The organism is Curtobacterium sp. HSID17257 (genome assembly GCF_003989515.1).
Lineage (GTDB): Bacteria > Actinomycetota > Actinomycetes > Actinomycetales > Microbacteriaceae > Curtobacterium.
In genome coordinates, this window is the sequence record NZ_RBLU01000017.1 from 1 (window position 1) to 46,338 (window position 46,338).

At 71.7% G+C, this 46,338-nt stretch carries 51 protein-coding genes; 29 read left to right on the forward strand and 22 right to left on the reverse strand.

Annotation, left to right across the window (positions count from 1 at the left end):
- Positions 1-1,246 (reverse strand): winged helix-turn-helix domain-containing protein (locus D8M35_RS04780; RefSeq protein ID WP_148113330.1); only part of this gene is annotated, 1,246 nt, incomplete at its 3' end.
- A gap of 93 nt (positions 1,247-1,339) precedes the next feature.
- On the opposite strand from D8M35_RS04780, the gene D8M35_RS04785 reads away from it, so the two are divergent.
- From D8M35_RS04785 to D8M35_RS04795, 3 genes are all read left to right on the forward strand, one after another.
- Positions 1,340-2,578 (forward strand): AI-2E family transporter, encoded by a 1,239-nt coding sequence (locus D8M35_RS04785; RefSeq protein WP_126890818.1) that lies wholly within the window; start codon positions 1,340-1,342, stop codon positions 2,576-2,578.
- Between the two features lie 65 nt (positions 2,579-2,643).
- On the forward strand, positions 2,644-3,903 hold the full coding sequence (ilvA, locus tag D8M35_RS04790) for a threonine ammonia-lyase (RefSeq protein ID WP_126890819.1): 1,260 nt from the start codon (positions 2,644-2,646) through the stop codon (positions 3,901-3,903).
- A 111-nt stretch (positions 3,904-4,014) separates the two neighbouring features.
- Entirely contained in the window at positions 4,015-4,506 is a 492-nt protein-coding gene (locus D8M35_RS04795; RefSeq protein WP_126890820.1) for a hypothetical protein, read from the forward strand.
- A 174-nt stretch (positions 4,507-4,680) separates the two neighbouring features.
- Here D8M35_RS04795 and greA read toward each other — a convergent pair whose 3' ends face one another.
- Positions 4,681-5,169: a transcription elongation factor GreA gene (gene greA / locus D8M35_RS04800; protein ID WP_126890821.1), complete on the reverse strand. Its 489-nt coding sequence runs from the start codon at positions 5,167-5,169 to the stop codon at positions 4,681-4,683.
- 67 nt (positions 5,170-5,236) lie between these two features.
- Positions 5,237-5,896, reverse strand: coding sequence for a DUF4307 domain-containing protein (locus D8M35_RS17185; RefSeq protein WP_342342910.1), 660 nt, complete (start codon positions 5,894-5,896; stop codon positions 5,237-5,239).
- Between D8M35_RS17185 and mca the strand changes: the two genes are divergently transcribed.
- Both mca and D8M35_RS04815 read left to right on the forward strand, forming a co-directional pair.
- A complete protein-coding gene (mca, locus tag D8M35_RS04810) occupies positions 5,804-6,694 on the forward strand; it encodes a mycothiol conjugate amidase Mca (RefSeq protein WP_126890823.1) in 891 nt (296 codons plus the stop codon). The genes D8M35_RS17185 and mca overlap by 93 nt on opposite strands.
- A complete protein-coding gene (locus tag D8M35_RS04815; protein ID WP_126890824.1) occupies positions 6,691-6,984 on the forward strand; it encodes a hypothetical protein in 294 nt (97 codons plus the stop codon). The genes mca and D8M35_RS04815 overlap by 4 nt, the downstream gene beginning before the upstream one ends.
- 163 nt (positions 6,985-7,147) lie before the next feature.
- Here D8M35_RS04815 and D8M35_RS04820 read toward each other — a convergent pair whose 3' ends face one another.
- Positions 7,148-7,846: a hemolysin III family protein gene (locus tag D8M35_RS04820; protein WP_126890825.1), complete on the reverse strand. Its 699-nt coding sequence runs from the start codon at positions 7,844-7,846 to the stop codon at positions 7,148-7,150.
- A gap of 86 nt (positions 7,847-7,932) precedes the next feature.
- On the opposite strand from D8M35_RS04820, the gene D8M35_RS04825 reads away from it, so the two are divergent.
- The 3 genes from D8M35_RS04825 (at position 7,933) to D8M35_RS04835 (ending at position 11,642) form a co-directional block, all read left to right on the forward strand.
- The gene (locus D8M35_RS04825) at positions 7,933-8,718 is read left to right on the forward strand and encodes an isoprenyl transferase (RefSeq protein ID WP_238638099.1); all 786 of its coding nucleotides are present in this window, start codon (positions 7,933-7,935) and stop codon (positions 8,716-8,718) included.
- 142 nt (positions 8,719-8,860) lie between these two features.
- On the forward strand, positions 8,861-9,970 hold the full coding sequence (locus tag D8M35_RS04830) for an aminotransferase class V-fold PLP-dependent enzyme (protein WP_126890826.1): 1,110 nt from the start codon (positions 8,861-8,863) through the stop codon (positions 9,968-9,970).
- Positions 9,971-10,286: 316 nt separating this feature from the next.
- Positions 10,287-11,642: a PhoH family protein gene (locus D8M35_RS04835; protein ID WP_238638100.1), complete on the forward strand. Its 1,356-nt coding sequence runs from the start codon at positions 10,287-10,289 to the stop codon at positions 11,640-11,642.
- A gap of 156 nt (positions 11,643-11,798) precedes the next feature.
- On the opposite strand, the gene D8M35_RS04840 is transcribed toward D8M35_RS04835, so the two are convergent.
- The 5 genes from D8M35_RS04840 to xseA all read right to left on the reverse strand — a co-directional run bounded on the left by D8M35_RS04840 (position 11,799) and on the right by xseA (position 16,170).
- A complete protein-coding gene (locus D8M35_RS04840; RefSeq protein ID WP_126890827.1) occupies positions 11,799-13,229 on the reverse strand; it encodes an aspartate ammonia-lyase in 1,431 nt (476 codons plus the stop codon).
- A gap of 93 nt (positions 13,230-13,322) precedes the next feature.
- Positions 13,323-13,937 (reverse strand): carbonic anhydrase, encoded by a 615-nt coding sequence (locus tag D8M35_RS04845; RefSeq protein WP_126890828.1) that lies wholly within the window; start codon positions 13,935-13,937, stop codon positions 13,323-13,325.
- Between the two features lie 35 nt (positions 13,938-13,972).
- The gene (locus D8M35_RS04850; RefSeq protein ID WP_126890829.1) at positions 13,973-14,608 is read right to left on the reverse strand and encodes a DUF4245 domain-containing protein; all 636 of its coding nucleotides are present in this window, start codon (positions 14,606-14,608) and stop codon (positions 13,973-13,975) included.
- Positions 14,605-14,865 (reverse strand): exodeoxyribonuclease VII small subunit, encoded by a 261-nt coding sequence (locus D8M35_RS04855; protein ID WP_126890830.1) that lies wholly within the window; start codon positions 14,863-14,865, stop codon positions 14,605-14,607. The genes D8M35_RS04850 and D8M35_RS04855 overlap by 4 nt, the downstream gene beginning before the upstream one ends.
- A 63-nt stretch (positions 14,866-14,928) precedes the next feature.
- Positions 14,929-16,170, reverse strand: a complete 1,242-nt coding sequence (xseA, locus tag D8M35_RS04860; protein ID WP_126890831.1) for an exodeoxyribonuclease VII large subunit — start codon at positions 16,168-16,170, stop codon at positions 14,929-14,931.
- A gap of 129 nt (positions 16,171-16,299) precedes the next feature.
- Between xseA and D8M35_RS04865 the strand changes: the two genes are divergently transcribed.
- Together D8M35_RS04865 and D8M35_RS04870 are read left to right on the forward strand one after the other, a co-directional pair.
- A complete protein-coding gene (locus D8M35_RS04865) occupies positions 16,300-17,358 on the forward strand; it encodes a 4-hydroxy-3-methylbut-2-enyl diphosphate reductase (protein ID WP_126890865.1) in 1,059 nt (352 codons plus the stop codon).
- Positions 17,355-18,101 (forward strand): DUF6264 family protein, encoded by a 747-nt coding sequence (locus tag D8M35_RS04870; protein ID WP_126890832.1) that lies wholly within the window; start codon positions 17,355-17,357, stop codon positions 18,099-18,101. The genes D8M35_RS04865 and D8M35_RS04870 overlap by 4 nt, the downstream gene beginning before the upstream one ends.
- A 24-nt stretch (positions 18,102-18,125) precedes the next feature.
- Here the strand turns inward: D8M35_RS04870 and D8M35_RS04875 are convergent, their stop codons facing one another.
- Positions 18,126-19,385: a M18 family aminopeptidase gene (locus D8M35_RS04875; protein WP_126890833.1), complete on the reverse strand. Its 1,260-nt coding sequence runs from the start codon at positions 19,383-19,385 to the stop codon at positions 18,126-18,128.
- A 105-nt stretch (positions 19,386-19,490) separates the two neighbouring features.
- A complete protein-coding gene (gene fbaA, locus D8M35_RS04880; protein ID WP_126890834.1) occupies positions 19,491-20,519 on the reverse strand; it encodes a class II fructose-bisphosphate aldolase in 1,029 nt (342 codons plus the stop codon).
- Positions 20,520-20,675: 156 nt separating this feature from the next.
- Between fbaA and glpX the strand changes: the two genes are divergently transcribed.
- The gene (glpX, locus tag D8M35_RS04885) at positions 20,676-21,665 is read left to right on the forward strand and encodes a class II fructose-bisphosphatase (RefSeq protein WP_126890835.1); all 990 of its coding nucleotides are present in this window, start codon (positions 20,676-20,678) and stop codon (positions 21,663-21,665) included.
- A 129-nt stretch (positions 21,666-21,794) separates the two neighbouring features.
- Here the strand turns inward: glpX and rmuC are convergent, their stop codons facing one another.
- Positions 21,795-23,057, reverse strand: coding sequence for a DNA recombination protein RmuC (gene rmuC / locus D8M35_RS04890; protein ID WP_126890836.1), 1,263 nt, complete (start codon positions 23,055-23,057; stop codon positions 21,795-21,797).
- 155 nt (positions 23,058-23,212) lie between these two features.
- Between rmuC and iolC the strand changes: the two genes are divergently transcribed.
- The 11 genes from iolC to D8M35_RS04945 all read left to right on the forward strand — a co-directional run bounded on the left by iolC (position 23,213) and on the right by D8M35_RS04945 (position 35,399).
- The gene (gene iolC / locus D8M35_RS04895; RefSeq protein ID WP_126890837.1) at positions 23,213-24,226 is read left to right on the forward strand and encodes a 5-dehydro-2-deoxygluconokinase; all 1,014 of its coding nucleotides are present in this window, start codon (positions 23,213-23,215) and stop codon (positions 24,224-24,226) included.
- Positions 24,219-25,208 (forward strand): class I fructose-bisphosphate aldolase, encoded by a 990-nt coding sequence (locus D8M35_RS04900; protein WP_126890838.1) that lies wholly within the window; start codon positions 24,219-24,221, stop codon positions 25,206-25,208. The genes iolC and D8M35_RS04900 overlap by 8 nt, the downstream gene beginning before the upstream one ends.
- Complete coding sequence (locus D8M35_RS04905) at positions 25,205-26,740, forward strand: CoA-acylating methylmalonate-semialdehyde dehydrogenase (RefSeq protein ID WP_126890839.1); 1,536 nt, start codon at positions 25,205-25,207, stop codon at positions 26,738-26,740. The genes D8M35_RS04900 and D8M35_RS04905 overlap by 4 nt, the downstream gene beginning before the upstream one ends.
- A gap of 8 nt (positions 26,741-26,748) precedes the next feature.
- A complete protein-coding gene (gene iolB, locus D8M35_RS04910; protein ID WP_126890840.1) occupies positions 26,749-27,672 on the forward strand; it encodes a 5-deoxy-glucuronate isomerase in 924 nt (307 codons plus the stop codon).
- A complete protein-coding gene (gene iolD, locus D8M35_RS04915) occupies positions 27,669-29,594 on the forward strand; it encodes a 3D-(3,5/4)-trihydroxycyclohexane-1,2-dione acylhydrolase (decyclizing) (protein WP_126890841.1) in 1,926 nt (641 codons plus the stop codon). The genes iolB and iolD overlap by 4 nt, the downstream gene beginning before the upstream one ends.
- A gap of 39 nt (positions 29,595-29,633) precedes the next feature.
- A complete protein-coding gene (locus D8M35_RS04920; RefSeq protein WP_126890842.1) occupies positions 29,634-30,587 on the forward strand; it encodes a sugar phosphate isomerase/epimerase in 954 nt (317 codons plus the stop codon).
- A gap of 43 nt (positions 30,588-30,630) precedes the next feature.
- Positions 30,631-31,689: a Gfo/Idh/MocA family protein gene (locus D8M35_RS04925; protein WP_126890843.1), complete on the forward strand. Its 1,059-nt coding sequence runs from the start codon at positions 30,631-30,633 to the stop codon at positions 31,687-31,689.
- Positions 31,689-32,558 carry a sugar phosphate isomerase/epimerase family protein gene (locus D8M35_RS04930; RefSeq protein WP_126890844.1) on the forward strand — a complete coding sequence of 290 codons (870 nt, stop codon included), beginning with the start codon at positions 31,689-31,691 and terminating at the stop codon, positions 32,556-32,558. The genes D8M35_RS04925 and D8M35_RS04930 overlap by 1 nt, the downstream gene beginning before the upstream one ends.
- Positions 32,555-33,667, forward strand: a complete 1,113-nt coding sequence (locus tag D8M35_RS04935) for a transaldolase family protein (protein ID WP_126890845.1) — start codon at positions 32,555-32,557, stop codon at positions 33,665-33,667. The genes D8M35_RS04930 and D8M35_RS04935 overlap by 4 nt, the downstream gene beginning before the upstream one ends.
- Positions 33,668-33,672: 5 nt before the next feature.
- The gene (locus D8M35_RS04940) at positions 33,673-34,866 is read left to right on the forward strand and encodes a Gfo/Idh/MocA family protein (RefSeq protein WP_126890846.1); all 1,194 of its coding nucleotides are present in this window, start codon (positions 33,673-33,675) and stop codon (positions 34,864-34,866) included.
- A gap of 125 nt (positions 34,867-34,991) precedes the next feature.
- Positions 34,992-35,399: a tautomerase family protein gene (locus D8M35_RS04945; RefSeq protein WP_126890847.1), complete on the forward strand. Its 408-nt coding sequence runs from the start codon at positions 34,992-34,994 to the stop codon at positions 35,397-35,399.
- 17 nt (positions 35,400-35,416) lie between these two features.
- Here the strand turns inward: D8M35_RS04945 and D8M35_RS04950 are convergent, their stop codons facing one another.
- Together D8M35_RS04950 and D8M35_RS04955 are read right to left on the reverse strand one after the other, a co-directional pair.
- Positions 35,417-36,175, reverse strand: a complete 759-nt coding sequence (locus D8M35_RS04950; RefSeq protein WP_126890848.1) for a GntR family transcriptional regulator — start codon at positions 36,173-36,175, stop codon at positions 35,417-35,419.
- Positions 36,176-36,271: 96 nt separating this feature from the next.
- Entirely contained in the window at positions 36,272-36,937 is a 666-nt protein-coding gene (locus tag D8M35_RS04955) for an exonuclease domain-containing protein (RefSeq protein WP_238638101.1), read from the reverse strand.
- Positions 36,938-36,987: 50 nt separating this feature from the next.
- Here D8M35_RS04955 and D8M35_RS04960 point away from each other — a divergent pair, with 50 nt between their 5' ends.
- The 3 genes from D8M35_RS04960 to ychF all read left to right on the forward strand — a co-directional run bounded on the left by D8M35_RS04960 (position 36,988) and on the right by ychF (position 38,888).
- Positions 36,988-37,527: a hypothetical protein gene (locus D8M35_RS04960; RefSeq protein WP_126890849.1), complete on the forward strand. Its 540-nt coding sequence runs from the start codon at positions 36,988-36,990 to the stop codon at positions 37,525-37,527.
- A gap of 25 nt (positions 37,528-37,552) precedes the next feature.
- Positions 37,553-37,753 carry a hypothetical protein gene (locus D8M35_RS04965; RefSeq protein WP_126890850.1) on the forward strand — a complete coding sequence of 67 codons (201 nt, stop codon included), beginning with the start codon at positions 37,553-37,555 and terminating at the stop codon, positions 37,751-37,753.
- A 61-nt stretch (positions 37,754-37,814) separates the two neighbouring features.
- A complete protein-coding gene (gene ychF, locus D8M35_RS04970) occupies positions 37,815-38,888 on the forward strand; it encodes a redox-regulated ATPase YchF (protein WP_126890851.1) in 1,074 nt (357 codons plus the stop codon).
- A gap of 55 nt (positions 38,889-38,943) precedes the next feature.
- Here ychF and D8M35_RS04975 read toward each other — a convergent pair whose 3' ends face one another.
- Positions 38,944-39,579 (reverse strand): TetR family transcriptional regulator C-terminal domain-containing protein, encoded by a 636-nt coding sequence (locus D8M35_RS04975; protein ID WP_126890852.1) that lies wholly within the window; start codon positions 39,577-39,579, stop codon positions 38,944-38,946.
- Positions 39,580-39,726: 147 nt separating this feature from the next.
- On the opposite strand from D8M35_RS04975, the gene D8M35_RS04980 reads away from it, so the two are divergent.
- Together D8M35_RS04980 and D8M35_RS04985 are read left to right on the forward strand one after the other, a co-directional pair.
- A complete protein-coding gene (locus D8M35_RS04980) occupies positions 39,727-40,092 on the forward strand; it encodes a hypothetical protein (RefSeq protein WP_126890853.1) in 366 nt (121 codons plus the stop codon).
- Between the two features lie 98 nt (positions 40,093-40,190).
- Positions 40,191-40,538 carry a hypothetical protein gene (locus D8M35_RS04985; protein WP_126890854.1) on the forward strand — a complete coding sequence of 116 codons (348 nt, stop codon included), beginning with the start codon at positions 40,191-40,193 and terminating at the stop codon, positions 40,536-40,538.
- A 101-nt stretch (positions 40,539-40,639) separates the two neighbouring features.
- Here D8M35_RS04985 and D8M35_RS04990 read toward each other — a convergent pair whose 3' ends face one another.
- Together D8M35_RS04990 and D8M35_RS04995 are read right to left on the reverse strand one after the other, a co-directional pair.
- Positions 40,640-40,927 carry a hypothetical protein gene (locus D8M35_RS04990; protein WP_126890855.1) on the reverse strand — a complete coding sequence of 96 codons (288 nt, stop codon included), beginning with the start codon at positions 40,925-40,927 and terminating at the stop codon, positions 40,640-40,642.
- 312 nt (positions 40,928-41,239) lie between these two features.
- Positions 41,240-42,016, reverse strand: coding sequence for an isocitrate lyase/phosphoenolpyruvate mutase family protein (locus tag D8M35_RS04995; protein WP_126890856.1), 777 nt, complete (start codon positions 42,014-42,016; stop codon positions 41,240-41,242).
- A 112-nt stretch (positions 42,017-42,128) separates the two neighbouring features.
- On the opposite strand from D8M35_RS04995, the gene D8M35_RS05000 reads away from it, so the two are divergent.
- Positions 42,129-43,316, forward strand: a complete 1,188-nt coding sequence (locus D8M35_RS05000; RefSeq protein WP_238638102.1) for a MalY/PatB family protein — start codon at positions 42,129-42,131, stop codon at positions 43,314-43,316.
- A 108-nt stretch (positions 43,317-43,424) separates the two neighbouring features.
- Here D8M35_RS05000 and D8M35_RS05005 read toward each other — a convergent pair whose 3' ends face one another.
- Genes D8M35_RS05005 through D8M35_RS05015 form a run of 3 tightly spaced genes read right to left on the reverse strand, consistent with a single transcriptional unit; the run spans position 43,425 to position 44,611 of the window.
- Positions 43,425-43,622: a hypothetical protein gene (locus D8M35_RS05005; RefSeq protein WP_126890858.1), complete on the reverse strand. Its 198-nt coding sequence runs from the start codon at positions 43,620-43,622 to the stop codon at positions 43,425-43,427.
- Between the two features lie 17 nt (positions 43,623-43,639).
- Positions 43,640-44,098: a GNAT family N-acetyltransferase gene (locus D8M35_RS05010; RefSeq protein WP_161972604.1), complete on the reverse strand. Its 459-nt coding sequence runs from the start codon at positions 44,096-44,098 to the stop codon at positions 43,640-43,642.
- Between the two features lie 24 nt (positions 44,099-44,122).
- Positions 44,123-44,611, reverse strand: coding sequence for a GNAT family N-acetyltransferase (locus D8M35_RS05015; protein WP_126890860.1), 489 nt, complete (start codon positions 44,609-44,611; stop codon positions 44,123-44,125).
- 68 nt (positions 44,612-44,679) lie between these two features.
- Here D8M35_RS05015 and D8M35_RS05020 point away from each other — a divergent pair, with 68 nt between their 5' ends.
- Entirely contained in the window at positions 44,680-45,558 is an 879-nt protein-coding gene (locus tag D8M35_RS05020) for a LysR substrate-binding domain-containing protein (protein WP_126890861.1), read from the forward strand.
- A gap of 36 nt (positions 45,559-45,594) precedes the next feature.
- Here the strand turns inward: D8M35_RS05020 and D8M35_RS05025 are convergent, their stop codons facing one another.
- Positions 45,595-45,849 carry a hypothetical protein gene (locus tag D8M35_RS05025; RefSeq protein ID WP_126890862.1) on the reverse strand — a complete coding sequence of 85 codons (255 nt, stop codon included), beginning with the start codon at positions 45,847-45,849 and terminating at the stop codon, positions 45,595-45,597.
- On the reverse strand, positions 45,846-46,338 hold a 493-nt coding region (locus tag D8M35_RS05030; protein WP_238638103.1), incomplete at its 5' end, for an FBP domain-containing protein. The genes D8M35_RS05025 and D8M35_RS05030, both read right to left, overlap by 4 nt.

Below are 46,338 nucleotides of genomic sequence, written 5' to 3' on the forward strand. Positions count from 1 at the left end.
TAGCCGCCTCGGCAGCGTCGGCGTCGTCCGCGGCCTCGTGCGGGACGAGCGCGACCCCGAGCGCTGCGGCGACCGCGCCGGCGGCCGTACCCCGGTCGGTGACCTCGACGCCGTCGAGGCCCTGCCACGCGGCCGCCCGCCGCAGCGTCTCGGCGAGGCGCTCCGCGTCCAGCTGCTCACCCGGCTCCTGCCAGGCGGTCCGGACCCGGAGGACCCCGCGCTGCCGGTCGCTCTTCAGGTCGACGCGACCGGTCAGGCGGTCGTCCTGCAGGACGGGCAGCACGTAGTAGCCGAACACGCGCTTCGGCGCCGGTGTGTAGATCTCGATCCGGTAGTGGAAGTCGTACATGCGCTCCGCTCGGCGCCGGAACCAGACGACCGGGTCGAACGGGCTGAGCACCGCGTCGGCGGCGACGTGCCTCGGGACCCGGGCATCGGCGTGCAGCCAAGCGGGGTCCCGCCAGCCCTCCACCCGGACCGGCACGAGCTCGCCGCGTTCCTCGAGCTCCGTGATCGCGGCGGTGGTGTCGTCCGCGCGCAGGCGGAAGTAGTCGGCGAGGTCCGCGCGGGTCCCGACGCCGAACGCGCGCGCGGCGCGCCCGACCAACTCGGTGACGGCGGTGTGCCGGTCGGGAGCACCCTCGAGCGTGCCCGCCGGCAACACCTGGTCGGGCAGGGCGTACACGCGCTCGAACCCGGCGCGTCCGGCGCTGACGACCTCGCCCCAGCGGAACATCTGCTCGAGGCCCGCCTTCACGTCACTCCACCCCCACCACGGCCCGCGGCGGACGTTCGCCTCGTGCTCGACCGCGCTCGCGGGCAGGGGACCCTCGGTGGCGAGCAGGGCGCGGAGCTCGCGGCGGACGCTCGCGGTGCGTTCGACGCCGGCGATCCGGTTCGGCCGGGCGTCGCGTTCGCGGTACGCGTCCATCCGCCAGCGGAAGAGCGGGAGGTCGGCCCGCGGCAGGAACGCGGCCTCGTGCGCCCAGTACTCGGCGTACGGGCCGGAGCGGCGCATGGTCAAGCGGTCCAGCGTGGACTTGTCGTAGGCGCCGAGGCGGGCGAAGAGGGGCAGGTAGTGGCTGCGCTCGAAGACGTTGACCGAGTCGATCTGCAGCAGCCCGAGTCGGCCGATCGTCGTCGTCAGCGTGCGGGTGCCCACGGCGTCGCGAGCGGGTGCGCCGAAGCCCTGGGCCGCGAGGGTGACACGGCGGGCCTCGGCGGCGGAGAGCGTGGACCTGACCATGGCACGACGCTACCGATCAGCGCCGACACCGACGTCGGACGGACGTATGCCGCATCTGGAACACGCTCCGGCGCCCGTCGGTACACTCGCCGCATGGCCTGGGGAAAGAAGACGCATCCGGATCCCGTCGTCGAGCAGGTCGTGCCGACGGGCATGCGGATCGCGGGCGCGTGGTCGTGGCGAGTGCTGGTGGTCATCGGTGTCGTCGCGGTGTTCATCTACCTCGTCACGCTCTTCAGCGAGGTCCTCATCCCGTTCCTCATCGGGATCGTCGTCGCCGCCCTGCTCGTGCCGCTCTCGAACTGGATGCAGCGGCACCACGTGCCGAAGTGGATCGCCGTCGTGGTCAGCCTGGTCGGGGGTCTCGCAGCCGTCGGCGGGCTCATCTGGCTCGTCGTCGACCAGATCGCGGCGTCGTACCCCTCGCTCCGGGACCGGACGCTCTCGCAGTACGACACCATCCGCGAGTTCGTGCTGAACTCCGGGGTCGGCATCAGCCAGTCCGACCTCAACAACTACCTGAACCAGGCCACCGACTGGCTGTCGAGCAACTCCGGCTCGATCCTGTCGGGGGTGGCGAGCGCTGGTTCGTCGCTGACGCACCTGCTCACCGGGCTCTTCGTCGTCATCTTCACGGTGATCTTCCTGCTCATCGACGGCAAGAACGTGTGGCGCTGGACCGTCCGGCTGTTCCCGAAGAACGCCCGCTCGGCCATCGACGGCGCGGGTGTCGCCGGCTGGACGACGCTCACGAGCTTCATCCGCGTGCAGATCTTCGTCGCCTTCGTCGACGCGGTCGGCATCGGCATCGGCGCCGCCGTCCTGCAGCTCCCGCTCGTCATCCCGATCGCGGTGTTCGTCTTCCTCGGCGCGTTCATCCCCGTGGTCGGTGCCATCGTGACGGGCTTCCTCGCCGTGTTCATCGCGCTCATCTTCAACGGCTGGGTCGCGGCGCTCGTCATGCTCGGCGTGATCCTCGTCGTGCAGCAGGTCGAGGGGCACATCCTGCAGCCCCTCGTCATGGGCAGTGCCGTCAAGGTGCACCCGCTCGCCGTCGTGCTCGGCGTGACCGCGGCGTCCGGGCTCGCAGGCATCGCGGGCGCGTTCTTCGCCGTGCCGTTGATCGCGACCGTGAACTCGATGGTCACGACGATCGCCAGCGGCCGGTGGAAGGGGCTCGACTCCGACCACGTGCTCGAGGCGAAGCAGCGCGACCACCACGCGAGCGTCGAGGCCAAGAAGCGTCGCCGCTGGCGGAAGCACCACCCCGATGGCGTCCCCGCGCCGGGCAGCGACGAGCAGCCCACCGCCGCGAAGGGGACCGCGGGCTGAGCGGGCGCTCACCGAAGGACCGTCACGAGTTCGCCGTGGACGCCCTGACGGACGATGATGGGACCGTGACCGACACCTCCGTGCCCCAGCAGCAGACCGCGGCGTTCCCCTCGCTGGCGGACATCGAGGCCGCGCAGCGGACCATCGCGGGCGTCGCGCGCGTCACGCCGATGGAGACGTCGCAGTTCCTCGCGGAGCTGCTCGGCTCACCGGTGCACCTGAAGTGCGAGAACCTGCAGCGCACCGGCGCCTACAAGGTGCGGGGCGCCTACAACCGGCTCGCCGCGCTCAGCCCCGAGCAGCGTGCGGCCGGTGTCGTCGCCGCGAGCGCCGGCAACCACGCGCAGGGCGTGGCCCTGGCCGCCCGCGAGCTCGGCATCCCGGCCACGATCTTCACGCCGGTCGGAGTCGCGCTGCCGAAGCTCCAGGCCACACGGCACTACGGCGCCGACGTGGTGCTGCGCGGTCACTCCGTCGAGGAGGCCCTGAGCGCCGCCAAGGACTTCGCCGCCCACACCGGCGCGGTGTTCATCCCGCCCTTCGACCACCCGGACGTCATCGCCGGCCAGGGCACGCTCGGGCTCGAGATCATCGACCAGGTGCCCGACGTCGACACGGTGGTCGTGCCGATCGGCGGCGGCGGGGTCATCTCCGGCATCGCCCTCGCGGTGAAGGGGATGTCCGAGCGCCTGGGCCGTCCGATCCGGGTGATCGGCGTGCAGGCGGAGAACGCCGCCGCCTACCCGTCCTCGATCACCGCCGGCCAGCCGGTCACGATCACGACGAAGCCGACGATCTCGGACGGCATCGCCGTTGCCCGACCCGGCGACCTGAACTTCCCGATCATCCGCGACCTGGTCGACGACATCGTCACCGTGTCGGACGACGACACCGCCCGCGCCCTGCTCGTGCTGCTCGAGCGCGCGAAGCTCGTGGTCGAGGCAGCCGGCGCCGTCGGTGTCGCAGCGATCATGTCCGGCGCCGTCCGCGACACCGGCCGCACGGTCGTGCTGCTGAGCGGCGGCAACATCGACCCGCTCATGATGGAGCGCATCATCACCCGCGGGCTCGTCGCCGCGTCGCGTTACATCGGCATCCGCATCATGCTGCCGGACCGCCCCGGCCAGCTCGCCCGCGTCGCACAGGTCATCTCGGACGCCGGCGCCAACGTCGTCGAGGTGCTGCACACCCGGCACGGGCAGGGCCTGGTGATCAACGAGGTCGCCCTGGACCTGTCGATCGAGGCACGCGGCCCGGAACACGCGCAGGAGGTCATGAAGCGCCTCCACGAGGTCGGCTTCCGTCCGGAGCTGCTCGAGCACTGACCCGCCGCGCTGCACACGTCGGTGTCAGCGCTGCGCACGGGACGGCCGTCCCGGCGTCAGGGGCGCGTGAGCGACGCCGCGGACGGCCGGGAGGCGCGTGATGCTCCCGTCATGACCCTCACGTCGATCCTGCCCTCGCTCCGTGCCTCGCTGCCCGATCCGCTCGACCCGACGGTCTGGCCCGCCGGCACCGAGGCCACGCTCGACGACGTCCGGGTCCGCGCGGTGTCGATGCAGCGCCTGGCCGCGGTGGCCGGGACGCCGTGCGTGCACACCGCGGAGCAGGCACCGCCGCGGTACCGCCCACGCGACTGGCACCCCGCCGACGTCTGCGTGACCGTCGCGACCGTCACGCGGGTCCGGCGTCCGTGGGGCGTGGTGTTCGTCGAGCTCGACGGGGTCGTTCCCGACTGCGCCGTGCTGACCGCGGCGCGGCTGATCGGCCGGCGCAGCGTCGCTCCCGCGGCCGAGGTGACGCTCACGACGAACACGACCGGGACGGCCGGGCACCAGGTGCTGCTGCCGGGCGACGTCGCCGTCGGGGACCTCGTGTGCTTCCCGTGCGTCCGGTCGCTCGCGCACCGCGACGTCGTGGCGCACTGACCGGGCGCTGAGCACCCGGTGCGGCGCCGTGCTCGCGGCGCCGTGCGCGCGGCCCGGCTGTCGCACAACGAAGAGCAGCTCGCGCCACATGGTTCCGTGGTGCGAGCTGCTCTTGGTCGTGCACTGGCACGTCGCGCCACCGACCGCGGGCCGTGGCGCCGCGCGGCCGGCCGCCTACGGCTGGTAGCGCTCGATCTTCGTCACCTTGGCGCTGATCTCCTTGCCGTTCGGCGCGGTGTAGGTCGTCTCGTCGCCCGCGCGCAGCCCGAGGATCGCGGCACCGACCGGGCTGACCGGGCTGTACACGGTCAGGTCGGAGCCCTCGGCCACGATCTCGCGGTTGCCCACGAGGAACGTCGACTCGTCGCCGGCGATGACCGCGGTCACGACGGTGCCCGGCTCGACGGTGCCGTCGAAGTCCGCCTCGCCCACGGTGGCGTGCTTGAGCAGCTCGGTGAGCTGGCGGATGCGGGCCTCGATCTTGCCCTGCTCGTCCTTCGCGGCGTGGTAGCCGCCGTTCTCCTTGAGGTCGCCCTCTTCACGCGCCGCCTCGATGCGGTCCGCGATCTCCTTGCGGGCCGGGCCCGACAGCTGCGCGAGCTCGGCCGTGAGACGGTCGTGCGCCTCCTGGGTCAGCCAGGTGGTCTGCGTGTCGTTGCTCATCGGTCTCCCTTTCGACAAAGGACGAGACCGGCCGGTGTGGCCGGTCTCGTCCGCGAATCAGTCGAGTCTAGGGAACCCAGCAGTCGTGGATCAAGCCGGTCACGCCGCGGGTCGTGGTGTTCACCTCGGTCGAGATCGAGCGGGTGCGCTGCTCGGAGGCCGGCAGCGTCACCTCCTTCCACCCGACGATCGAGTACGACTTGTCGAGCACCTGCACGGCGCAGCGGACCTCGGTGCCCGGGTCGGCCGACACCTGCGAGTGCACGACCGTGCGGTGGTCGGAGACGACGGTGTAGCCGAGCTCGGTGTTGTCGAGCCCGTGCGACTCCTGGTCGAGCCCGGCCCAGACGACCCACGCGACGAACACGAGCACGACGGCGATCGCCGCGACGATCCCGAACAGCCTGCCGCGGCGCCGACGCTCCGGCGTGCGCCCGTACCGATCGTCCAGCGACGCGGCCGTGCCGGGCGCGACGGTCGCAGCGGTGGCGGTGGGGTGCAGCGGTTCGGACAGTTCGGGGCTCCTGGGGTGATTATCCTGGTCCCAGGGTAGTTCACGCCCCGCTGTGCGCTGCCCCCACGCCCGCGGTCGACGCGTGCGCGCCCCGCTCGACCCGCACCCGTGAGGATCCTCGTGCCGTTCCGCCTGCTGGCCGTCCACGCCCACCCCGACGACGAGTCGAGCAAGGGCGCCGGGACCTCCGCCCGGTACGTCGCCGAGGGACACCAGGTGATGGTCGTCTCGTGCACGGGTGGCGAGGCCGGGGACGTCCTCAACGACCAGCTCGGCGAACCCGCGACGAGCCGTGCGCACCGTGACATGGCGGGCTACCGCCGGTCGGAGATGGCCGCGGCGCAGGCAGCGCTCGGGATCGACCACGTGTGGCTCGGCTACCACGACTCCGGGCTGCCGGACGCCGAGCAGGGCGAGACGGTCCGTCCGGGCACGTTCTCGACGGTGCCGCTCGAGTACTCGACCGAGGCACTCGTCCGCGTGGTCCGCCGCTTCCGCCCGCACGTGCTCGTGACCTACGACGAGAACGGCGGGTACCCGCACCCCGACCACATCCGCACGCACGAGGTCTCGGTGGCCGCGTGGCGTGACGCCGCCGACCCGACGAAGTACCCGGCAGCGGGGGAGCCGTGGGCGGTCAGCAAGCTCTACTACGAGCGCACCATGAACCCCCGCCGCTTCCGCACGATCCACGAGGCACTGCGCGAGCGCGACCCGGACAACCCGGCGGTCGAGCAGCTCCGCGAGTGGGTCGAGCGGTTCGCCGACCGGCCCGACCTCGCGACGACGCACGTCGACGTCAGCGCGTACTTCGACGCCCGCGACGCAGCGCTGCACGCGCACGCGAGCCAGGTGCCGCCGGACAGCTTCTTCTTCTCCTGGCCGAACGACCTCCTCGCGACGGTGTGGCCCACCGAGGACTACCAGCTGGTCGAGGCACGCGTGCCCACCGACCTGCCGGAGTCCGACCTGTTCGCGGGGCTCCCTGACGACGAGGACACCACCGCGTGAGCACCATCCTGACGGCCATCGCCGCCGCCCCCAGCCCGAGCCCGTCGGTCGTGCCCGACGTCGACGTCACCCCCGGGGTCGCCGGCTTCATCGCGATCGCGGTCGTCGCGGTCGTGACGATCCTGCTCGTGGTCGACATGACCCGACGCATCCGCCGGACCCGGTACCGCGCGGAGATCCGGCAGCGGCTCGAGTCCGACGCCGGCGAGGGCGTCACGACGGACGAGCCGTCGCGCCGCATCGGCGAGGACGGCCGGACGGACGTGGGCGACGACACCGAACGCGGCTGACCGCGGCTTGCCGCGGCGACGTCAGCAGCAGCGACGTCGGCAGCAGCGTCATCACCGGTCGTGACGCGACCAGCAGACGGACGGGAGGCCCGTGGCGAGCGTGCCACGGGCCTCCCGTCCGTCTGCGGTCACCCTCACCGACCGCCGCCGGCGGCGGTCGCGGTCAGCGCACCGGGTCGAGGGCCACGATGAGCACGCCGACCCACTGCGCAGCGAAGGCGACGACGGTCAGGGCGTGGAAGACCTCGTGGAAGCCGAACACGGTCGGGGCGGGGTCGGGCCGCTTGAAGCCGTACACCAAGGCGCCGAGGATGTACGCCAGGCCACCGGAGAGCACGAGGATCGTCATCGGGACGCTCGCGGCGAAGAACTGCGGGAGCAGGCCGAGCGCGGCGCACCCGAGCACCAGGTAGATCGGCACGTACAGCCAGCGCGGTGCGCCGATCCACAGCACGCGGAAGGCGATGCCGAGCGCGGCGCCGGTCCACATCACCCAGAGCACGACGACCATGAGCGTGTGCGGCAACGCGCAGATCGCGATGGGCGTGTAGGTACCGGCGATCAGCAGCAGGATGTTCGTGTGGTCGATCCGCTTGAGGACCTTCTTCACCGTCGGACCCCACGGGAAGCGGTGGTAGGTCGCGGAGACGCCGAACATCAGGAGCGACGTCGCCATGAACACGGCGCTGCCGGCCTTCGCCGCCCCGCTGTCGGCCAGGGTGATGAGCACGATGCCCATCGCGATGGCGAACGGGAACGTGCCGAGGTGGATCCACCCGCGCCAGGCAGGGCGGGGTGCCTCGGTGGTGGCTGCTTCCTCGGTGAACGGGACGTGGGGGAGCGTGTCGGTCTCGTCCTGCATGGGGCGACAGTAGGGCCCCAGGCCGAACGGCAGCAGGGAGTGCACACCTCGGCACGGTCGAGGCCGCGGTGCACTACAGTCGTGGCGTGACCGGCAGGGTGGGATGGGCAGGGCGCGGCGTCCTCTACCGTGCCTACCAGCGCCGTATCCGCCGACAGATCGACGGCCAGGCGATACCGAAGCACGTCGCGATGATCGTGGACGGCAACCGTCGCTGGGCGAAGCAGCTCGGCCTCGAGTCGGCCGCCCACGGGCACCGCGCAGGTGCCGCGAAGATCCCCGAGTTCCTCGACTGGTGCGACGACCTCGGCATCGAGGTCGTGACGCTCTACCTGCTGTCCGCCGACAACCTGACCGGACGCGGCGGCGAGGAGCTCGAGCAGCTCGTCGGGATCATCGGCGACCTCGCCGGGACGCTCGCCGGGCACCGTGACTGGCGTGTGCAGCACGTCGGCTCCGACGAGGGACTGCCCGCGGGGCTCCTCGGGGCGCTCGCCGACGCCGAGGCCCTGAGCGCGGCCCACTCCGGCCTGCACGTCAACCTCGCGGTGGGCTACGGCGGCCGACGGGAGATCGCCGACGCCATGCGGAGCATCGTGCGCGCGCACGGCGAGGGCGGCGGCACCCTCGACACCCTGGCCGAGGTGCTGACGCCCGAGCTCATCGGCGACCACCTCTACACGCAGGGCCAGCCGGACCCGGACCTGGTGATCCGCACCTCGGGGGAGCAGCGACTCTCGGACTTCATGCTGTGGCAGAGCGCGCACAGCGAGTTCTACTTCGTCGAGGCCTTCTACCCGGACCTGCGCGAGGTCGACTTCCTGCGTGCCGTCCGCGACTTCGGGTTGCGCTCCCGCCGCTTCGGCGGCTGATCGCCGTCCGGACGGTCACCTCGGCTGCTGATCGCGGGCCACTCGGGGTGCCGCTGCGAGTGCGTCCCGCGGCCCAGGTTCGCTCGGGCCCGGTCGGTCCCAGTAGGCTCACAGGGTTTTCGTCCCACGGAAGGTTGCGCCTGTGAACATCGCCGAGTACGCGGCGGGCTTCGACGAGGAGTCCGGCTACCTCGACCACGCCGCCTTCGGGCCGGTGCAGACCGCCGTGCTCGAGGAGCAGCGCGTGCTCGGCACGATCCAGGAGCGCATGCGCTTCGGCGCCATGGAGACCCTCGACGAGCAGGACGCCCGGGTGCGCACCGTCGCCGCCCGGCTCGTCGGTCGCCGCGAGGACCAGGTCGTCTCGCAGACCGCCACGACCCCGGGGCTGCTGCACACCGCGTTCGGCCTGACCGGCGGGGTCCTCGTCGCTGCCGACGAGTACCCGTCGCTGCCGCTCGCACTGGCGAGCGCGGCCTCGGCCACCGGCGGCCGTGTGCAGCCCGTCGTGATCGAGTCCGGCGCCGGCTGGGTGACCCCGTCGCTCGTCCAGGAGCGCCTGACCGACGACGTCACCGCGGTCGCCGTGTCCCTCGTCGACTGGCAGACCGGGTACCTCGCCGACCTCGCCGCGATCCGGGAGGTCATCGGCGACCGCCTGCTGATCGTCGACGCCATCCAGGGCTTCGGGGTCGTCGACGCCCCGTACGAGGTCGCCGACGTCGTCGCCACCGGTGGGCAGAAGTGGCTGCACGCCGGGTGGGGCACGGGCTTCGTCGCGTTCAGCGACCGGGCCCTGAACCGCCTGCGTCCGGCGCTGTCCGGACCGCACGGCACGACCGGCTGGCCGACCGAGGTGCCGTCGGTGAAGCCGGGTGCCGCGGGCTACCAGATGACGCGCGTCGACCCGGTCGCCCAGGCACGGATGGCCGTGTCGCTCGAGCGGCTCGTGTCCGTCGGGGTCGGGGCCGTGCAGGAACGTGTGGCCGATCGCGTGGAGCGGGTGCTCGACATCGCCGACGAGTTCGGTCTGTCGGTCGAGTCGAGCCGGGACCCGCGGGAGCGCGCAGGCATCGTCGTGCTGCGACCGCCGCAGGGTCGGCTCACCGCGCTGTCCGCCGCGCTGCACAACCACGGGGTCACCGCGACGACGCGGCTGGGTGTCGCACGGGTGTCGGTCTTCGCCTCCACCACGGACGCGACGCTCGACATGTTCCGCGACGCCTGCCTGTCCTACGCCACGATGCAGTAGCGCGCTGCGCGCTGCGCGCTGCGCGCTGCGCGCGGCGAGACTCGGGCTGAGCGACGAATCTCGTGGCCGGAGGCCCGAGAAGTGTCGGTGAGCGCGAGACTCGGACCCATCGTCTGAGGCCGTGCGCGGCCCGCGTTCACGCGACCGTAACCTGCGGAACCGCGTGTCGCGGCACGCCTGTCAGGGGCCGGTCGTAGCTTGGCCCCACCGGGCACAGTGTCCGGTCGAAGCGGCCAGGCAACGGTGCTTCGGGACCGCTCTCCGGCCGCGTCGAGGACAGTGACCGGGCCGAGCGCGGCCCGGGGATGGAGTGGTCGTGACCTCTCGTAACGTCTCTCGCGAAGCCGCCCAGCGGACCACCGCGGACTCGTCCACACCGGTCGCCCAACGCACGTACGTGCTCGACACCTCGGTGCTCCTCAGTGATCCGCGGGCCCTGTTCCGCTTCGCCGAGCACGCCGTGGTGCTGCCCGTGGTCGTCGTCAGCGAGCTGGAGTCCAAGCGCAACGACCCGGAGATCGGGTACTTCGCGCGGCAGGCACTGCGGCTGCTCGACGAACTGCGCATCGAGCACGAGCGTCTCGACTTCCCCGTCGCACTCGACGGCGGCGGCTCGTTCCGCGTCGAGCTGAACCACTCCAACCAGTCCGTGCTGCCGTCGGGGCTGCAGCTCGGAGACAACGACTCGCGGATCCTGGCCGTCGCGTCGAACCTGGCGAACGACGGGCTCGATGTCGTCGTCGTGTCGAAGGACCTGCCGCTGCGGGTCAAGGCCTCGTCGATCGGCATGGCGGCCGAGGAGTACCGCGCCGAGCTCGCCGTCGACTCCGGCTACACGGGCATCACCGACCTGCAGGTCTCCGGCGAGCAGATGAGCGACCTGTACGAGCGCGAGGAGATCCGGACCTCGACGCTCGACGGGGTGCCCGTCAACACCGGTGTCGTCATCCAATCGGAGCGCGGGTCGGCCCTCGGACGCGTGCACGAGGCCGGCGCGGTGTCGCTCGTCCGTGGCGACCGCGAGGTGTTCGGGCTGCGCGGCCGCTCCGCGGAGCAGCGGCTCGCGATCGACGCCCTGCTCGACCCGGAGATCGGCATCGTGTCCCTGGGCGGCAGCGCCGGCACGGGCAAGTCCGCGCTCGCGCTGTGCGCCGGGCTCGAGGCCGTGCTCGAACGGCAGCAGCACAAGAAGATCATGGTGTTCCGGCCGCTCTACGCCGTGGGCGGGCAGGAGCTCGGGTACCTGCCCGGTGACGCCTCCGAGAAGATGAACCCGTGGGCGCAGGCGGTCTTCGACACCCTCGGCGCACTGGTGTCCGACAACGTCCTCGACGAGGTGGTCGAGCGCGGGATCCTCGAGGTCCTGCCGCTGACGCACATCCGCGGACGCTCCCTGCACGACGCGTTCGTGATCGTGGACGAGGCGCAGTCCCTCGAGCGGAACGTCCTGCTCACGATGCTGTCGCGCATCGGGCAGAACTCGCGGGTCGTCCTGACGCACGACGTCGCACAGCGGGACAACCTGCGGGTCGGCCGGCACGACGGGGTCGCCTCGGTGATCGAGCGGCTGAAGGGGCACCCGCTGTTCGCACACGTGACGCTGACCCGCTCGGAGCGGTCGGCGATCGCGGCGCTCGTGACCGAGCTGCTCGACTCGCCCGACCTCGGGTAGCGGAGGTGGCGCCGCGCCGAGTCTCGTTCTGAGCGACACTTCTCGCGCTCGGCGGCCCGAGAAATGTCGCTGGGCGCGAGTCTCGGGCGACCAGCACGACGGACGGGAGGCGCGGTGCCAGCCGGCACCGCGCCTCCCGTCAGTGGGCGGCGTCCGTCAGTTCGGGTGCGTCATCGACAGCACGTCGAGCGCGCTGTCCAGCTGCTCCTCGGTGACCTCGCCGCGTTCGACGTGGCCCAGAGCGACGACGGCCTCGCGCACCGTGATGCCCTCGGCGACGGCGTACTTGGCGACCTTGGCGGCGGCCTCGTACCCGATGACGCGGTTGAGCGGCGTGACGATCGACGGCGACGACTCGGCGAAGGCGCGCGCACGCTCGAGGTTCGCCTGCAGCCCGTCGACGGTCTTGTCGGCCAGCACCCGCGAGCTGTTCGCGAGCAGGCGGATCGACTCGAGCAGCGCCGTGCCCATCACCGGGATCGCGACGTTGAGCTCGAAGGAACCCGAGGCGCCTGCCCACGCGACGGTCGCGTCGTTGCCGATGACCCGGGCCGCGACCATCAGGGTCGCCTCGGGGATGACCGGGTTGACCTTGCCGGGCATGATCGACGAGCCGGGCTGCAGGTCGGGGATGTGCAGTTCGCCGAGACCCGTGTTCGGACCGGAGCCCATCCAGCGCAGGTCGTTGTTGATCTTCGTCAGGCTGACCGCGATGACCTTGAGGGCACCCGACGCCTCGACCAGTGCGTCACGGGCGCCCTGGGCCTCGAAGTGGTCGAGCGCCTCGGTGATCGGCAGTCCGGTGTCCGAGGCGAGCCGGGCGATGACCTGCTGCGGGAAGCCCTTCGGCGTGTTGATGCCGGTGCCGACCGCGGTGCCGCCGAGCGGGACCTCGGCGACGCGGGTGAGCGTGGCCTGCACGCGCTCGATGCCGAGGCGGACCTGCCGGGCGTAGCCGCCGAACTCCTGGCCGAGGGTGACCGGGGTGGCGTCCATCAGGTGGGTGCGCCCGGACTTCACCGCGTCGGCCCAGAGCGTGGCCTTGGCCTCGAGGGACTCCGCCAGGTGCTCGAGCGCGGGGACGAGCGTGCGGATGAGGGCCTCGGTCACGGCGACGTGCACGGAGGTCGGGAAGACGTCGTTCGACGACTGCGACGCGTTCACGTGGTCGTTCGGGTGGACGTCCGTGCCGGCGATGCGGGTCGCCAGGGTCGCCAGGACCTCGTTCATGTTCATGTTCGACGAGGTGCCGCTGCCGGTCTGGTAGACGTCCACCGGGAACTGGTCGTGGTGGTCGCCGCCGATGATCGTGTCCGCGGCCTGCGCGATCGCGTCGGCGACGGCCGGGTCGACGATGCCGAGGGAACCGTTGACGACCGCCGCGGCTCGCTTGATCCGGGCGAGGGCGACGATCTGCGCCGGCTCGAGACCGCTGCCCGAGATCGGGAAGTTCTCCACGGCGCGCTGGGTCTGGGCACGGTACAGGGCCGATGCCGGGACCCGGACCTCGCCCATCGTGTCGCGCTCGATGCGGTACTCGCCCTCGGGGCTGCCGTTCGTGGCTGTGGTCGCGGTGGTGTCGGTCACGTCGTCGTGGTCCTTCCTGTGGTGCACCGGCGCGGTCGCGTCGGTGCGGTCGTGGTGCCCCGTCGGTGTCGGGACGGTCGTCGTCGGTGCCGGTCAGGCCTCGCCGACGACGGTGTCGACGGAGACCTCGCCGGTCCCCAGGTCGTAGGTCGCGCCGACGACGGCGAGCCGGCCCTCGGCGATCGCGTCGGAGACGACGCCGGAGCGCTCGATCACCTGGCGGAGCGTGGCCTCGAGGTGCGCGGCACCGACGGCCTCCTGCGGGAGCTCGGCATCGGTCGCGCGGACCCGCTCGACGCTCGGCGCGATCGCGTCGACGAGCGACTGCAGGTGCGGGGCGGGAACGGGCTCACCCGAGCGCGCTGCGGCGACGGCCCCGCACGCGGTGTGTCGGAGGACGACGACGAGCGGGGTGCCGAGGGCGACGACCGCGAACTCGATCGAGCCGAGCACGACGTCGTCGACGATCTGACCGGCGTTGCGGATCGCGAACAGGTCACCGATCCCGGCGTCGAACACGTGCTCGAACGGCACGCGGGAGTCGGAGCACCCGAGCACGGTCGCGAACGGGGCCTGCGAGCCGGTGAGCTCGCCGCGACGGTCCGGGTCGATCCGACCGGTGCGGCGCTTGTCGGCGGCGAAGCGGGCGTTGCCCTCGACGAGCAGGCGGAGGGCGTCGGACGGGGTGGATGCGGCGCGGTCGGGCATGGTCTTCCTCGTGCTTCGGGTTCGGTCGGGTGGGGTCAGTTCGCGAACTGCTCGGTCACGGCCTTCGCGACGGTCGTGAACGACGAGTCGTCGGCGGTGCCGGACAGGACGATCGTGCTGTCGCCGAAGGTGTGGACGAGCGAGTACGCGTGGTTGCCGGCGTCCTTGCCCTCGTCGCGGCGGTCGTACACGGTCCACTTCGTGCCGTCGATGGTGCGGTCGCCGGTGGACGGCTTCTGGTCGAGCTGGTTCGCCACCCAGGACGCGTTCGCGTCGAGGCCCTGCTGCAGACCGATGTACTGGCGGTCCGGGGTGACGAGTCCGACGGTCCAGACCCGGACGCCGTCCGAGGTCTTGTCCTGGAAGTCGGCGCGGTTCGAGGTGAAGCCGTCGGGCAGGTCCGGTGCCGCGAGCGTCACGCCGGGCACGTCCGCGCCGGCGGCGACCTGCTGGTAGTCGACCGAGCGGTCGACGGTCTGGTCGGGCCGGACCACGACGGCGACCAGGAAGAGGACGATGCCGAGCGAGGCGATGAGCGCGAGGACGAGGTTGAACGCGGTCTGGTGCTCGCGTCGGGTGCGGCGCGCGGCGTCCTTCCGGGCCCAGGTCTCCTCCGGGGTCTCCGGGCGGCCGAGCTCGGCGACGATGGGACGTCCGTCGCGGTCGGTCACCGTGCTGCCCCGTCGTGGTCGGCGGTGTCCGCACCGGTCGATGCGGCACGGGCGGCGTCCAGCCGGGCCCGTGCACCGACGAGCCACTCCTCGCAGCGGGCCGCGAGGGCTTCGCCACGTTCCCAGAGTGCGAGCGAACGCTCGAGCGTCGCGGACCCCTGCTCCAGCTCACCGACGACGCGCACGAGTTCGTCGCGCGCTGCCTCGTAGCTCAGCGACTGCACGTCGGACGGCACGGGTTCCTGCTGGGATGACACACCCCGATCCTACCGAGCGCCCTCCGACGTGGCGCACCCGCGGCCGAGGGTGTGGAGAACGGGCTACGCCCCCGAACCGTCCGGCCCGGGACCCTCCGGCTCGAGCGTGCCCGTCGCGGTGCCGGCACCGAGCGTGACGTGCACCGGGGTCGCGCCGTCGAGGTCCTCGGTGCCGCGCACGACGCCGCCGTCCGTCCGCTGCACGATCGCGTACCCGCGGCGCAGGGTGTCGCGCGGCGAGAGCGCCCGCAGGCGTCCGGTCAGGTGCCCGACGTCGCTGTGCGAGCGTTCGAGTCGTCGGTCCAGCAGCTCGCGAGCACGGGACAGGTCGCGCGCGACCTCCTCTGCCCGGGTGTCCACGAGCCATGCCGTCGACGCCAGGGCCGGACGGGACCGGAGTGCCGCGATCCGGTCGGCCTCGACCGACAGGGTGTGCGAGAGGCGAAGTCCGAGCCGGGCCCGTGCCTGCCGTACGTTCGCGAGCTCCTCGGCGACGTCGGGCACCACGCGCTTCGCGGCGTCGGTCGGGGTCGAGGCGCGCAGGTCGGCGACCTCGTCGAGGATGGGCCGGTCGGCCTCGTGCCCGATCGCGGACACGATCGGGGTGGTGGCGGCGGCCGCGGTCCGGACGAGCCCCTCGTCGCTGAAGCCGAGCAGGTTCTGGAAGTCGCCGCCGCCCCGGGCGACGATGATGACGTCGACCGTCGGATCGGCGTCGAGCTCGACGATCGCCGCGGTCACCTCGCCGACGGCGCGCTCGCCCTGGACCGCCGTGTGCACCGTGCGGAACTCGACCTGCGGCCATCGCAGCTGCGCGTTCCGCTTGACGTCCTTCTCGGCGTCGGAGTCCTTGCCCGTGATGAGCCCGATGCGGTGCGGCAGGAACGGTAGGCGCTTCTTGCGGGACGGGTCGAACAGCCCCTCGTCGGCCAGGGTGCGTCGGAGTCGCTCGAGCCGTTCGAGCAGGTCACCGAGCCCGACGTGCTTCATCTCGACCACCTGCATGGTGAGCGAGCCGCCCTTGACCCAGTAGTTCGGCTTGACGGCCGCGACGACCCGGGCGCCCTGCCCCAGGTCCGCCGGCACCCGGGAGCGCACGCTCGACCAGATCGAGAACGACACGGTCGCGTCGACCTCGACGTCCTTGAGCTTGCCGTAGACGTTGCCGCCGGCGACGTTCCACTGCGTGATCTCGCCCTCGACCCAGGCGGTACCGAGCCGGTCGATCCAGTCGCGGAGCTTCGCTCCGAGCAGGGCGACGGGCCACGGGTTGTCGGCCGTCGGCGGGCCCTGTTCGATCGCCATGCCCCCATCGTGCCGCATGCCGACGACAGCGCCGACACGCGCTGCTGCACGCCTGCCCCGGCGCGCGCCGGCGACAGCGCCGCACCCAGGCCCCGCGCGTGCCCGGCACCTATCATCGGGGGCGTGACGATCACCAACGGCCGCACGGTCCCGCTCACCCCGCCCCGGGTGCACGCAGCGCGCGGCCGACTGCGGGACGAGCCGGTCGCCGGCACGAAGAAGGTCCTGCTCGCCGCCCCCCGCGGGTACTGCGCGGGCGTCGACCGCGCCGTGGTCGCCGTCGAGAAGGCGCTCGAGCAGTACGGCGAGCCGGTCTACGTGCGGAAGCAGATCGTCCACAACGTCCACGTCGTCTCCACGCTCGAGCAGCGCGGCGCGGTGTTCGTCGACGACGTCGCCGAGGTCCCGCGCGGCGCGCACGTCGTCTTCAGCGCGCACGGCGTCTCACCCGCCGTCGTGGCCGGTGCCGCGGAGCGTGACCTGCACGCCATCGACGCGACCTGCCCCCTCGTGACCAAGGTCCACCGCGAGGCCACCCGCTTCGCGAAGGCGGACCGCACGATCGTCCTCATCGGTCACGCCGGGCACGAGGAGGTCGAGGGCACCATGGGGCACGCCCCGGAGCGGACCATCCTGGTGAACGGCCCCGCGGACGTCGCCGCGCTCGAGGTCCCCGACCCCGACAACCTCGTCTGGCTCTCGCAGACCACGCTGAGCGTCGACGAGACGATGGAGACGGTCCGGCTGCTCCGCGAGCGGTTCCCGTCGATCGAGAACCCCCCGTCGGACGACATCTGCTACGCCACGCAGAACCGCCAGGTCGCGGTGAAGAAGGTCGCCCCCGCGGCGGACCTCGTCATCGTGGTCGGCTCGGCGAACTCGTCGAACAGCGTGCGGCTCGTCGACGTCGCCCTCGAGTACGGCGCGGCCGCCGCGCACCGCGTCGACTACGCCGAGGAGATCCGTCAGGACTGGCTCGACGGTGTCCGCACGGTTGGCGTCACCAGCGGCGCCTCGGTCCCCGAGGAGCTCGTCACCGAGGTGCTCGAGCAGCTCGCGGACGCCGGCTACGGCACCGTGGAAGAGGTCGTCACCGCCCACGAGGACCTCATGTTCTCGCTCCCCAAGGAGCTCCGCACGGACGCCTCGGGCAACCCCACCCGCGCCCTCGGCGGGCGTCGCTCGTGAGCGGCGACTGGTCGTCGGCACCGGCCCGCGAGCCGGTCCACGTCGACGAGACCGCGCTCGGCCGGGAGGCCCGCCCCACGTCCGCCGCACCGGCAGCCGGTCGGCGGGACGGCCGGGTCCACGGCACGCCGGCACCCGAGTACGGCGAGTACGCACCGGACGGCTGGGTCAACCCGGTCCTGGTCGAGCAGGAACGGCTCGAACGGCAACGCCGCGAGGCCGAGGAGCGCGACCGCGCAGCCGCGGGGACGCCGGCCGGCCGGGGTACAGCCGGGCAGGACCGTCCGACGGGCGCCCGCAGCAACCGTGGAGCCGCTCCGTCCCGGGGCCCGGCGACCGGGCGGGAACGGCCGACGGCGCTGTCGAGCCGCTTCGGCGCGTCGCAGTTCGACTTCGTGGTGAGCGTCGCCCTGCTCGCGTTCGGTCTGCTCTCGGTCGTGCAGGCGCTCGCCGTGAGTGACGTCGCCTCCGCCGTGCGCAGGGCGTTCGAACAGCAGGGCCTGCAGCTCTCCGACCCCGCGGCACTGTCGACCGCCGCGGTCGTCGGAGCCATCGCCAACGTCGTCGTGTTCGCCCTCGTCGCGTGGTGGTCCCTGCGTCGACTGGCTGCCCGACGGTGGACGTTCTGGGTCCCGCTGCTCGGCGGGGCCGTGGCGTCGCTGATCAGCCTGGTCGCGTTCGCCGTGGTGATGTTCCAGGACCCGGGCTTCGTGCAGGTGCTGATGCAGCAGTCGGGCGCCTGACCCGCAGGCGCCCGACCGGGTCCGTCAGCCGGCCAGGAAGGCGGCGACCGCTCCGTGCAGTGCTGCGAGGTCGTCGACGTGCACGAGCTCGCGCACCGAGTGCATCGACAGCAGACCGACGCCGATGTCGATCGTCGGGATGCCCAGTCGTGTCGCCGCGATCGGGCCGATCGTCGAGCCGCCGGGGATCGTGTTCACGTTGACGAACGGCTGCCAGGACACCCCGGCGGCGTCGCACGCGGCAGCCCAGACCGCCTCGCCCTTCGCCTCGGTCATGTAGCGCTGGTTCGCACTGATCTTCAGGAGCGGCCCGCCTCCCGGACGCGGGCGGTTGGTCGGGTCGTGCTTCTCGGGCTGGTTCGGGTGCACGAGGTGCCCGGCGTCGCTCGACAGCAGCCACGAGGCTCGGAACGCCCGAGCAGCCTCGGACCGGGTGGCCCCGAGTCCCTCCTGCACGCGGCCGAGGACGTCCTCGAGGAACGGTCCGCCGGCACCCGACGGGGTCGACGAGCCGATCTCCTCGTGGTCGAACGCCGCGAACACCGGGACGTGGTCGCCGTCGGCCGGTGCGTCGACGATCCCGCGGAGCCCGGCGTGCACGCTCGTCAGGTTGTCCATCCGGCCGGACGCCAGGAACTCCCGGTCGATGCCGATCCGTGCCGGGGCCTGCGTGTCCGCGAGGAAGAGGTCCCACGACACCGCGTCGTCCCCGAGCCGTCCGCGCAGCCACGCGAGCACGTCGGTGCCGCCCGTGGTGCCGTCCGTGCCGACGACCGGCAGGGTGTGGCGCTGTCGGTCGATCTCCTTGCCGTCGTTCACCCCGCGGTCGAGGTGGATCGCGAGGTTCGGGATCCGGGCCACCGCGTCGGTCGAGACGAGGCGGACCGAGCCGTCGGCGTCGACCACACGTCCGGCGATGCGGAGGTCGCGGTCGAACCAGGTCGACAGGAGCGCGCCGCCGTAGACCTCGACGTTGAGCTGCTCCCACCCGCCCACGCGCACGGCCGGGTTCGGCTTGATGCGGAAGCCGGGGGAGTCGGTGTGTGCACCGAGGATCCGGAAGGGGGTGGTGGGCGTCGCCGACTCCGGCAGACGCCAGGCGATGACCGCGCCGTCACGGACGACGACGTAGGCGCCCGCCTCGGTCGGCCAGGCGTCGAGCTCCGACAGCTCGCTGAACCCAGCTGCGACGAGCTGGTCCCGCGCGACCGCGGCCGCGTGGAACGCGGTGGGGGACTCGGTGACGTACTGGGCGAACGAGGAGGCGATGGCGTCGGTGGTCACCGGTCCATCGTGTCACGGGCGGTGGAGGCGACCGGACGCGGAACGGGGCGCGTCCGTCGGACGCGCCCAGCTCCTCCCGGCCGGTGACCCCGGGGTGCGGTCGGATCAGCCCTTGCTGTTGCCGGCCGAGCCGAGGACCTTCGCGGCCTCGACGACGCGGGCCGCCATGGCGGTCTCGGCGACCTTGCCCCACGCGCGCGGGTCGTACTGCTTCTTGTTGCCGACCTCGCCGTCGATCTTCAGCACGCCCTCGTAGCCCCGGAACATCGAGTCGGCGATCGAGCGCGTGAACGCGTACTGCGTGTCCGTGTCGATGTTCATCTTGATGACGCCGTTGCGGACCGCCTCGTGGATCTCGTCGTCGGTCGAGCCGGAGCCGCCGTGGAACACGAGGTCGAGCGGGTTCTCGCCGGTGCCGTGCTTCTGCGCCACCGAGGCCTGGATCTCGCCGAGGAGCTCCGGGCGCAGCTTCACGTTGCCCGGCTTGTAGACGCCGTGCACGTTGCCGAACGTGAGGGCGGCGATCCAGCGGCCCCGATCGCCCAGCCCGAGCGCATCGACGACCTTCTCGACGTCGTTCGGGGTCGTGTACAGCGCGTCGTTGGTGCCCTCGTGCTGGACGCCGTCCTCTTCGCCGCCGACGACGCCGATCTCGACCTCGAGGATCGCGTTGATGTTGCGCGTCTTCTCGATCATCGTCCGGGCGATCTCGATGTTCTCGTCGAGCGGCACGGCCGAGCCGTCCCACATGTGCGACTGGAAGATCGGGTTGCGGCCCTGACGGACCTCCTCCTCGCTCGCGGCGATGAGGGGCATGACGAAGCCGTCGAGGGCGTCCTTCGGGCAGTGGTCGGTGTGCAGCGCGACGGTGACGTCGTAGTTCTTCGCGACCTCGTGCGCGAAGCGCGCCATCGCGAGGGCGCCGGCGGCACGGTTCTTCACCGTGTGCCCGGCGAAGTAGTCGGCACCACCGGTGGTGACCTGGAGGATGCCGTCCGAGCCCGCCTCCTGCAGGCCCTGGAGGACCGCGTTGATCGTCTGGGAGGAGGACACGTTCACCGCGGGGTAGGCGAACTTGCCGGCCTTCGCTCGTTCGAGCATCTCGGCGTACTGTTCCGGCGTTGCGATGGGCACTGCGATCTCCTTCGACTGGTGGTTCCCCGCCGAGCCTAGTCAGCGGCACTGGAGGCGCGGTGGTCGTTACGCCGGTACCTTCCGGTCGTCGTGCACATGCGTTCACGACGCCCGCTGCTGCGGCCCCGGCTGGTCGCCGGTCGGTAGGCTCTGGTCGTGACTCCCACGACTGAGACCGGCTCCCTGTTCCTCCAGCCCGACCGCAACCTGGCGCTCGAGCTCGTGCGTGCGACGGAGGCCGCCGCCATCCGTGCGCAGCCGTGGGTCGGCCGGGGGGAGAAGAACCTCGCGGACGGTGCGGCCGTCGACGCGATGCGGAAGTTCCTCGGCACGGTGAACTTCGACGGCGTGGTCGTCATCGGCGAGGGCGAGAAGGACGACGCCCCGATGCTCTTCAACGGCGAGCACGTCGGCAACGGCCACGGCCCGGCCTGCGACATCGCGGTCGACCCGATCGACGGCACCTCGCTCACCGCCGCCGGCCGGCAGAACGCCATCTCCGTGATGGCCGTGTCGGACCGCGGGTCGATGTACGACCCGTCGGCCGTGTTCTACATGGACAAGATCGCCGCGGGTCCCGAGGGTCGTGGGATCCTCGACCTCGAGAAGCCGATCGGTGAGAACATCCGCGCGCTCGCGAAGGCGAAGCACAAGGACATCGAGGACATGCAGATCGCCGTCCTCGACCGCCCGCGCCACGACGAGCTCATCCGCGCGATCCGCGCCACGGGTGCCGGCACCCGGCTGCTGCTCGACGGCGACGTCGCCGGCGGCATCTCGGCTGCGCTGCCCGGCTCGAAGATCGACATGTGCGTCGGTGTCGGCGGTACCCCGGAGGGCATCATCACCGCGTGCGCGATCAAGGCGCTCGGTGGTGTGATCCTCGGCAAGCTCCAGCCGAAGGACGACGAGGAGCGCCAGAAGGCCCTCGACGCCGGGCACGACCTGGACAAGGTCCTCGACCAGGACGACCTGGTGACGGGCGACAACACGTTCTTCGTCGCGACGGGTGTCACCGACGGTGTGCTCGTGGACGGCGTCCGTCGTTCGCGTGGTGTCATCCACACGGACTCGCTCGTGCTGCGCTCGCGCTCGAACACGATCCGCCGCATCCAGGCCGACCACCGCGCCGAGAAGTGGTTCTGATCCGCCCGGTGCGCTGACCTCCTCCGGGACGCCTGACCGCTCGCACAACGAGAAGCACCCCGCACCACGGGATCACGTGGTTCGGGGTGCTTCTCGTTGTGCGGGGGCGGCTCGCGCGGGCGGCCGCGCTCAGTCCTCGTCGAGGGCGCCGACGAGCTCGGGCGCCGTGAGCAACCGCGGTTCGTCGTCGATCGTCGCCGGGTCGGCGAGCACCTTGGACTCGTCGAGCAGCGACAGACGCCGGGCGCTCGGCAGCACCTGACGCTCGAGCGACCCCACGAAGCGGTTGTAGTCGACGACGGACCCCCGGATCGCGCGGCCGAGCTTGTCGACGTGCCCGCCCAGGGTCGCGAGCCGTCCGTACAGCTCGCGCGACACCCGGAAGAGCTCCCGGGCCTCGGCGGTCACGACGTCCTGCTGCCACGAGAACGCCACCGTCTTGAGCACCGACCAGAGCGTGACCGGTGACGCCAGCGCGATCCGCTTGCGGAAGGCGTGGTCGAGCAGCCCGGGGTCGGCGGCGAGCGCGCTCGAGATCAGCGACTCGGACGGGATGAACGCGATCGTCAGCTCGGGCGACGCGTCGTAGCCCGTCCAGTACTCCCGGGCGGCCAGGGCGTCCACGTGCGCCCGCAGTGCCTTGACGTGCTGCGCCACGAGCTGGTCGCGCCGAGCGCCTTCGGCCCCGGTCGCGCTCGCCGGGATCTCCGCTGCCTGCAGGTACGCGCTGAAGGGGACCTTCGCGTCGACGGCGATCGTCTTGCCCCCGGGCAGGTGCACGACCATGTCCGGTCGGGCGGTGCCCGCGGCGGTCGTGACCTCGGACTGCACGTCGAAGTCGACCCGTTCGAGCAGCCCGGCGGCCTCGACCACGTTCCGCAGCTGCGTCTCGCCCCAGACGCCGCGGGTGCTGTTCGACGACAGGGCGCTCGCGAGCGTGTCCGCCGTGGCGCGGAGCCGTTCCTCGGACTCGGCGGCAGACCGCAGCTGGGCGGACAGGGCGCCGTACTGCTCGGACCGCGACTGCTCGAGCTCGGCGATCTTCGCCCGCATCTGGTCCAGCGTCTGCGCGACGGGGCTGAGCGCCGACAGCACCTTCGACTCGCCCTGGTTCCGTGCCGCGTCGGCGCCGTGCATGCGCTGCACGAGGTGCTCGAGCTCGGCCGCTCGGCGCTCGAGGGAGTCGACCTGGCGGCGGTACTGCGCGTCCTGCGCGTCGAGGCGTTCCTCGGCGTCGGCGCGTACCGAGTCGAGCTGCGCACGCAGCACGTCGGCCGTCGCGCGGGCCGCGGCGGCGTCGACGCCGGCGCGCGAGCGGGCGAGCGACCACGCGACGACGGCACCGACGGCGGCACCGAGGACGAGGCCGATGACCAGGGCGAGGATCTGCATGACGCAACCGTGGCAGTGCCCACCGACACCGCGCCTCCAGGCCGGATGCACGCCTGTCGCAGGAACGGGCGCATCCATGTACTGACATTAGGGCAAAGTCCGTGTACAGTCGTGATCGTCCGCCGATGAAGCCGCACGGAAGGTCCTCGCGTCGCATGACCAACGAAGCCCCCCACGTCCACGACGTGATCACGATGGGACGCGTCAGCGTCGACGTCTACCCGCAGCAGACCGGACCGCTCGAGGACGTCACGACCTTCTCGAAGTCCGTCGGTGGCAGCGCGACCAACGTCGCCATCGCCGCCGCTCGGCACGGCGCCGACGCGGCGGTCGTCACCCGCACCGGCGACGACCCCTTCGGTCGGTACATCGCCCGCACGCTGCCGGAGTTCGGCGTCGCGAACGACTTCGTCGAGACCGTCGAGGGCTTGAACACCCCCGTCGCCTTCTGCGAGATCTTCCCGCCGGACGACTTCCCGCTGTACTTCTACCGGGCGCCCAAGGCCCCGGACCTGATGATCACGACGAAGTCCCTGCCGCTCCACGCCATCGAACGGACCCGGGTGTTCTGGACGACCGTGACGGGACTCAGCGAGGAGCCGAGCCGCAGCGCGCACCACGCGGCCTACGCGGCACGGAGCGCGGCACTGCAGGCGCAGGGCACCACCGGGCTCCACACCGTGCTCGACCTCGACTACCGGGCGGTGTTCTGGTCGACCCCGGCCGCCGCGACCCGTGAGGTCGGCGTCGCCCTCGAGCACGCCACCGTCGCCGTCGGCAACCGCGAGGAGTGCGAGGTCGCCGTGGGGGAGACCGACCCCGTGCGCGCCGCCGACGCGCTGCTCGAGCGCGGCGTCGAGGTCGCGATCGTGAAGCAGGGGCCGAAGGGTGTGCTGGCGAAGACCCGAGACGAGACCGTCGAGTACCGGCCGCACACCATCGACGTCGTCAACGGGCTCGGTTCCGGCGACGGGTTCGGCGGCGCACTCGTGCACGGCCTGCTGCAGGGCTGGAGCCTCGACCGCACCCTCGCGTTCGCGAACGCGGCCGGCGCCATCGTCGCCACCCGCTTCGAGTGCTCGACCGCGATGCCGACGAGCGACGAGATCGAGGAGTTCCTGCGCACGAACCCGGCGCAGGCGACCACGAAGGAGGGCATCGATGCCTGAGATCAGCCCCGCCGACTTCGCCCGGCTGCGCGACCTGCGCGCCGGGTCCCCGGAACGGGTCGCGGAGGTCCTGCGGACCCGCACCCGTCGTCCGCTGCTCGCCGACGACGGCAAGCTCTTCATCGTCGCAGCCGACCACCCCGCCCGTGGTGCGCTCGCCGTCCGCGACGACGCGTCGGCGATGGCCGACCGCTACGACCTGCTCGAACGTCTCGTCGTGGCACTCGGCCGACCGGGCGTCGACGGGGTCCTCGGCACTCCGGACGTCCTCGAAGACCTGGCCCTCCTGGGGGCGCTGGACGGCAAGGTCGTCGTCGGCTCGATGAACCGCGGCGGCCTGCGCGGCGCCTCGTTCGAGCTCGACGACCGCTACACCGCGTACTCGGCACGGGCCATCAAGGACGCCGGGCTCGACTTCGCGAAGCTGCTCGTCCGCGTCGCGCTCGACGACGCCGGCACCGCCCCGACGCTCGAGGCGACGGCGCGGGCGGTCAGCGAAGCCGTCGCGCTGCAGCTGCCGATCATGCTCGAGCCGTTCATGTCCTCGTGGCGCGACGGTCGCGTCGTCAACGACCTGAGCGCCGACGCCGTGATCACCTCGATGGCGATCGCAGCCGGGCTGGGGGAGTCGAGCGCCTACAGCTGGTTGAAGATCCCGGTCGTCGACGACATGGCCCGCGTCATGGCCGCGACCACCCTGCCGACGCTGCTGCTCGGCGGCGACCCGTCGGGCAGCCCCGACGAGACCTACGCCACGTGGGCCGACGCGCTCGCCCTGCCGGGCGTCCGCGGACTCGTCGTCGGCCGGACCCTGCTCTACCCGCAGGACGGTGACGTCGCCACCGCGGTCGACGTCGCGTCCTCACTCGTCCACAGCCGGGAGGCACGGAACGAGTTCTCCACACCGGCTCGCGGTCACGCCGACTCGCCTGCCTCGTCCACCACCCTGGACACGTCCGTCCCGGAAGGAAGCCACGCATGACCACCAGCACGCAGACCAGTACCGACGCCAGCACCGAGACCACGACGGTGGGGCACTGGATCGACGGCGAGCACGTGACGTCGACCTCCGGCCGGACGGCTCCGGTCTACGACCCGGCGCTGGGCGTCGCCACGAAGCAGGTCGCCCTGGCCGACGAGTCCGAGATCCAGCGGGCGATCGCGAGCGCCAAGGCGGCGTTCCCGGCGTGGGCGAACCTGTCGCTCGCGAAGCGGCAGCAGATCCTCTTCGCGTTCCGCGAGGTCCTGAACCGCGACAAGGCCGAGCTCGCCGAGATCATCACGAGCGAGCACGGCAAGGTCATCGACGACGCCCTGGGCGAGATCGCCCGCGGGCAGGAGGTCGTGGAGCTCGCGACGAACATCCCGTCGCTGATGAAGGGCGAGTTCTCCGACCAGGTCTCGACCGGCATCGACGTCTACTCGATCCGCCAGCCGCTCGGCGTCGTCGGCATCATCTCGCCCTTCAACTTCCCGGCGATGGTGCCGCTGTGGTTCCTGCCGATCGCGATCGCCGCCGGCAACACCGTCGTGCTCAAGCCCAGCGAGAAGGACCCGTCCGCCGCGATCTGGCTCGCGCGGAAGTTCCAGGAGGCCGGGCTGCCCGACGGCGTCCTCACGGTGCTCAACGGCGACAAGGAGTCCGTCGACGGCCTCCTGACCAGCCCGGACGTCGAGTCGATCTCGTTCGTCGGCTCGACACCGATCGCGCAGTACGTCTACGAGACGGGCACGAAGCACGGCAAGCGCGTCCAGGCGCTCGGCGGGGCGAAGAACCACATGCTGGTGCTGCCCGACGCCGACCTCGACCTCGTCGCGGACAACGCGATCAACGCGGGCTTCGGTTCGGCCGGCGAACGCTGCATGGCGATCTCCGTCGTCGTCGCGGTCGAGCCGGTCGCCGACGAGCTCGTCGCGAAGATCACGGAGCGCGCCGCGACGCTGCGCATCGGTGACGGACGCCGCGGGTGCGACATGGGCCCGCTCGTCACCCAGCAGCACCGCGACAAGGTCGCCTCGTACATCGAGGTCGCCGAGCAGGACGGTGCGGTGGTCGTGGTGGACGGCCGCACCGTCCGACCCGACGGCGACGAGAACGGCTTCTGGCTCGGCCCGACGCTGATCGACCAGGTGCCGACCTCGAGCCGCGTCTACACCGAGGAGATCTTCGGGCCCGTGCTGTCGGTCGTCCGGGTGCAGTCCTACGACGAGGGCCTCGAGCTGATCAACTCCGGAGCCTTCGGCAACGGCACGGCGATCTTCACGAACGACGGTGGTGCCGCCCGACGGTTCCAGCGCGACGTACAGGTCGGCATGATCGGCATCAACGTCCCGATCCCGGTGCCGGTGGCCTACTACTCGTTCGGCGGGTGGAAGAACTCGCTGTTCGGCGACCACAAGGCGTACGGCGCCGACGGCGTGAGCTTCTTCACCCGCCAGAAGGCGATCACCTCGCGCTGGCTCGACCCGGCCACGCACGGCGGTGTCGACCTCGGCTTCCCGTCGAACGGCTGATCCGCAGCATGGCGAACGAACAGCAGCAGCACGACCGCTGGTTCATCCCGGCGGGCTCCCGCCCCGAGGCGGGCTGGACCGACGTCGTCGACGGCCGCATCGAGGGGTGGACGCACACCGGTCTGCGGACCGGCGCCGTGCAGGACGGGGGTGAACTGCGCCTCCCGGCCGACGCGGTCGAGCGGCTCGTCGTCCCGCTCGCAGGCAGCTTCACCGTCGCGTACGACGACACCGAGCAGGCGCTCGAGGGACGCTCCGACGTCTTCGAGGGGCCGACCGACGTCCTGTACCTCGGGTCCGGTACCGCCGCGACGATCACCGGCTCCGGTCGGGTCGCCGTGGCCGAGGCACCCACCGAGACGGTCAAGCCGAGCGTGTACGTCGCGCGCGACGACGTCCCGGTCGAGCTCCGCGGCGCGGGGCAGTCCAGCCGGCAGGTGCACAACTTCGGCACCCCGGCCGCCCTCGACGCGGTCGGGTTCATCGTCTGCGAGGTGATCACGCCGGCCGGCAACTGGTCGTCGTACCCGCCGCACAAGCACGACACGAACCGTCCGGGCCAGGAGTCGGACCTCGAGGAGATCTACTACTACGAGGCTGCTGTCTCCCGGGACGTCTCGTCGGGGGTGGTCGAGGTGCCGGCCGGCGCCGACCCGTTCGCCCTGCACCGCGCGTACGCCTCGGACGACCGACCCATCGACGAGTTCCGCCAGGTGCGGACCGGCGACATCGCCCTCGTGCCGTACGGCTGGCACGGCCCGGCCGTCGCCGCCCCCGGCTACGACATGTACTACCTCAACGTGATGGCCGGGCCGGACCCGGAACGCGTCTGGAACATCACCGACGACCCGGCCCACGGGTGGGTCCGTCAGACGTGGACCGCGGAGTCGATCGACCCACGCCTGCCCTACGAGAAGGAGCCCTCCCGATGAGCAAGCACACCGGTCCGGAGCAGACCCGCCGGATGACCGTCGGCCAGGCGCTCGTCGAGTTCCTATCGAACCAGTGGACCGTCGACGGCGACGTCCGCGAGCGCACGATCCCGGGCATCTTCGGCATCTTCGGGCACGGCAACGTCGCGGGCCTCGGCCAGGCGATCAAGCAGCTCCACGACGAACAGCCCGGCCTGCTGCCGTACCACCAGGCCCGCAACGAGCAGGCGATGGTGCACGAGGCCGTCGGCTTCGCCCGCATGCACCGCCGCCGTGCGACCTTCGCGTCGACGGCGTCGGTGGGTCCGGGTGCGGCGAACATGCTCACCGCCGCGGCGCTCGCCACGACGAACCGGCTGCCCGCGCTCCTGCTGCCCTCGGACACGTTCGCGACCCGGACGACCGACCCGGTGCTGCAGCAGATCGAGATGCCGCACGACACCTCGCTGCAGGTCACGGACGCGTTCCGTCCGCTCTCGCGGTTCTTCGACCGCGTCGAGCGGCCCGAGCAGCTGTTCTCGATCGCGCTCGCCGCGCTGCGCGTGCTCACGGACCCGGCCGAGACCGGTGCCGTGACGATCGCCCTGCCGGAGGACGTGCAGGCCGAGGCGCTCGACGTACCGGTGTCGTTCCTCCAGCCGCGCGAGTGGCACGTCCGGCGTCCGCTGCCCGAACGCGGACCGCTGGCCCGTGCGGTCGAGGCGATCCGGAGCGCGGAGCGTCCGGTCATCGTGGCCGGTGGTGGCGTCCTGTACTCAGGCGCCGAGGACAGGCTCCGCGCGTTCGTCGAGGCGACGGGGATCCCGGTCGGCACCTCGCAGGCCGGCGGTGGCTCGCTCGTCTGGGACCACCCGCAGTACCTCGGTGGCATCGGAGCGACCGGGACGGCCGCGGCCAACGCGATCGCCGCGCAGGCGGACGTCGTGATCGGCATCGGCACGCGCTACAGCGACTTCACGACCGCCTCGCGGACCGCCTTCCAGAACCCCGACGTCACCTTCGTCAACGTCAACGTTGCGTCGTTCGACGCCTACAAGCACGGCTCGCAGCTGCCACTGATCGCCGACGCCCGGGAGGCGCTGGTCGCCCTCACTGCGGCCCTCACGGCGGAATCGTCGTACGCCGTCGACGCCGGGTACGCCGCCGAGATCGCGTCCCGCAAGCAGGAGTGGGACCGGATGGTCGACGCCGCGTTCGCGCCGTCGGGCAGCGCCCTGCCGGGGCAGCCGGAGATCATCGGCGCGGTGCAGGAGGTCTCCGACCCCCGCGACGTCGTCATCCAGGCCGCGGGCTCGCTGCCGGGCGACCTGCACAAGCTGTGGCGGGTGCGGGACGCGCTCGGCTACCACGTCGAGTACGCGTTCTCGTGCATGGGCTACGAGATCGCCGGCGGCATCGGGGTCCGCCGGGGCGCGCCGGACCGCGACGCGATCGTCATGGTCGGCGACGGGTCGTACCTCATGCTGCACACCGAGCTCGTCACCGCGGTGGCCGAGGGCATCAAGATCATCGTGGTGCTCATCCAGAACCACGGGTACGCGTCGATCGGGCACCTGTCCGAGACGGTGGGCTCCGAGCGGTACGGCACGAAGTACCGGTACCTCGACGAGACCCGGTCGTTCGAGAACGGCGACCCGCTCCCCGTCGACCTCGCCGCGAACGCCCGCTCCTACGGCGTCGACGTCATCGAGGTCCAGCCCGGCCCGGACGCCGTCGAGGACCTCAAGGCCGCGCTGCGTCAGGCGAAGGCGAACGACCACACCACCCTGGTGCACATCAACTCGGACCCGCTCGTCTACGCCCCCGAGGGCAACGGCTGGTGGGACGTACCGGTCGCGCAGACCTCCACGCTCGAGAGCACCCGGAACGCCCGTGCCGAGTACGAACAGCAGGTCGCAACGCAGCGGCCCCTGCTCGGCTGACCCGACCGTCCACCCCACCCAGAAAGCGACAGCGACGTCATGACCGACACCGCAACCCCCGCCGGCGCCCCGTCCACGGACGCGGCACCCGCCTCCATCCGCATCGGTACCGCCCCGGACTCGTGGGGCGTCTGGTTCCCGGACGACCCCGGACAGGCGCCGTGGCAGCGATTCCTCGACGAGGCGTCCGCGGCCGGGTACGAGTGGATCGAGCTCGGTCCCTACGGCTACCTGCCGACCGACCCGTCGCAGCTGTCCGACGAGCTCGAGTCCCGCGGGCTCAAGCTGTCCGCCGGGACCGTCTTCACCGGGTTCCACAAGGGCGACGACCAGTTCCAGCGGGCGTGGGACCAGGCCGTCGCGGTGGCCGGGCTCGCGGCGGCGCTCGGCGCCGAGCACCTCGTGACGATCCCCGACCTCTGGCGCTCGGACGCGACGGAGGAGGTCCTCGAGGCCCGCACGCTGACCGACGAGCAGTGGGAGCGCCTGGGCAAGGGGCACGACCAGCTCGGCAAGGCGCTGCTCGAGGAGTTCGGCGTCCATCAGCAGTTCCACACGCACGCCGACAGCCACGTCGGCACCTACAAGGAAACCGTGCGGTTCCTCGAGGTGACGAACCCGGAGTACACGAACCTCTGCCTCGACACGGGGCACTTCGCGTACTACGGCGGCGACAACCTGAAGCTCATCGCGGCGCACCCGGAGCGGATCGGGTACCTGCACCTCAAGCAGGTGGACACCGACCTGCTGTTCGACGTCCTGAAGAACGACGTGCCGTTCGCCACCGCGGTCGCACAGGGGATCATGACCGAGCCGCCGCACGGCACCCCCGAGCTGGCTCCGATCATCGAGGCCGTCGCACGGATCAACCCGCAGGTCTTCGGCATCGTCGAGCAGGACATGTACGGCTGCTCGGTCGACGCCCCCGGTCCGATCGCCGAGCGCACCTTCCAGCACATCTTCGGTTCCACCTCCGCCGCCCGCGTCTCCTGACGCACCGTCCACGCAGCGTCGTCCACCACCAGGAGAGAACACCATGACCACCAACCAGAACCTGCGCGTCGCCGTCGTCGGCGCGGGCATGATGGGCGCCGACCACGTCCGGCGCATCACCGCGAAGATCTCCAACGCCGACGTCGTCGCCGTCGTCGAGCCGGACGAGGCCCGCGCGCAGGCCGCCGCAGCGCTGGCCCCCGGCGCGATCACCGCGGCGTCCTTCGAGGAGGCCCTCGACGCCACGCAGATCGACGGCGTCATCATCGCGACGCCGGGCTTCCTGCACGAGCCGATCCTCGTGACCGCGCTCGAGCGGGGTCTGACGGTCCTGTGCGAGAAGCCCCTGACGACGAGCGCGGAGGACTCGCTGCGGATCGTCGAGCTCGAGCAGCAGCACGCCGATCGCCCGATGATCCAGGTCGGCTTCATGCGTCGCTTCGACGCCGGGTACCAGGAGCTCAGGGCGCTGCGTGAGTCCGGCGCCCACGGTGCGCTGCTCGCCCTGCACCACGCGCACCGCAACCCGACGACCCCGCCGAACTTCAGCGAGTCGATGCTCATCCACGACTCGGTGATCCACGAGATCGACATCATCCCGTTCCTGACCGGCGAGTCGATCGTCGCGGTCGAGGTGAAGAAGCCGCGGAAGAACTCGCTCGCGCCGGCCGACCTGCCCGAGCCGCAGTTCGTGCTGTTCACGACCGAGTCGGGGACCATGGCGATCGTCGAGATCAACGTCAACGCCCAGTTCGGCTACCAGGTCACGACGGACGCCGTGTTCGAGTCCGGCGTCGCGTACATCGGGCGGGACACCTCGGCGACGGTCGTCGCGGCTGGAGCCACCGGTCAGGGCGTCACGCCGTCCTTCAAGGAGCGTTTCGGCGCCGCCTACGACGAAGAGGTCCAGCGTTGGGTCGACGCCGCCCGCACCGGTGGCATCGACGGTCCGAGTGCCTGGGACGGGTACACCGCGTCGGTCGTGGCCGAGGTCGCCGTCCGGGCGCAGCAGTCCGGTGCGCTCGAGACGGTGGAGTACGCGGTCGCGAAGCCCGCGTTCTACGACACGACCGCCGCCGCGGACGTGCTCGCGGGGGCCTGATGCCGAAGATCGCCCTCGACCCGACGCCGTTCCACCACGACCTGTCCCTGCTCGAGTTCCCGCAGAAGGTCGCCGACCTCGGCTACGAGTACCTCCAGCTGACCCCGCACCAGGACTTCATCCCGTTCTACCGGCACCCCAAGGCCGACGACGACCTCGTCGACGCGTTCGCCGCGGCGTGCTCGGACGCGGGTGTCCAGGTGGCGAGCGTGCTGCCGGTGCTGCGCTGGTCCGGCCCCGACCGTGACGCCCGCGAGGCGGCGGTCACGAAGTGGAAGCGCGTGATCGAGATCACGAAGCGACTGGGCGTCGACACGATCAACACCGAGTTCTCCGGCCGTCCGGAACGGGCGGAGGAGTCCGAGGACGCGTTCTACCGCTCGATGGAGGAACTCCTGCCGATCATCGAGGACGCGGGCCTGCGCGTCCTCATCGACCCGCACCCCGACGACTTCGTCGAGGACGGGCTCGAGGCGCTGCGGGTGATCCGCGGACTGAACTCGAAGCACGTCGGCTTCGTCTACGTCGCCTGCCACACGTTCCACTACGGCGGGAACATGGACGAGATCATCGACGCGGCAGGGGACTCGTTGCAGCTCGTGCACGTCGCCGACGCCTTCGACCACACCCGGTCGCACGGCCTGCGCTACATCTCGAACCCGCCGGGCAACACCGCACGGGTGCACCAGCACCTGCCGGTCGGCCAGGCCGACGTCGACTTCGACGCGTTCTGGGCCGGGCTCGCCCGCATCGGGTTCACCGACCGCGACGACACCGTCGCCGTGTCCAGCGTCTTCGCCGAGGACGAGAACGCGGACGCCGTGTCGCGCTTCCAGCTCGACGCCATCAGGAAGGGACTCGACCGATGACCACGACCCTGCAGACCCCACCCCACGCCGAGGCCGACACCCGCCCCGTCACGCTGCAGGCGGCGACGCAGACGCCGACCGCACTCTGGAACGACTCGGCCGACCCGCGCGAGCTGGCGACCGCCATCCACGAGTACGGGGCCGTCGGGGCGACCTGCAACCCGGTCATCGCGTACACGTGCATCCAGCAGGACCCGGGGACGTGGGAGCCCCGGATCCGGCAGATCGCCGCCGAGCACCCGACCGCAGGGGAGTCCTGGATCGGGTGGAAGGCCGTCGAAGAGCTCTCGATCGCCGCCGCCGCTCAGCTGCTGCCGGCGTTCGAGGTCTCCGGTGGCCGCAACGGCCGGCTCAGCATGCAGACCGACCCACGGTTCCACCGCGACCGCGACGCCCTCGTCGAGCAGGCAGTCCGTTTCTCGCAGCTCGCGCCGAACATCATCGTGAAGATCCCCGCCACGAAGGTCGGCATCGCCGCCATCGAGGAGGCCGCGTACCGCGGTGTCTCGATCAACGCGACGGTGTCCTTCACGGTCCCGCAGGTCGTCGCCGTCGGCGAGGCCATCGAGCGCGCACTCGATCGCCGGGCCGCCGACGGTCTGCCGGAGCAGGAGTTCGGGCACGTCGTCACCCTCATGGCCGGACGGTTCGACGACTGGCTCAAGACCGTCGTCAAGCGCGACCACGTGATGATCGACCCCGGGTACCTGGAGTGGGCGGGCGTCGCCGCGGTGAAGCACGCGTACCGGGTCTTCCGCGAGCGCGGATTCCGGTCGCGGGTGCTCGTCGCCGCCTTCCGCAACGCACTGCAGTGGTCGGAGTTCCAGGGCGGTGACCTCGTCGTCTCGCCCCCGTTCCAGTGGTCGAAGGACATCAACGACAACGCCTGGCCGTTCCGACCGGACGCCATCGACGACGAGGTCCCGGCGCACGTCCTCGACGCCCTCCGCGCAGCCACGCCGGAGTTCGCCCGCGGGTACGACGTCGACGGCATGACGATCGACGAGTTCGACCGGTTCGGCGCGACGGTCACCACGTTGCGGCAGTTCCTGGACGCCGACGCGAAGCTCGACGCCCTGGTGCGCGACATCATCGTCCCGGCGGTCTGACGGCGATGGACACCATCGGCATCGGTCTCGTCTCGGTCGGGTGGATGGGACGACTGCACTCCCGCGCCTACCGCGCCCTGCCCGACCACTTCCCGGAGCTCGGCGTCCGCCCGCGGCTGGTGGTCGCCGCCGACCCCGTGCCCGAGGCCCGCGACCAGGCCGTCGGTCGCCTCGGGTACGAGCGCGCGGTCGCCGACTTCCACGAGGTCCTCGCCGACCCCGCGGTCGACGTCGTCTCGATCTGCTCGCCGAACTTCCTGCACCGGGAGATGGCGGTGGCGGCTGCTGCCGCCGGCAAGCCGTTCTGGATCGAGAAGCCGATGGGTCGGTACGCCAGCGACTCCCGGGCGATCCACGAAGCCGTCGAGCGAGCGGGCCTCGTCACGAGCGTCGGCTTCAACTACCGGCACGCTCCGGCGATCCAGCGCGCCCGCGAGCTCGTCCGGAGCGGTCGCCTCGGTCGCATCACGAACGTGCGCGGGTCGCTCCTCGCCGACTACTCGTCCGACCCGGACGCCCCGCTCACCTGGCGCTTCGAGCGTGAGCGGGCGGGGTCGGGTGTCCTCGGTGACCTGCTGTCCCACGGCCTGGACCTCGCGCAGTACCTCGTGGGCAGGATCACCAGCGTGACGGCGCTCGCCGAGACCTTCATCGACACCCGGCCCAGGCCCGGGACGGGGATCGTGGACCGTTCGGCGGCCGCGACGGGCGAGCACGGCGCCGTCGAGAACGAGGACTACGCTGCCCTCCTGTTCCGCTTCGCGGGCGGCGCGGTCGGCACCATGGACTCGAGCCGCGTGATGCGTGGCCCGCACGCCGAGTACACGCTCGAGGTCTACGGCACGCAGGGCTCGGTCCGGTGGGACTTCCAGCGCCTGAACGAGCTGCAGGTCGCGCTCGACGGGCAGGAGGTCGACGGGTACGTCACGCACCTCGTCGCGCCGGGCGACGGCCACTTCGCGCGCTTCCAGCCCGGTGCCGGCACAGCGATGGGGTACGACGACCTCAAGACGATCGAGGCGGCACAGTTCGTCGCGAGCGTGCTGCGCGGCGAGCAGCTCGCGCCCTCGGTCGCCGATGGATTGGCGGCTGCGTCGATCGTGGAGGCGGCGGAGGCGTCGCTCGCCGACGGCGCGTGGCACGACGTGGCGCGGGTGGACGGACGACTGACGACGGACGCGGCGGCACCGGTGCTGTAGACACGCCTGGAGGTGGACGGGAGGCGCGGTGCAGGCTGGCACCGCGCCTCCCGTCCGTCATGGGGAGACTTCTGGACATGCGCTTGTTAGTATGTAAGGACAAAGTTCCCGAATCAGGAGGCACCATGCCGCTCGTCCGTATCGACCTCGCCACCGGCCGCACCCCGGAGGAGGTCCGTGCGATCGCCGACGCGATCCACACCGCCATCGTGGCCGAGTACGGCATCCCGGAGCGCGACCGCTTCCAGGTGATCACCGAACACCCCGCGCAGCAGATCATCGCCGAGGACGCCGGTCTCGGCTTCGAGCGCACCGAGGGGGTCGTCGTCATCCAGGTCTTCACGCAGCGCGGGCGCAGCGACGAGGCGAAGCAGGGCCTCTACCGCGCGGTCCACGATCGGCTGGCCGGGGTCGGCGTCGCGAGCGAGGACGTCTTCATCGGCTACGTCGAGAACGGCCCGCAGGACTGGTCCTTCGGGTTCGGTCGCGCCCAGTACCTGACCGGCGAGCTCGGCGTGCCGTCCGCGGGCTGAGGCAGCGGGTCCGTCGCCTACTTGTCGACGAGGGTGACCTCGAACGAGTAGCGGTCCGGGCGGTAGCAGTGCACGCCGTACTCCACCGCCCGGCCCGATGCGTCGTACGCGGTGCGGGTCATGGTCAGCACGGGGTCGCCGTCCTCGATCTCGAGCAACGAGGCCTCGTCGTCCGCGACCGCCCGCGCCCCGATCCGCTGCTTCGCGACGCGCATCGTGACTCCTCGGCCGCGGAGCAGCTGGTAGAGCCCGTGCGCCTGCAGGTCGTCGTCGGTGATGTCGGCGAACTCGGGCGGCAGGAAGTTCTCGAGGATCGCCATCGGCACGTCCTCGGCGAAGCGGACCCGACGGATGTGTGCCACGGTCGTGCCCGGCGCGATGCCGAGTGCCTCGGCCACGACGTCGCTCGCGGGCACGTCGTCGCGCGCGAGCAGCTTCGTCGCCGGAGTCTGCGCACCCTGCGCCAGGTCGTCGTACAGGCTCGTCAGTTCGACCTTGCGCGTCACCGGCCCGTGCACGACCTGCGTGCCGATGCCGCGACGGCGGACGAGCAGGCCCTTGTCGACGAGGTCCTGGATCGCCCGACGGATCGTCGGACGCGACAGCCCGAGTCGCTCGCCGAGGGCGATCTCGTTCTCGAGCCGGGCACCGGGCGGCATCGCTCCGGAGCGGATCGCCTCCTCGATGCGCGAGGCGACCTGGAAGTACAGCGGCATCGGCCCGGACCGATCGAGGTCCATGAACAGGTCGGACGGCAGCTGGCCTTCGTTGGTCATCGCGGTCCTTCGGGGGAGAGGGCACCGGCGACGGCACCGTAGGGCAATGTCGTGACAATACCACCGGCGTTCCGCCGCCCCGGCGACCGGACGGCGTCAGTCGGCGAAGATCATCGGGCGGTTCGACAGCCGAGGCTGGGCCGCCGCGCGGGGCTGCTCGGTCCGCGGACGCACCGGCGCGATGTGCACCCGGGTCGCCGCACCGAGTGCCTCGACCGTGTCGCAGCCGTGCTGGCCCGCAGCGTGCACGACGATCGCGGCGCAGGCCTCGGCGTCGGCAGCAGCGTCGTGGTGCTGGAAGCCCTCGTGGCCGGCCGCGCGAGCCGCCATCGGCAGGCGGTACGAGTCGAGCGTGTAGGTCTTCCGCGCCACCTGCAGGGAGCACAGTGAGTGGTGCTCGGCGAGCTCGGTGCCCGTCGCCGAGCACCCGCCGGCGATCACGCCCATGTCGAAGCGGGCGTTGTGCGCGACCAGGACGTCCCCCTCTGCGAACGCCACGATGTCGCGGTACTGCTCGGCCCAGCCCTTGGCCCCGACGACGTCCGTCGCGACGATGCCGTGGATGCGGGTGTTCCACTCGAGGAAGGCGTCGTGCCCCACCGGCGGCTTGATGAACCAGGACGCCCGCTCGACCACGCGGCCGCCGCGGACCTTGACGAGTCCGACGGAGCAGGCGCTCGCGGGGGAGCTGTTCGCGGTCTCGAAGTCGATCGCGGTGAAGTTCAACGGCACGCCCTCGATGGTCGCACGGGGTTCCGACATCACCCGCACGCGGCCCCGGCGTTGCGGCCCGGCGCGGTAGCGTCCGAAGCGTGACCGGACCGACCTCCCCGCCGCTCGTCCTCGTCCTGCCCGGTGCCGGCTACGGACAGCAGGCGCCCCTGCTCTGGTGGACCCGCGCGATCGCCGAGCAGCGCGGCGTCGAGGTCGTCGCGCCGACGTGGACGGTCGACGCCGCAGCGAAGGACGACCCGGTCGCCTTCGTCGAGCACCAGGTGGCAGGCGCGCTCGACGGCCGCCGCCCGGACCTCGTCGTCGCGAAGTCGTTCGGGTGCTTCGCCCTGCCCTGGGCGGTCCGGGACGGCGTCGACGGTGTGTGGCTCACGCCGGTCCTGACGCACTCGGCCGTGGTCGGAGCGCTCGCCGCGGCGGGCCCCGGATCGCTCGCGGTCGGCGGGTCCGCCGACCCGATGTGGCTGCCGTCCGCGGTCGCGACGACCCGTGCCGGGCTGCACACGGTCGACGGAGCCGACCACGCGCTCGAGGTGCGCGGTGACTGGCGGCGTTCCCAGCGCCTCCAGGCCGACGTGCTCGCCCTGGTCGACGAGCGGATCGCGACGCTGGTGTCCTGATCCGCCGCGACGTACAGTCGGGCGCATGGGGGAGCCGAGGGACCTGGACGAGCTGCTGGCGCACGCGCAGCGCGTGGATGCGCAGCCGCACACGGTCCGCCGAGGGGTGGGTCTTGGTGTGACGCTGCTCGCCACCGGTGGGCTGGTCGCCTGCATCGTGCTCGGGATCGCGCAGGGCCTGCTGCTCACGTTCGTGAGCTTCCTGTCCGGCATCTGGCCGTCCTGACGACACCGGCCTGGAGGGACGGGTCGGCTCCGGCGGGTCGCCGCCGGTAGGCTGTCCTCCCGTGGCTCTCACCATCGGAATCGTCGGTCTCCCGAACGTCGGCAAGTCGACCCTGTTCAACGCCCTGACCAAGAACCAGGTCCTCGCCGCGAACTACCCGTTCGCGACGATCGAACCGAACGTCGGCGTGGTGAACCTGCCCGACCCGCGGCTCGACCAGCTCGCGACGCTCTTCAGCTCCGAGAAGACCGTCCCGGCACCCGTCTCGTTCGTCGACATCGCCGGCATCGTCAAGGGTGCGAGCGAGGGCGAGGGCCTCGGCAACAAGTTCCTCGCGAACATCCGCGAGGCCGACGCCATCGCGCAGGTCGTCCGCGGCTTCGCCGACGACGACGTCGTGCACGTGGCGAACAAGGTCTCGCCGAAGGACGACCTCGAGGTCATCAACACCGAGCTCATCCTCGCCGACCTCGAGACCATCGAGAAGGCCCTGCCCCGGTACGAGAAGACCGTGAAGCTCAAGCAGGCCGAGCCGATCGTGCTCGAGACCGCGAACGAGGCCAAGGCCGCGCTCGAGCAGGGCACCCTGCTGTCCGCGACCTCGATCGACCTCGAGCCGATCCGCGAGCTCGGGCTGCTGTCCGCCAAGCCCTTCATCTTCGTGTTCAACGTCGACGAGGCCGTGCTCACCGACGAGTCGCGCAAGGCCGAGCTCTCCGCGCTGGTCGCTCCCGCCCAGGCCGTGTTCCTCGACGCGAAGATCGAGTCCGAGCTCATCGACCTCGACCCCGAGGACGCCGCCGAGCTCCTCGAGTCGACCGGGCAGACCGAGTCGGGCCTCGACCAGCTCGCCCGCATCGGGTTCGACACCCTCGGGCTGCAGACCTACCTCACCGCGGGGCCGAAGGAAGCGCGGGCGTGGACGATCGGCAAGGGGTGGAAGGCTCCCCAGGCCGCCGGCGTCATCCACACCGACTTCGAGAAGGGCTTCATCAAGGCCGAGGTCATCTCGTTCGAGGACCTCATGGCGGCCGGCTCGATCGCCGAGGCGCGTGCGCACGGCAAGGCCCGCATCGAGGGCAAGGACTACGTCATGCAGGACGGCGACGTGGTGGAGTTCCGCTTCAACAACTGAGCGCCGTGGCCGGGAGCGCCCGTGCAGCCGAGGGCTGCGCGGGCGCTGCTGTCCGTCAGACGCCGCCGACGGCCTCGAGGTCCCACACCGGCGGCACGTACTCCCGGGACCACCCCTCGCGGAGCCGGGTGACCGCACGGTCGAACGACTCGAGCAGGTCCATCTCCGGCCGGACCATCGACTGCAGCTGCAGCCCCTCGTACGTCGCGAGGAGCTGCTCGGCGCCACGAGCCGGCTCCATCGTGCGCGGCTCCCGGCCGAGCTCGACGTCGCGCTGCAGGGCCGCGAGCACGAACGCGTGGAAGCGCCGCCAGCGGAGGTGGAGCATGGGCGCGAGCGGGTGGTGCGGCGTCGCGGCGATGTTGAGCGTCGAGGTCAGGAACCGCATGAGCGACGGGTCGGCGACGTTCGCGCGGACGATGGCGCGGAGGAACACGATCGTGCCGCTGCGCTCGGCGATCGGCAGCAGCGCGGTGGTCCGCTGGTCGTTCCACTGGTCGATGGTGGCGAGCAGGAGTCCGTCCCAGGTCGGGAACACCTCGGTGACGACGTCGAGCGACTGCGACGCCTCGGTGGCCACGTGCTCGTACGACACCTCGTGCAGGGCGTTCGCGCGGAGCACGCGGATCATCGCGTCGACGATCTCGACCCGGAGCAGCGCTGACGTGTCGAGGGGGTGGAACGATCGCATGGGACCAGTCCAACGGGTGGGCGTTGCCCTGACCAGTCCCCAGAACTGGGAAGAGCCGATCTCCGCAGCCGTGCAGGCCCGGCGTGGCGGAGCAGCAGCGCGTCCCCCGCGGCCCGTCCGACCTGAGTGCTCACCAAGGGTGCGGCGTTGACTGGACCCATGAAGTACGTGGTCTACGGAGAGAACCGAGTGATGACCGGCGACGCGATCGCCGAGGCGGTGCTCGCCTACGCTGCTGCGCTCGGCGAGAACGGGACGACGGACATCGTCGAGATCCCGACCGCGGACGCCGAGGGCTACGGCACCACGGCGCAGGTGCTGCTCGGCCCGGCTTCCCAGATCATGGTCGAGGCGGCTCCCGACGACGAGCTCGAGCCGGATGACGAGGACCTGGTCAACGAGCTCGGGCGCCGCATCGCGGTCGTGGGCGGCGGGCGGTTCACGGACGCTGCGTCGTCGCACTCCGACGAGCCCGAGGCGAAGCGCCTGCGCACGGAACCGCCGCAGGTCTGATCGCCGCCCGTGCCGGGGGCACTCTGGCCACGGAACGCACACTCCGTACGTCCTCGCACACGCGGTACCTACCGTCGAGGGAGAGATGAGGAGGAGACGTGAAGTACATCCACTACGACGCGAGCCTGATCCTCACGGGGGACCTGATCGCGGATGCGGTCGCCGACTACGCGGCCGTCCTCGGAGCGAACTCGCGCACCGACACGATCACGGTGCCGAGCGTGGGCGACGACGGCGCGGTGTCGACGTCGATCCTGCTGGTCGGCCCGGCGAGCGAACTCTGCGTGACGGTCGCCCCGGACGACGAGCTCGAGCCCGAGGACCCGGCGTTCATCCGTCGTCTGCGTGACGCGGCACGGCGCGCGGGTCCGGCGCTGCCGGTGAACGCGGACGGCGGGCTGCGGTTCCGCGGCGCCGAGCAACCGTCGTCGCACGGCCCGGCCTGACAACCCGGAGGCACAGACGACGAACGCCGCCGGCGCTGGGCCGACGGCGTTCGTCGTGTGTGGACCGGGGACCGTGTGAGCGGTCCCGGGCGAGGTCCGACCTAGGCGGCCAGGGCGAGCTCGCCCTTGCCGACGCGGCGCGCGAGCAGGATGGTCCGGCTCGACTCGCCCCGCCAGGAGCGGCCGGGCACGGTCCAGCCGGCCTCGCCGTCGACGTCCACGCGTGCGTCACGCGTGACGAACAGGCGGAGGTCGTCGGCCGGGATGCGGACGAGGTACTCGCGCTGCGAGCGGTCGTCGCGCACCGGGAACTCGGCGATGCGGTCGGGGGAGACGGTGGGGGCCGCGAGTGCGGTCCCGGAGATGGTGATGCGGTCGTTGCTGGTCATGGTGGTGCGGTACTTCCTGGTCGTTCGGCACCCGGCCGTGCTCTGGTCGGCGGACTCCGTGGTCCGGCACGACGCATCGGCTGCGGGTGCGCACGTCGTGTCTCGACGTGCTGCTCGTCCGTCCGGACTGAGCGGTGGTCTCGGTGGAATGCGACCCGGCGGGTCGGTACGAGACGTGCTGGTGTGCGCGAGTCAGATGGGTTCGCTGCAGTGCACCAAGAAGACACTATACGTCGCTTCGTCCGGAACGTCCAGGAAGACGGACGGGAGGCGCGGTGCGAGCGTGCACCGCGCCTCCCGTCCGGTGGGCCGTCAGTTGAGGGCGGGGGTGTCCTCCGGCACGACGCCGTCGCCGTACAGGTCGGTCGCCAGGTCACGGAGCGCACGCAGCGCGACGCGCTGCGTGAGCGGACCGTAGGAGATGCGCGCGACGCCGAGCGCCTCGTACTCCGCCGCGGGCAGGGCACCGGGCAGCCCGATCACCGAGAGCTTGCCGCGGCCGAGCCCGTCGACGAGTCGCTCGACCACGTCGCGCTGGATCGCACCCGGCACGAAGACGAGTGCGGCGCCGTTGTCGAGGAACGCCTTCCCGCGTGCGATGGCGTCCTCGATGCTCTCGTCGATCGGGCGGTCGCCGCCCCGGACGATCGCGTCGGTGCGCGCGTTGAGCTGGAAGGCGACGCCCTCGGCCTCGGCGGCGGCGGTGATCGCGGCGACGCGTGCGACGGCCTCGTCGAAGGGGCGGAGACGGTCCTCGACGTTCGCGCCGACGATCCCGGCGGCGATCGCGCGACGGATCGTCTCGGCCGGGTCCGCGTACCCGTCGTCCAGGTCCGCCGTGACGGGCAGGTCCGTCGCGGCGGCGACGGTCGCGGCGCCGGCGAGGGCGACGTCGAGCGGCATCCCGCCGTCGTCGTAGCCGTGGCTCGCGGCGATCGAGTGCCCGGCCGTCGCGATGGCCTTCGTCTCCGGCAGGTCGCTGACGACCTTCGCGCTGATCGCGTCCCACACGTTGACGACGCGCAGGATCTCGGGGGCTTCGTGCAGCTGCTTGAGGGTGGTCGCCTTGTCGGCGGTGCTCGTGCTCATGGTGCCGAACCTATGCGGCCGGGGTGCGCCGTGCCCGGGAGGTGATCCGACGACGACGCAGGATGACGGCCCGACTCGCACCGGACCTCACGGTCGTTGCATGCTGGGACGCATGGCTGACGACGAACAGGACCCGGTCGGCACGCTCCGCGGGGTCCGCACGAGCATCAAGTGGACGCGGTACGCGCCCGACGTGCTGCCCCTGTTCGTCGCCGAGATGGACCACGACGTCGCGCCGGCGATCCGCCAGGCGCTGGTCGAGCGGGTGCAACAGTCCGACCTCGGGTACCTCGACGGCCCCGGGCCGCTCGCTCCGGCGTTCGCGCAGTTCGCGCGCGACCGGTGGGGCTGGGCGGTCGACCCGGAGCGTGTGCACCTGGCGACCGACGTCAGCGTCGGGATCGTCGAGTCGCTGCGGCTCGCGCTGCCCGACGGCGGACGCGTCGCGATCACCCCGCCGGTGTACCCGCCGTTCTTCGAGCTCGTCGAGGAAGCACGGTGTCAGGTCGAGGAGGTCCCGCTCGCCGAGCAGTGGGGCGTCTACCGGCTCGACCTGGCCGGGCTCGAGCGCGCCTTCGCCGACGGGGTCCGGGTGTTCCTGCTCTGCAACCCGCACAACCCGATGGGGCTCGTGCACGACCGTGCCGACCTCGAGGCCCTCGCCGAGTTGGCGGCACGGTACGACGTGCTCGTCATCAGCGACGAGATCCATGCCCCGCTGACGCACCCCGGTGTCCGCTTCACCCCGTTCGCGATGGTCGCCGAGCAGCACGGCGCCCGCAGTGTCTGCGTGACGAGTGCGAGCAAGGGGTGGAACCTCGCCGGGGTGAAGTGCTCGGTGATGGTGGCCGGGGACGACCGCACCGCTGCGCTGCTCGACACGCTGTGGGAGGAGGTCGCCTGCCGCACGAGCATCCTCGGGCTGCACGCGAACCTCGCCGCGTTCACCCTGGCGACGGACTGGCTCGACGACGTCGTCGCCCGCATCGTCGCGAACGAACGGCTGCTCGGGTCCCTGCTCGCCGAGCACCTGCCCGGGGTCGTCTACACCCGTCCGCGCGCGGGGTACCTGGCGTGGCTCGACTTCCGGGGGATCGGGCTCGGGGACGACCCGGCGGTGCCGCTCCGCGAGCACGCCTACGTTGCGCTGAACTCCGGGCTGGGCTTCGGCGCGCAGGGGCGGGGGTTCGCGCGGCTCAACCTGGCGTGCTCGCCCGAGACCCTGCGCGAGGCGGTCCACCGCATCGCGGCGGCCTACCCGTCGAGTGCGCAGGAGGGGCTGGTCTGGCACGTCGCGTGAGCGACGGGGGCTCGCACTCGCACGAGTCTCGCGCTCAGCGACCCGTCTCGGGTCCGGGCACGCGAGGAACGTCGCTCAGCGCGAGTCTCGCTGCGGAGCGCGCACGGCTCAGTCGGACGGGGCGTCGACGTACTGGTTGCGCCCGACGACGCGGATGCGCAGGTCGTCGTCGCGGTCCATGGCGAGGAACTCCCGCGCGACCGGCCCGACCGACGACCAGCGCAGGACCTCGGTGATCGGGGTCCCCTCGATGAACACCTGCCACACGCCGCGCTCGCGGACGGCCTGCACCTCGTACGTCGCCATGCCGCGAGCGTACCGGCTCACCGCAGGCGCTTCTCGTACCACCGCATCGTCGGGACGGTCCCGTCCGGCTTCGCCCAGTCCGCGGGGGACCGGTGGATCAGCCGCCAGCCACGGCGTTCGTAGAGTCGCCACGCGCCGGGCGTCTCCTCGGTCACGTCGAGCCGCAGGACCGGTGACCCTGCGGAACCTTCGGCAGCCGCCAACAGGGCGTCGGCGATGCCCTGCCCACGGTGGTCCGGGTGGACCACGAGTCGGGTGACCAGCGGTGCCGCGTCCGCGGCGGGAGCGGCCAGTCCGACGTGACCGACCACGCTGCCCGACGACCACGCTGCCCATGCCGAGCGGTGCCCGGGCGGGGTCAGCCACGCGACCGGATCGTCCGGCCAGTGCGCGGGGTACCCGTCGTCGTCGTGCGTGCGTCGGAGCACGTGGACCAGGTGCTCCAGGTCCTCGTCGCGGCGCGGTCGGATGTGCACGATCCCGACGGTACCGGGTGGTGGTCAGGCCAGGTCGAGCACCATGTGGACGTCGGCGCGGACGTAGGGGCTCGGGGCGATCTCGTCGTGCTCGAGGTGCCGGAAGCCGAACGCCTCGTACAGGTGCACGGCGCTCGCCAGGCGGCTGTTGCTCTCGAGTGCTATCCGCTGCGCGCCGAGGGCCCGGGCACGGTCGAGCGCGGCCGCGATGAGCCTCCGGCCGGTGCCGTGCCCCTGGTGCGCCAGCGAGACCGCCATCTTGACGAGCTCGAACACGCGCTCACCGACCGGCATGATCCCGATGCAGCCGATGACCTCGTCGTCGAGCCGCGCGACGAACACCGCACCACCCGGCTCGACGATGCGACCGGTCGGGTCGCCGAGGATCGCGCGGTCCTCGTCCTCGAGGGAGAAGTACTGCTCGATCCACGCCTCGTTGAGGGTGCGGAAGGCAGCGGCGTCGGCGGCGGACTCGAGTTCGGCGATGGTCAGCGTGGAGGTCGTCTCGGGCATGGACCCATCCTCGGACGGCGATCTGATCGCGTCCAATACTCGTTCGCGCTGATCGATAGGCTGCGTGCATGGATGTGGACCTGCGGCAGCTCCGGGCGTTCCTCGCCGTCGCCGACGAGCTGCACTTCGGGCGGGCCGCCGAGCGACTGCGCATCGCCCAGCCCGCGCTCTCGCAGCAGATCCGACGGACCGAGCGCGACCTCGGGGTCGACCTGTTCGTCCGGACCTCGCGCAGCGTCGCGCTGACCGCGGCCGGCCGGGTGCTGCAGGGCCGGGCGCGCTCGCTGCTCGACCAGGCAGCGCGCGACGTCGACGAGGTCGTGCGGGTCGGACGGGGTGAGGCCGGACGGCTGGACGTCGGGTTCGTCGTCTCGGCACTGCCGCTCGGTCCGATCGAGCGCGTCCAGGCCTTCCGCCAGCAGTACCCGCTCGTCCGTGTCGAGCTGACGGAGGGCTACTCCTCGTCGCTCCTCGCCCGCATCGTCCGGGGCGAGCTCGACCTGGCGGTCCTGCGCGACCCCGACCCGGACCTCGCCGTGCGCTTCCTGCCGTTCCGACGGGAGCGGTTCGTCGCGGCCGTGCCGCACGGGCACCGGCTCGCGGAGCGGGCGTCGATCCGCGGCACCGAACTGGTCGACGACCCGTTCGTGTTCTTCCCCGCGGTCGCCGGTGCGGTCGCCACCGAGCGCAACCTCGCGCCCGTGGTCGTAGAGGGGCGTCGGCCCGAGGTCGTCCAGGAGGCCACCACGTGGGCCACCGTGCTGCACCTCGTCGGAGCGGGGCTGGGCGTGACGGTCGCCCCGGAGAGCGCGACCCTCGCGGCGCCCGACACGGTGGTGCTGCTGCCCCTGCAGGACGACCCCGCCCGGAGTGAACTCGTCTGGGCGGTCCGAGCCGACGACGACCGCGAGATCCTCCGGAACTTCATCGCGGCCACCGAGCACTGAGTCGCCCGCGCCGCGTCGACGCACCGACGCTCTCGGTCACCCGAGCGGCAGCACCGGGGCCCGCTGGTCGCCGAGCTCGTCCGCGTGCCACGGTCGTGCTCCGCGCAGGGTCAGGCCGAGCTGCACGAGCACGAACGCCACGTGCGGCTCGACGTCGGGGTCCCACACCCCCTCGACGCCGAGGCCGAGCGCGCCGAGCTCGTCGTCGGCCTCGTCGCGGATGCTGAGCCGCCACCGTCCGTCGCCGGACTCCTCGACGACGGCCCACCGCGCGGTGTCGAAGCGGCTCACGCGGTCTTCGAGACGTCCTCGGTGAAGTTCCGCACGCGCTGCAGCAGCGCCTCGCCGCGCATGGCGATCGTCGCCGGCGGGTTGAGGTGCGGCGGCGCCGTGCGGATGAGCATCGAGCAGCCGAGGTCCTCGCAGATGTACGAGCCGATGGTGTTGCCGTTGCGTCCGGACTCGCCGGCGCGCGCGGCCGAGAACAGCCGCACCTGCGTCGCCGGCTGCGGCGAGTGGCAGAACGAGCACATCGCGGCGATGCCGGGTCGCAGGGAGCCACCGGCGGAACGGACGACGATGCCCACCGGGCGGTCGTCGATCCAGGACACGATGTAGCCGCGACGGGCGGCCTGGGGGTCGCGCCAGCCCAGGAACTCGCGCTCGTCCCACAGCATCTCGTGCAACCCCGGGATCGGGAGCTGCTCGAGCTCGTCCGGGGTGGCGTTCACGAACGACGAACGGATGTCTGCTTCGGTCAGTGGCTTCACGGTGCCTGCA

Excerpts from the sequence above, each read along its gene's own strand:
- D8M35_RS04785 (WP_126890818.1), top strand. The coding sequence starts at position 1,340 with ATGGCCTGGGGAAAGAAGACGCATCCGGATCCCGTCGTCGAGCAGGTC.
- D8M35_RS04795 (WP_126890820.1), top strand. The coding sequence starts at position 4,015 with ATGACCCTCACGTCGATCCTGCCCTCGCTCCGTGCCTCGCTGCCCGAT.
- greA (WP_126890821.1), bottom strand. The coding sequence starts at position 5,169 with ATGAGCAACGACACGCAGACCACCTGGCTGACCCAGGAGGCGCACGAC.
- D8M35_RS04820 (WP_126890825.1), bottom strand. The coding sequence starts at position 7,846 with ATGCAGGACGAGACCGACACGCTCCCCCACGTCCCGTTCACCGAGGAA.
- D8M35_RS04845 (WP_126890828.1), bottom strand. The coding sequence starts at position 13,937 with ATGCCCGACCGCGCCGCATCCACCCCGTCCGACGCCCTCCGCCTGCTC.
- xseA (WP_126890831.1), bottom strand. The coding sequence starts at position 16,170 with ATGGCGATCGAACAGGGCCCGCCGACGGCCGACAACCCGTGGCCCGTC.
- rmuC (WP_126890836.1), bottom strand. The coding sequence starts at position 23,057 with ATGCAGATCCTCGCCCTGGTCATCGGCCTCGTCCTCGGTGCCGCCGTC.
- iolC (WP_126890837.1), top strand. The coding sequence starts at position 23,213 with ATGACCAACGAAGCCCCCCACGTCCACGACGTGATCACGATGGGACGC.
- D8M35_RS04900 (WP_126890838.1), top strand. The coding sequence starts at position 24,219 with ATGCCTGAGATCAGCCCCGCCGACTTCGCCCGGCTGCGCGACCTGCGC.
- D8M35_RS04905 (WP_126890839.1), top strand. The coding sequence starts at position 25,205 with ATGACCACCAGCACGCAGACCAGTACCGACGCCAGCACCGAGACCACG.
- iolB (WP_126890840.1), top strand. The coding sequence starts at position 26,749 with ATGGCGAACGAACAGCAGCAGCACGACCGCTGGTTCATCCCGGCGGGC.
- iolD (WP_126890841.1), top strand. The coding sequence starts at position 27,669 with ATGAGCAAGCACACCGGTCCGGAGCAGACCCGCCGGATGACCGTCGGC.
- D8M35_RS04920 (WP_126890842.1), top strand. The coding sequence starts at position 29,634 with ATGACCGACACCGCAACCCCCGCCGGCGCCCCGTCCACGGACGCGGCA.
- D8M35_RS04925 (WP_126890843.1), top strand. The coding sequence starts at position 30,631 with ATGACCACCAACCAGAACCTGCGCGTCGCCGTCGTCGGCGCGGGCATG.
- D8M35_RS04930 (WP_126890844.1), top strand. The coding sequence starts at position 31,689 with ATGCCGAAGATCGCCCTCGACCCGACGCCGTTCCACCACGACCTGTCC.
- D8M35_RS04935 (WP_126890845.1), top strand. The coding sequence starts at position 32,555 with ATGACCACGACCCTGCAGACCCCACCCCACGCCGAGGCCGACACCCGC.
- D8M35_RS04940 (WP_126890846.1), top strand. The coding sequence starts at position 33,673 with ATGGACACCATCGGCATCGGTCTCGTCTCGGTCGGGTGGATGGGACGA.
- D8M35_RS04945 (WP_126890847.1), top strand. The coding sequence starts at position 34,992 with ATGCCGCTCGTCCGTATCGACCTCGCCACCGGCCGCACCCCGGAGGAG.
- D8M35_RS04950 (WP_126890848.1), bottom strand. The coding sequence starts at position 36,175 with ATGACCAACGAAGGCCAGCTGCCGTCCGACCTGTTCATGGACCTCGAT.
- D8M35_RS04955 (WP_238638101.1), bottom strand. The coding sequence starts at position 36,937 with ATGTCGGAACCCCGTGCGACCATCGAGGGCGTGCCGTTGAACTTCACC.
- D8M35_RS04965 (WP_126890850.1), top strand. The coding sequence starts at position 37,553 with ATGGGGGAGCCGAGGGACCTGGACGAGCTGCTGGCGCACGCGCAGCGC.
- D8M35_RS04975 (WP_126890852.1), bottom strand. The coding sequence starts at position 39,579 with ATGCGATCGTTCCACCCCCTCGACACGTCAGCGCTGCTCCGGGTCGAG.
- D8M35_RS04990 (WP_126890855.1), bottom strand. The coding sequence starts at position 40,927 with ATGACCAGCAACGACCGCATCACCATCTCCGGGACCGCACTCGCGGCC.
- D8M35_RS04995 (WP_126890856.1), bottom strand. The coding sequence starts at position 42,016 with ATGAGCACGAGCACCGCCGACAAGGCGACCACCCTCAAGCAGCTGCAC.
- D8M35_RS05000 (WP_238638102.1), top strand. The coding sequence starts at position 42,129 with ATGGCTGACGACGAACAGGACCCGGTCGGCACGCTCCGCGGGGTCCGC.
- D8M35_RS05005 (WP_126890858.1), bottom strand. The coding sequence starts at position 43,622 with ATGGCGACGTACGAGGTGCAGGCCGTCCGCGAGCGCGGCGTGTGGCAG.
- D8M35_RS05015 (WP_126890860.1), bottom strand. The coding sequence starts at position 44,611 with ATGCCCGAGACGACCTCCACGCTGACCATCGCCGAACTCGAGTCCGCC.
- D8M35_RS05020 (WP_126890861.1), top strand. The coding sequence starts at position 44,680 with ATGGATGTGGACCTGCGGCAGCTCCGGGCGTTCCTCGCCGTCGCCGAC.